A 56,014-nucleotide genomic window follows, 5' to 3' on the forward strand; every position below is an offset into this window, starting at 1 on the left:
CGCTACGTTAAAAACGCTTCCTCATTCCTGGCCGCAGTCCGCATACGCTGCTTGGTGCTTTGGCTCGCTATCTCGTGACGACACTATCTAGGGTGCGTTGTAGCAAACTGAGGACGTTGGTGGCCCATTCTTTATAAAGCTCCGAGGGAACCTTGAGATACTGGGTTCCATCAGTTGCCGTGTGATCTACCATCCTTGCGGTGATGATGGAATCCGCCTTTTGTTGAAGTTCATGGAAACGTCGAGTAACGATGGGGTCTAGGCGCATATATAATCCAAGGTTTGTTGAGATGCCCAAAGTAAAGCTAAGTAACGCGTCGCTTTTGACGCGTCCCGCATGACCGCAATATTAAGGTTTTCTCACCGGCGAAGGCTCTCGATGAGTTGCCATGAAGACTTGCCGGGAAGGCGGCATTCCCAGAAGCGCCAGCCATTGACTGGGCTTGCCGTGACAGCCACCGCCGCTGCGGATGGGGAGTTATAGGGTTGCCCGTTGACTACTAGCGCGCCGCCTTCAACGCTGCCAGTTCGGACTTGGCCTTTGTAGTTGGCTCGAAACTCTGTACCAGCGGGGAAGCGCACACCTTTGGCCACCCAGTCGTCTGGTGAGGGGCCGGTCGTTCCCTTTGCTGCACCCCCTTTGCTCTGACCAAGGCCAAGAAGTTCACGAATGACGTCGTTGTAGCTGACATCTTCTGTTGGCCTGCGGACTGTAAGTTGTTTGAAAACATCAAAATCGACTTCAATTGTGTGCATGATTCACTCCTCAAAAGATGCGCGTGCCCAGTGTCTCGCAGCATGTAAAGCACTATAGTACTACAAGCGCTTGGAGTCAATCGTGCCTATAAGGTTTTAATGGTTGAGCCGGCATTCGTCCATGGTGCTGACACGTGAAGGTACCAAGAGGGGGTCAAAGGGCCAGGTTCGGACTGTTTTTCTAACAACTTAAAAGAGCTATCGTGAGCTACTCTTTTTATTGTTCTAGCACTAGCCGATCAAGAACGCACAAATTCCAGCAGAGGTTTGATATCCCGGCCATCGGCAGCGCGTAAGGCAGCAACGTAGGCATGTCGGGTTTCACCCGGATCAACCAGATTGGTCCGGCCCCAGGTAAAGCGCGGACGGCCTAGTGCGACCAGAAGCAGATCGGTGGCCAGCCGCGCATGGCGGCCGTTGCCATTGGGAAAGGGATGGATTGCCACTAGCCGGTGATGAAAGCGCGTGCATACTTCGTCTGGCAGATAGGTGCCGTGCCCGATCCAGTAGCGGCAATCATCCAGCAATTGCCGCAGGTCGGTTGCGATGCGATAGGGGGCGACCCCGACATTCCGTTCGGTGTGTCTGAACTTTCCAGCCCAGCGCCAGACCCGTCCGAACATCCGCTTGTGCAAAGCCATCAGGAAGCGTTCATCGAGCACCTTGCGTTTGCGCGCGAACGCCCATTGCTCGGCTTCAAGGATATTCGCCTGTTCCGCTTCATTTAGTTCGTGGCGCAGGGTGACGTAGGACGGGATCAATCCATCCCGTTCTTCGGCGGTCAGCGGGGTGGAGGCGTCATCCTCTTCGAGTAGAGGATCGCTCATGCGTTGTCCCACAGTTCGGAACCCGCGTGCTCGACCAGACGCCGGATGAGCCGCTTGCGCTGTTCGTCTTCGTCGCGGGTATCGACTGCCTGCGCTTCAAGCGCCATGGTGTGGCGCGTGGAGTCTAGCCGCTTTTCCGCGAGACGTTCCGCGCGTTCCTCGACGAGTGCATCCAGGGGTTTGCGAGGCACCAGTGCATAGACCAGGCGGCAATCCAGCGCGTGCGCTGCACGTTCGAGGCTATCCAGGGTAATCGCGCCTTTCGCTTCCGCTTGTTCGATGCCCACAACACGTGGCTGGCTGACGCCCAGACGTTTTGCAAGCTGGGCGGTTGTCATGCCGAGCGCTTCGCGGATGGCCCTGATCCAGCCACGCTGCGGGCGTGCAATCACTTCGGCGCTAGGCACTGTACTCAGGCGCTTGTCGAGTTGGCGCCGGGCGGCTTGACGGTCATCTGGGTGCATTGTGTGATAATGAATATATTATCAAAAATTATGTACATAATAATATATGCATTATATGTAAACAATAATTAAATAACATTAATGTTATTTAATACTCTCCGCCTTAATGAAACATGGATCGTCTGCCCAGTCTGAGGAACGGGCATAGTAACGCCTTCCTCGACCGTCTGTTAATGGCATATCCATGATCTTCGGTGGTTGACAACAAGGGCGGAGAGCCGCTACCGAATTTCTATTATCCTAAAAACGGCGATTTATCCACGAAAGACACGAAAGACACGAAATAAAAAATATATTGCTTTGATTCAGCCTGAAAAAATCAGTTAGCCACAGAGAACACAGAGTTCACAGAGGCAACGGGGTTCGCAGGGATGGGCGACTCGTCGCCCAACTCGCAAAAACAATTGGTTGCCGTAAATATTGGCTTCACCCATCAGGTGAAGCGGAAAAAATAGGTGGAAACCGCTTCATTTCTGTGCCCTTAGTGTTCTCTGTGTTCTCTGTGGCTTGAATCGCGGTTTTTAGGTTCAGTCTTCACCCTTTGGATGATGGTCTACAGCTTGTTATTTCTTTGAATATTTTGCGAGCTTTCGCCTTACGGCGAAATGCCTGCTTACCCCATTTCGTGCTTTTTGTGTTTTTGCGAGTTATTGCCCAAGGGCAATATCCCTGCGAGAACCGTTTCGTGGATCAACTGCTTTTTCTAGGTTTTAGAGCGCATTACCCGGCTGCCGCGTTGATTGAGCCAATTACCACCGACAACATGCCGATCGAACCCATGTCGATGTCATCTATCAGAATTGACGCGCGTTCCTCTGCGCCTTGTGCGCCGATGACATACAGCAGCGGCAAATAATGTTCGGGCGTAGGCACGGAGAGGGTGGCGGCTTCGCCGAGATCTTCATACCCGACCAAGGGTGCATGCTCCCCGCGCAGCAGCAGGTCGCGCACTTGCTGGTTGAAATCCACAGCCCAGTCGTAGGGCATGGCGTGCTCGTCCCAGTGCGCGCGGCGCAGATTGTGCACCACGTTGCCGCTGCCCAGGATGAGCACGCCCTGTTCGCGCAACGGGCGCAAGTGCCGGCCAAGTTCGTAGTGAAAGCGGGCGGGTTGCGTGGCGTCCAGGGCGAGTTGCACCACCGGCACATCGGCATCAGGGAACATGTGCACCAGCACCGACCAGGCGCCATGATCCAGACCCCAGTCGAGGTCGAGCCGCACCTCCAGCGGAGCCAGCAAATCGCGTATTTGCCCGGCCAGCGCGGGTGCGCCGGGTGCCGGGTATTGGATGTCGAACAGCGCTTGCGGAAAGCCGCCGAAGTCGTGCAGCGTCGGCGGCTGCGCCATGGCGGTGACGGCGGTGCCGCGCGTGTACCAGTGTGCGGAGATGACCAGGATGGCGTTGGGGCGTGGAATGTGCTGGCCAAACTGGTGCCACGCCTCGGTATAGGCGTTGCGCACCAGCACATTCAGCGGGTTGCCGTGACCGACAAATAGCGCCGGCATGATGGCGTTGCCTGCGCTCATTCGGCGTGCTTGTTCACCGCGGCCGGGTTGCCCCAGTGCCCGATATCATCCACTTCCACGCCTACCCACCATAATTTGCCGATAGTGTCGGAATCCATGCCGCCGACGATGTGCTGGCCGTCTCCCAGCCTGATGCTGTCGGTGTACTCCTCGGCTTCGCTGACAGTGCGGAACACATGCCAGGACACCACCTTGTTGCCGGGGTTGCTGACGGGAAGGCTGCGATATTCGTTGAGAAAGCTGGCTAACATGACCGTTCCTTGTGTAGGGGCTCACTCTCCAGTATAGAGAACAGCCGCGTCTATTCAATCTCGATCAGCCGGCCATCGGCCGCAATCACCGCGCAGCGCACCGGCTGGCCGGGGTGGAGATGGCGGATCGCGCTGCGGTAATCCTCCAGTTGGGCATGGTGGCGGGCGGCGAGCTGCGCGGCGCTGGCGCCGCTGCCGGATTTGTAATCCAGCACCCAGACAGCGTCTGCCAGACCGACCACGCGGTCGATACGACGCGCCTCGCCGTCGGCGTTCAGATACGCCAGTTCATTGTGCGCAAAACGATATTGGGCCGGGTCGAAAAAGCGCGCCAGCAACGGCGTGTCGAGCAGGCGTTGGGCGTGTTGCCAGGCGCTGTCGAATTCCGCCGGGTTGCCCAGTTCCGTTTTCAGGGCGGTCGCAGCCGGTGCGCTGGCGGGCGGGGCGATGCGTTCCAGGATGGCGTGCAGCACGATGCCGTAGCTGATCTCGCTGCTGCTGACCGGTGCGATGCGGCGCCCGGTAGGTTGTGGCTGGTTGAGACCGGGTGGCAGGACGGCGCGTGTGACGGGTGGTGGCGCGACTGGCGTTGATGCAGGTAGGGGTGCGTCGAGATCGGTGCCGAAGCTGGCGCTTTTAGCATCGGCATCGGTGCGCAGGGCGCTCAGAATCTGGCCATGCCAGTTGTCGTTTTGCGACTTGCTGGAGGCGCCGCTGACGATGAGCGCCTGGCGTGCGCGGGTCATCGCGACGTACAGCAGATTGAAATTTTCGCGCCGCGCATGGCGCGCCTCGGCGTCGAAAAAATCCGCCTGGAACGAAGCGCGTAGGGTTTTATCGCCATACAGCGAAAAATGCGCCGGCCGCACCGCGCCCGGCGGCCAGTCGGTGAGCACGGTGTAGGCATCGGCCCTGGCTTTGCGTGCGCCGGCGTCGAGCAGCCAGACGATGGGCGCTTCCAGCCCTTTGGCGCCGTGGATGGTGTGCAGGGTGACGGCATTGTCGAGCTGCGCGGTTTTGCCTTCATCCGGGCTGGCGTCGTTGCCGGTTTGTTGCAGCAGATCAACCTCGTGCAAAAAGCGCGGCAGGCTCGGGTAACGCCCGCCTTCGATTGCCAGCGCCAGTTCCAGCAGCGCGTCCAGATTGGCGTGGATGCCGGGGATCAGGGCGCTGGGCGCGGCGGCGGCGTAGCGTGCCTGCACTTCGCCGCTAAAGTAGATCGTGTCGAGCAAGTCATGCACCGGCAGGCGTCCGGCCCGGCTGTGCCAGTCGGCCAGCAGCGGCGCGGCGCGCTGCAATGCCGGGCTGGCGTGAGCATTGTCGGCGAGCGCTCGCAGACGCTGCCACCAGGTATTGCCCTCGGCGCTGGCCAGCGTCAGCAAATCGCTGTCGGCGCAATCGAACAGCGGCGAGCGCAGCACGCGCGCCAGATGCAGGTCGGCGTCAGGGGTGACCAGGAACGCCAGCAGGCTCAATAAATCGCCCACTTCCAGCGCTTCCAGCAGCCCGCCGCGGCGCGTGGTGGCAAACGGAATATGCGCTGCCTTGAGCGCGCGCTCGTATACCGGCAGGTGGGTGCGGCTGCGCACCAGGATCATCACGTCGCGGTATTCGGCATGGCGCGCGCCGGTTTTTTCGTCGTCGATCAGCCAATGGCCGACGATCTGGTTCAGGCGCTGCGCCAGTTGCTGCGCTTCCAGCTCGCGCATTTGGGTGTCGGTATCGCTGTAGGGCGTGGTGAGTGGATTGCGGTAGCCGTGCTCGACTATGACTTGCTCCGGCGGCTGCGCCAGCGGCAACACCTCGACCCGGCCGGAGCGTTGCCCGTCGTGTGCAGTGTGCGGTTTGAACAGCGTGTATTCATGTTCCACTGCGGCAAAGGTCTGGTTCACCACCTGCACCACGGGCGGCGCACTGCGGCGCGTCGTGGACTGGGTGAGGTAGGCCGCGCCACGTTCCTTCAGATAGTTGCCGGCCAGGTCGAACAGTTGCGCCTCGGCTCCGCGAAACCGGTAAATCGACTGCTTGGGGTCGCCCACCAGAAATACCGTGGGCATCCGGTCGGCCTGTTCTGCGGCAGCGAACCAGCTTTGCAGCACGCGCCATTGCAGCGGGTTGGTGTCCTGGAATTCGTCCAGCAAGATGTGCCGGTAACGCGCGTCCAGCTTGTATTGCAGGTATTCGGCCTGATCCGAATCGCCGAGCAGCTGGGCGACTTGCCATTCCACATCGGCGAAATCCAGTACCCGGCGCGCGTGCTTGAGTGCCTGATACTGCTCCAGCAGCGCGTCACCGAGACGCAACGCCTGGCAGTTGAACTGATACACGCGTTGTGCCTGGCGTGCGGCCTGGGCAGACATCAGGCGGGTGCCGATGGTCTGGTGCAGTTCCACCAGACGCAACAATACCGACTCGCCCATTTTTTTAGCTTGCGCGGCGCTATGGGTGACGGTTTTTCTGATCTCGCCTTGTTGCGTCAGCAGCGCAGCACACAATGCATCAAAACAGTCGTCGGCAGCGGTGCTGGCCGACAAGGCAAGCTCGCAGGCTTGCGCCATTTTGATGCTGGTTGGAGTGTGCAGGGCGAGCAGTTTGAGATATTCCCACAGCAACGCCACCCAGGCCGCGTCACCCAGCAGATCGCCCGCCACATCGGCGCCAGGCGCGACCGGCAGGGCCGCTTCCAGTTGCGCCACGGCATAGGCGGCGCGGTCTGGCTGCCCTTCGGTAAACGCCCACCACTCGCCGCGCCGCGCCATGAATGCCGACAACAGTGCGCGGGTGTTGTACAGGCCGATATCGGCCAGCAGGCTTTGCATGGCCACGGTCAGCGAGGCGGCCGGCGCGCGCGCCAGATCGTCGGCCAGTGCTTCCCAGGCTTTGGCTTCCAGCTCGTGCGTCTGCTCAGCCAGCGTGAAACCGGCCAGCCCGACCTCCAGCGGGGCGCGTTCGATCACCGTCAGGAACCAGGCGTGGAAGGTGCTGATGGTGATGCCCGGCTGTGCGCTGAGGACAGTTTCGAACAGGCCGCGCGCACGTGGCAGCAAGGCTTCGATTGCCTCTGGCGGCACTGCGCGTTCGGCCAGAAAAGCGCGCACCGCGTCGTCTTCAGCGGTTGCCATGAAACGCAGCCAGTCATCCAGGCGCGCGCGCATCTCGCGCGCCGCCTTGCGCGTAAAGGTAATCGCCAGAATCTCCGACGCCGGCACCTCGTCCAGCAACAGCCGCACCATGCGCGACACCAGCAGCCAGGTCTTGCCGCTGCCGGCGCACGCCTCGACCACGACGGCCTGCCCGGGATCGAGAGCGGTGCGGTTGAATTCGGCGGGGGTCATGACTGCGCCTCCGGCCAATAATCCTTGCGGCACAGGCCGCGCATTTCGCACCACTGGCACGCGCTGTCGGCCCCGTGGGCGGGTAACGGCACGCTGGCGTGTAACTGCTCGAATAGGCGCACCAGGCGTTCGCGCGTGGCATCGGCTGCGGCATCGGGCTCGGCTTCCAGCGCCAGGGTTTCGATTTTTTGTTCGCCGTCGAGGGCAACAAACGCGGCCTGGCCGACGTCTTCGCCGAGCAGCAGGGCATAGGCGGGGAGCTGGGTATCTTCGCCGGGGTTTCGGGCTTTGTCCTTGAGTCCGGCTGTACCCCCCGTCTTGTAATCGAGCACGGCGCGACTCGCCTGCAGGCTGTCCACGCGGTCGAGCCGTCCGTACAGGGTGATGTGCTGGCCGTTGTCGAGGTCGAAGGTTTCTGCCGCATCGATCTCGCCGGCTTGCCAGCGCCAGCCTTCCTGCTCGCGCGCCAGTTGCCAAGCCACGTAATGCGGAATCTGTGCCGCCCACCGATGCTGCCAGGCGTGGGCGAAGTAGTCGTCCGCCAGCACCGGCGCGAAGGCTTCTTCGGTGAACTGCAGCAGGTCGGCCGCAAGCGTTTCGGGCGGGGTGCCGGCGGCCACCGGATGGGTCTGGTGAAAGCGGTGCAGGATGGCATGAACCAGCTGGCCGTAGTCGACTTTTGCCAGTTCGCTGCTGATTTCGTCGAGTGCATTCAGGCGCAACACCTGGCGCGCGAAATACTGGTACGGACAAGCCAGCAGGCTGTTGTAGGCACTGACGCTGATGCGGGCGGGGACCTGCGCGCTGTCGAGCGTCGGGCGCGGCACCCGGGTGGGGGTCGGCGGCGGCGCAGGCGCAGGCGCGGCGAGCTGGGCATGCGGCAGCAGTGTGGCGAGGCGGGTGTCGGCCAGATCGTCATTCCAGGCCAACTGGTGCAGGGTTTGCAGACGCTCGAACCACGGGCTCACCGGGTTGCGCTCGCCATCCTGCCAGGCGCGCCACAGCACGCGGATGTGCGCCACATTGGCAATGAGCTGGACCAGGTCGTACTGGGTCTGCCGCAGGCTGTCGTCCTGGGTGGGCAGGCCCAGTTCACGGCGCACGCGCTGGTTGAAAAACACCGAGGCGCCGGCATTGCCGGGCAGGTGGGCGGCGTCGGCACCGAGGATCAGCGCGGCGTCGAAATCGCGCAGGCGCGTGGCGGCCAGATGAGTAAATACCACCGGGCTGTCGATGCCGGTGTCGACAAATACCGCGCGTTCCAGTTCACCGGCCAGCCAGCGCCGGAATTCAGCGAGTTGAAAGCGCCCGCTGTCGGGCAGCAGCTCGTGTTCGCGCCGCGCCAGCAGCGACAGCACCTGCTGACCCGCCGCGTCGTGCACCAGACGCTCGTGCGCACCCAGCGCATTCAGGCTGTTGGCGAGCCGCGCCAGCCAGTCGGCCAGCGTGAGCTCGGTGCGCGGCGGCAATACCGCGGCCGCCTGCTGCAGGCGTTCCAGTGCGCCGAGCGCGGCGCTGTGTTCAGCGAGATTGCGCACTCGTGTTTTGAGCCCGTTCAGCCCGGCTGCCGGGCCGTGACGGCGCAGCGCGGATTCAAGTTGCCAGGCCGCCTGGCCGCGCGTGACGGCGTCCTGATCGGCCAACAGGTAAGGCGATTTCAGCAGGTCGAGCACGTCCTCGAAGCGAAACCCGCCAGTGAGTGCTTCCAGCCAGCGCATCAGCACGGTGCTGGCGGCGGTGGTGGCGAGGGTCCAGCCGGTTTCGTCGGCTACCAGAACTTGCGCGCGTTCCAGCAGGGCGCGGGCGCGGCGCGCGCTGAGACGGTCCTGCACGATGACCGCGATGCGTTGTTTGCCCTCGGCCAGCCACAGCCGTACCTGGGTTGCGCAGGCTTGTGCTTCCTGTTCCAGGCTGACGGCGCCGAAGCAGGCGAGACGTCCGGTCAGCGGGCTGGTGGGCTGGATGTGGCGCAGGGCGTGCGCGCGTTGTTTGATGGGCGCGGCATGCGGGTCGGCAGGCCACGCCGTGCTGAGCGCATCGAGGACTGCACCGTGGGTGTCGGGAGTGAGGTAAACCAGCGGCTGGCGCTCGGCATAGCGGTCGAGGCAAGCTTGTTCCAGCGGCGAATAGCCTGGCAGCCCTACGACGAACAACGGCCCGGCAGCGGTTTCGGCCAGAGCCGCCAGCTGCAAGGTGTAACGTGCGGCGGCATCCTGCGCGCCGTGGGCATCGGCGGCCAGCGCGTACCATAATTCGTGGATCAGGCGCGCTTCAAAATCCAGCCCGCGCCCGCGTCTGGCCTGGTAGGCGGCGCGCAACTGCTCGGTAAACGCAGCCAGACTGTCGGGCAGATGCACTGCATGCAGGGTGAGTTCGTCGAACAGGCGCAACAGCTCGTCGCACACGCCCCACAGATCGGCGCTATCGAAGCGCCCGCTTGCCTTGAGGGCCTGATACAGCAATGCGGCGCGGCGACTGTCCGGCAATAGCGCGGCGGTGACCGGCAGGGTCGCGGCCCAGGCCGGGAAGGTGGTTATACGCGGCGGGATCAGATACGGCAGGCCGCATTGCACGGCGAGCGCCTGTTCGAGGCGCCGCGCGGCGTGGAAGTTGGGGACGAGAACGCAGGCGCGTGACAGATCGGGCAAATCACCCGCCAGCTGCGCCAGGATGCGCCGGGCAGTCTGGCTAATCAGGTCGGGTTGCACCCCGCAGTACTAACGTTCCAGTAGCGGCAGCTTGTTGGGTTTGCCGTTCCAGTCGTCGGCATCGGCGGGCGGATCCTTGCGTTCGATGATCGGTTTCCAGCCTGCCGCCAGTTCAGCGTTGAGCGCGGTACAATGCTGCTGGTCTGCGGGGACGTCATCTTCGGCGAAGATGGCTTCTGCCGGACACTCGGCCACACACAGCGTGCAGTCGATGCACTCGTCGGGGTCGATGACCAGGAAATTCGGACCTTCGCGGAAGCAATCTACGGGACAAACATCCACGCAATCGGTATATTTACACTTGATGCAATTTTCGGTGACGACGTAAGTCATAGCAACGTTCCTGGCAAGATCAAATACAGAGTGCCGGCATTTTACCAGCAAGCGCGAATTGACGCCGACTTCACATCCTGCGTATTTTTCGCTAGCATGTACCAATCAACCCTTAAAATTGCGCTGATCTGCAATTTACCCCACATCTAGAAGCGAGGATTCCATGAGCGAGCACATTCACTACGTCACCGACGACTCCTTTGAGCAAGAGGTGTTGCAATCCACCTTGCCGGTATTGGTGGATTACTGGGCTGACTGGTGCGGCCCGTGCAAAATGATTGCGCCGATTCTCGATGAAGTGGCTAAAGAATATTCAGGCCGTCTCAAAATTGCCAAACTCAATATTGACGAGAACCAGGCTACGCCGCCAAAATTTGGCATACGCGGCATTCCAACGCTGATGATTTTCAAAAATGGCAACATCGAGGCCACCAAAGTCGGCGCGTTATCAAAATCACAGCTGACAGCTTTTGTTGACAGCAATATATAGTTCCGTTATGGTGCGTCTGAGCCTGTCCATTTATTAAAATATCACCCGGACATCAGGCGCACTTTCCTCTTCCAACGTTGTTCCCCGCCTTCCCTGCAAGGCACATGAGTCCCCCTAAATAAATGCACTTATCTGACCTGAAACTGTTGCACGTCACCCAGCTGGTGGAAATGGCCGTCGAGAATTCGATCGAAGGCGCCAACCGTTTACGCAAACAAGAGCTCATCTTTGCCCTGCTTAAAAACCAGGCCAAAAAAGGCGTGAGCATTTTCGGCGAAGGAACGCTGGAAGTGCTGCCGGACGGCTTCGGCTTCCTGCGATCGCCGGATACCTCCTATCTTGCCAGCCCGGATGACATTTACATTTCACCTTCGCAAATCCGCCGCTTTAATCTGCATACCGGCGACAGCATTGAAGGCGAGATCCGCATCCCCAAGGACGGCGAACGTTACTTTGCACTGGTCAAGGTAGACAAGGTCAATGGCGAACCGCCGGAAAATTCCAAGAACAAGATACTGTTCGAAAACCTGACCCCGCTGTTCCCGACCCGGCCATTGCTGCTGGAACGCGAAATCAAGTCTGAAGAAAACATCACCGGCCGCATCATCGACATGATTGCCCCGATCGGCCTAGGACAACGCGGTCTGCTGGTGGCCAGTCCTAAATCCGGCAAGACGGTGATGCTGCAGCATATCGCGCACTCCATCGCCGCCAATCACCCGGATGTGGTGATGATAGTGCTGCTGATTGACGAGCGTCCTGAGGAAGTGACCGAAATGACGCGCTCGGTACGTGGTGAAGTAGTCGCCTCGACCTTTGATGAGCCCGCCACCCGCCATGTGCAGGTAGCAGAAATGGTGATCGAAAAAGCCAAGCGTCTGGTCGAGCACAAAAAAGACGTGGTGATCCTGCTGGACTCCATTACCCGTCTGGCACGCGCCTACAATACCGTCATCCCGTCTTCGGGCAAGGTGCTCACCGGTGGTGTCGACGCCAATGCCTTGCAACGCCCCAAGCGCTTTTTTGGCGCGGCCCGCAATATCGAAGAAGGCGGCTCGCTGACCATTATCGCGACGGCGCTGATCGATACCGGCAGCCGCATGGACGACGTGATCTACGAGGAATTCAAGGGTACCGGCAACATGGAAATCCACCTCGATCGGCGCATGGCGGAAAAACGCCTGTACCCGGCGATCAACGTCAACCGTTCCGGCACGCGTCGCGAGGAATTGCTGATCAAGGCTGACGCATTGCAAAAAATCTGGGTATTGAGGAAATTGCTCTATCCGATGGACGATCTGGAAGCGATGGAATTCCTGCTCGACAAAGTCAAAGCCACCAAAAACAATGCCGATTTCTTTGATTCCATGCGCAGTGGCCGCTGATGCTGCGCTAAGCCCTTGCGATAGCAAGGATTTTACTGGATAATACCGCCTTTCCGCGTACACGCCGCGGCAACTGAGGACAGATCATGAAAGCCGAAATTCACCCAAACTACCCTGAAATTGCTGTCGTATGCAGTTGCGGCAATAAATTCACAACGCGTTCCACCATGTCGAAAGACCTGCATGTTGAAGTGTGCTCGGAATGCCATCCGTTCTACACCGGCAAGCAGAAGATTGTAGACACCGCCGGTCGCGTTGAGAAATTCCGCCAGAAATACGGTATTAAATAAATCATCGCGCTGGGCTTAATCGCACAAGCGTAATCGAAACAAGGCAGCCGAGGCTGCCTTGTTTGTTTTTTGCGGTAGAATCTGCGCATGAAATTTGTCATCCGCCCAAGCCGCGTCCGCGGCGCACCTCACCTTGCAGAATCAGCGCTGGCATAACGCCATACCGTCATTACTCACCCTGTTGCTGGTACTGGCGTGGCTGTTACCAGGGCTGGTCGGGCATGACCCATGGAAGGGCGATGAGTCGCGCAGCATCGGCTTTGTAGACAGCCTGTTGTCCGGCGCGCCGGCCGCGATTCCTACCCTGGCGGGCGAGCCTTTGCCAGTTCACCCGCCCTTGTTTACCTGGGTCGCGGCCAGCGCTGCCCAAGGCTTGTCCGGCTGGTTGTCGGTGCATGATGCGACCCGTCTGACCGCCGGCATGTTCGTGTTGCTGGCGCTGATCTTCACCGGACTGACCAGTCGTTTGCTCTACAGCAGCGAACATGGGCGTCTGGCGGTGCTGGTGTTAATCGGCAGTGTGGGGCTGCTGGTGCGCGCACACGAAGCGATTCCGCAAAGCGCCCTGCTGGCAGGCTTTGCGATGGCGGGTTTCGGATTTGCCTTAAATCTCAGGCGTCCGTTCATCGGCGCGGTGCTGGCGGGCACCGGCATTGGCATGGCGTTTATGAGCGTGGGCGCATTGGAAGCGCTGGCATTGCTGCTGACCGCCCTGCTGCTGCCCGTCATGGCACCGGCCTGGCGTAGGCGCGTCAATCTGGCTGCGGCGCTCGTCATGGTGGTGAGCGCCTTGCCCTGGTTGTTGATCTGGCCATGGATGTTGTATCAGCAGGCACCCGGCGTGTTTGCCGAATGGTGGCACGTCGACACCCTGGGGCGATTCGCGCCCTCCATCGCGCATGCGGGCAGGGGTACGCTGTATTACCTGACTTTTCTGCCCTGGTTTTCCTGGCCGGCGTGGCCGCTGGCGCTATGGGCGCTGTGGAAAGCGCGCCGCCATGGCTTGACCGAACCGGGTATTGCACTGCCGCTGCTGATGTTTTTGAGTCTGCTGGCATTGCTCTCCCTTACCAACGATCCGCGTGAAGTTCATGGCTTGCCTTTACTGCTGCCGCTGGCATTGCTGGCCGCTGGCAGCACTTACACTTTGCGCCGGGGTGCCGCCAATGCGCTGTACTGGTTTGCGATGATGACTTTCCTGGTTGTGATTGCCGCAGCCTGGGTGTACTGGAGCGCTTTTGATGTGGGCATACCCGCACGCCTGGCTGCGCACATGCATAAAATTCAGCCGGGTTATGCAGGTGAATTCAGGCCCCTCATGGTGGCGTTGGCGCTGGCATACTGCTTTGCGTGGCTAACACTGTTACTGCTGCTCAAGCGCACGCCGCAGCGTCCGCTCATTGCCTGGGCAGCGGGGATTACGCTGACCTGGGGGCTGGCGGCGAGCCTGTTCATGTATCCGGTCAATGCACGGATGAGTTATCACAGCATGATTACCAGCATGGAACCGGCTTTGCCCAGCCGTGGTTGTGTTGCCAGCCAGAATTTGAATGAAGCGATGCGCGCCATGCTCGATTACTGGATCGACTTGCGCACGCTACCGGTGGGCTCGGCCTCCCAGAGTCATTGTCCGGCATTGCTGGTGCAATACGACGAAAACTCCCCGCCCGAACTGCATGCAGACTGGCGCGAAGTGTGGGAGGGCAATCGGCCTGGCAACCGCTCCGAGCGTTTTGCACTCTATCGGCGTGTACGGACAAAACACTGAATGGCACAAGTACCGATCAGTGCAATTGTTCTGGCTGGTGGTGCCGGACGACGCATGGGTGGTCAGGACAAGGGGCTGGTTAAATTTCACGATCTGCCGCTGGTGGCGTATGTGCTGGCGCGCATCCTGCCGCAGGTGGACGAGATACTGATCAGCGCCAACCGTAATCTGGACGACTATCGAGCCTTGGGCTACCCGGTGGTGATAGATGCCCTGGATGGATTTCAGGGGCCGCTGGCAGGCGTGTTGGCGGGCTTGCATGCGGCGCACCATGAGTGGGTGCTCACGGTGCCCTGCGATACCCCGCAGTTGCCTGCCGATCTGGTGCAGCAGCTTGCCGCGCCACTGCTGAGGGGGCACGCCGAGATTGTCGTGGCCAGCGCCGGTGGACGTACTCATCCGGCCATCATGATATGCGCACGGCGTTTGGCGGATGACCTCGGCAAGTATCTCGCTGGCGGTGGCCGTGCCGTTCATGCCTGGCAGGCGCGCCACCGTACCGCCACCATTGAATTCCCCGACGCAGCTGCGTTTATCAACGTGAACCAGCCAGAAGATTTGTCGGGCCGCTTGAATTAAACCTGGAAAAAGCAACTGCAGCCACAGAGAACACAGAGTAACCGTGTCAAGAAGAAGGTTCAATTTTCCACATTTGGTTCTTTTTTAACATGGCATTAAGGATGGTCAACAGCTTCCTTCATACACGCAGTCATGGCAAGCTTGAATGGTTTGCCAGCTGCTGTTAAACGCTCATACATCGCCTTGATCGGCGGATTGTGTTTGATGGCGGACAGCGTCGCCATATACAGCGTGCAACGCACATCGGCACGTCCACCACGGATGTATCGTGTCCCGCGTCGTGTGCCGCTATCGTCGTTAAACGGTGCGATACCCACCAACGCCGCTATCGCTTGCCGATTGAGCGTACCCAGCTCTGGTAATTTTGCCACCAGGGCAAAGGTGGTCACCGGCCCCACACCCGGCGCACTGCCGAGCAGCTCGACTTTATCGCACCATACCGGGGATTTGCGCAGCCGTTTTTCCAGATCGCCGTCGATTTTAACGATACGCTTGTCGAGCCAAGCAATGTGCTGCCGAACATCCTTTTGGGCCAACTCCGTTGCGATCGTCAGGCGCGCCTTCTCCTGTGCGCGCATGGTGATCAATTGCGTACGCCGGCCCAGCAAGTCTGCCAAAGCACGCTGGGCTTCGTCTGGCAACGCACGTAGCGGCGGCATGATGCGTTCGGCGAACAAGGCCAGCAATTTGGCATCTAGCCGATCAGTCTTGGCAAGATGGCCCGTCGCTTTAGCAAAATCACGCACGGACTTTGGATTCACCACGGCGACCGGCAATTTGGCCACTGCTAAGGCACTCGCCACGGCAGCTTCATACCCGCCGGTGGCTTCAAGGACAATGCGTTCCACTGTGCTGCCTTTGAGTAGATCAACCAGCGCTGCGATACCCTCTACGTCGTTGGCAAACTGCTGCGGGCTGCCTTCCGGTAAACAATCAAAATCCAGTGTTAACTTACTCACATCAATACCGACAAACTTGGTTTCCATGTTGATGACCCTTCCTTGTGTTCAATGCGGTGTGCAACCGTACAACCGTTCGGGTTCGCACAACACAGTTACCAAAAAAGAGAAGCATGGATCTTCGCTCTGTGACGTACTTACGTTGCTACGCAGTACCAGGACACTGCGATCTCATGCTGCTCAACCTACAACCCTATTTTGCGACATACAAGGTCACAGAGTGGGCACGGTTTTTTAGGAGAATTTGTTTTTCTCCTGATAAGCGAGTCCGGGAAAGCCACACTGCCGTTTTTAACACGCCTCAATGCAGCCTGGGCAAGGTCACAATGTAATCGTCCGGCACATGCCAAGCACGCGCAATTCCCAGTGCGCGTGTCTGATCCTCGGGGTGGACGAATACCATCATCTGCGCATCATGCAGCAGTGCCCAAGCCTCCAATGCCTGCCAGCGCCGCCCGCAGGATTCATCACCGAGATCGCTGCTGACCTCCACCAAGGCCATCGTCTCGCTGCCGGTATCCGGTTGTTTGGCCTGGATGTCAGGCTGTACATGGGTATTAAGTACGGGAACGATGAGCTCATCCGGTTCGCGAAACCCAGCCAGATCCTGCACCGCAAATTCATCATTGCCCATAGTTTTCAGAGTTTCGATTCCGGATTTCAGCATGTTTATACGTTCCAGTTGAATTGCGTCGGGTAACATGGAAAGAGACATGGTGTACTCCTGTAATTGTAATTAGGGCTCTTAAATATAGACTACATCACCAATCTGTCTGCCCCAAAAGATGTCGGACGTTTTTACAGGCGTTCTGAAATATGAGGGACGTATTGGCGTAACAAATTGATTTTGCTTGTGGTGAGTTGCATGGCACGGAGTTTGCTCAATCAGCCTTGAATAACCGGCTGGATTATTGCGATTCATTTTTGGGGCGGCACACCATGTACCTTGTTCTGAGCATTATCTTCAGTTGCCTGGCAGCGTTCTTCTATGTACCCGATTTTCTGGATATCCCGTTTGGCGTGATGACCGCGCGTTTGGTATTTGAGCAACTGGCTTTTGTCATTGCCGTGCTGGCAGGGTTGGCTACATTCTCCCACTCGGTTGAAAAAGAGGGAATCTGGCCATGGAACCGTTGTCGTATGCTGAGTCGCGAGGCGCACCCGGCAGATCGCGACTGACGCACAATCCCCGGCTTCCGGGGTAAAATGGCGGCTTTGCAACCCCGCTTCCAGCCGCCATGCCCGTCAACCTGCTCCCCCCCCAGTCTGAACAGCTTTTACCCGTTGCCGGCGTCAACATCGGCATCGCCAGCGCAGGCATCAAGAAACCCGGCCGACGCGATGTGACCGTCATGCAGCTCGCCCCCGGCAGCCGCGTGGCCGGCGTGTTCACGCAAAACCGCTTCTGCGCTGCACCGGTTACTGTCGCCAGACGCCATCTGCAAAAAGCCGCGCCGCGCGCATTGATCATCAACACCGGCAACGCCAATGCGGGTACCGGGGAGGCCGGCATGCAGGCGGCCAAGGCGGTGTGCGAGGCGCTCGCCGGTCTGGCCGGCTGTGCCGAGCGCGAAGTGCTGCCGTTCTCCACCGGCGTGATCATGGAGCCGCTGCCCGCCGACAAGATCATCGCGGCACTCCCCGCCGCCCTGGCTGATTGCCGCGCCGATAACTGGTTTGCCGCCGCCCACGCCATCATGACCACCGATATCGTCGCCAAGGCGCTGTCCAGGCAAGTGCAGGTTGGCGGGAAGACGGTGACCATCACCGGCATCGCCAAGGGCTCCGGCATGATCCATCCCAACATGGCGACGCTGCTGGGCTACGTGGCGACCGACGCTGCCGTGGGCCAGGACGCGCTGCAGGCAATGGTCAAACACGCAGCCGACCAATCGTTCAACTGCATCACCGTAGACGGCGACACCTCCACCAACGACTCGTTCATGCTGATCGCCACCGGCCAGGCGGGCAACGCCGAAATCACCGACACTGCCAGTGCCGATTACGCTGCGCTGGCTGTAGCGGTGACGGAGGTATCCACTTGGCTCGCCCAGGCCATCGTGCGTGACGGTGAAGGTGCGACCAAATTCATGACTATCCGCGTTGAAGGCGGCCGCAGCCAGGAGGAATGCCGCCAGATCGGCTACGCCATTGCCCATTCGCCGCTGGTGAAAACCGCCTTTTTCGCTTCCGACCCCAACCTCGGGCGCATCCTTGCCGCCATCGGCTATGCGGGTGTGGACGACCTCGATGTGAACACGCTGCAGCTCTACCTCGACGATGTACTGGTGGCGGAAAACGGCGGCCGCGCAGTAAGCTACCAGGAAGCCGATGGCCAGCGCGTGATGAAGCAGCCGGAAATCATCGTGCGCGTGGTGCTCAACCGCGGTGATGCGGCCGCTACCCTGTGGACCTGCGATTTCTCCTACGACTACGTAAAAATCAATGCCGAATACCGCAGCTGACCTGGCGCAATTGCTGGCGCGCGCCGAGCGCGTACTGGCGCGGCTGGAAGCCTGGTTGCCGGCCGTGCCGCCGGCCACCGACTGGGACGCGGCGATCGCTTTCAGATGGCGCAAGCGCGGCGACAGCGGCTGGATCGAAGCCGTGCCGCATCCGCACAAAATCGAACTGGCACACCTCACCGGTATCGACGAGCAAAAACAGCGCATCGAGCAGAACACGCGCCAGTTCCTGGCCGGCCGCCCGGCCAACAACGTGTTGCTGACCGGCGCGCGAGGTACCGGCAAATCCTCGCTGGTGAAAGCGCTGCTGAACCAGTTTGCACCGAAAGGCCTGCGCCTGATCGAAGTGGACAAGGCCCACCTGGTGGACCTGGCGGATATCGCCGAACAGCTGGTCGGGCGGCGCGAGCGCTTTATCGTGTTTTGCGACGACCTTTCGTTCGAGACCGGCGAACCGGGCTACAAGGCGCTCAAGGCGGTGCTCGACGGCGCCATCGCCGCGCCGCCGGACAATGTGCTGATCTACGCCACCTCCAACCGCCGCCACCTGATGCCCGAATACATGGCAGAAAACGAACTCACCCGCCACGTCGGCAATGAGGTGCATCCATTCGAGGCGGTGGAAGAAAAAGTCTCGCTGTCGGAACGCTTCGGCCTGTGGCTGTCGTTTTACCCGTTCGACCAGGACGTGTATCTGGCCATCGTGCAAACCTGGCTCGATGCCTTGGGTGTAACGGTTAAAGACCCCGACGCCATGCGCCGCGCTGCGCTGCAATGGTCGCTGGAGCGTGGCGCGCGTTCCGGGCGGGTGGCGTGGCAGTTTGCGCGCGATTATGCAGGGCGGCAGCGAGGCGGCAAGCGCAAATAACAACGATCAGTGACAAGGCCGAGCATGACCCCTATACCCATAGCCCGGATGGCCAAATCATCCGGGCTTTTTTGCCTACGGCGTGGGCTTTAAGTTTGTGTTAATAATTCCCCATGTATTCTCCCGGTCATGCTTACGTAAACCGCGTGGGCAGAGCATGGAAGGGGAAAATCATGAATAAGTTGTTGAACAGAGTGCCGGAAGTGACGTTGTTTTTCTGGCTGATCAAGATCATGGCCACCACGGTGGGTGAAACGGCGGCTGATTTTCTGTCGGCCACACTGAATCTTGGTCTGGGCATTACCTCCTACATTATGGGCGGCCTGTTGGTTGCCGCCCTGCTGATCCAGTTCAAGCTGAAACGTTATGTCCCCTCCAGTTACTGGCTGGTGGTGGTTCTGGTCAGTATCGTCGGCACATTGATTACCGACAGGCTGGTCGATGAAGCGGGCGTGAGCCTGGTGACCACCAGTATTATTTTCGGCGCCGCATTAGTAGCGACATTTGCGCTCTGGTACGCCAGCGAAAAAACCTTGTCCATACACTCGATCTTCACTGCTAAAAGGGAGCTGTTCTATTGGGCAGCCATCCTGTTTACCTTTGCTCTGGGTACCGCCGCAGGCGACCTGTTTGCCGAAGGCATGCATCTGGGTTACGCACCTTCCGCATTCATCTTTGGCGGGGTCATCGCGGCGATTACCTTTGCGCACTACGTCTTCAAGTTGAACGCCGTACTGGCATTCTGGCTGGCCTACATCCTCACGCGTCCGCTGGGTGCATCCATGGGCGATTTGTTGTCCCAACCGGTGACTAACGGAGGCGTCGGTTTGGGCACTGTCGGCACCAGCGCGATTTTCATGGTGGCGATCATGAGTCTGGTGAGTTACATCAGTTTGCAGCGGAAGCGGCAGTTGTGTGCCCTACCCGTCACGGAATAAGGCTCGCAGAGCCAGGCTCATTCAGCATCGGTGAAGGTAATCTCAGGAGAAAAAGGAAACCCATGCAGTTTAAAATTTCCGCGCTGGTTTTGCTGCTGGGCGTATTGTCTGGCTGCGCCACTTATGCGCCCAAGCCGCTGCCCGATCGGGTGAATTTGCCGCAGTCGGCCGCGTCGATCACGCTTGACCCGGCGCGCTTGCCGTTCCGAAATCTGTCCAGCCACATTTTCAACCCCGCCGACGGGCTGGACATGGACGAAGTGGCGATGCTGGCTGTCGCCAACAACCCGCAACTTCGGCAGGCAAGAGATGCGCTCGGCATTGCCCGCGCGCAGTCCTTTGCCGCCGGGCTATTGCCCGATCCGCAACTGGGTGTCACCGCCGACCACCCCACCAATGGCACGGTGGCCAATACCAATGCCTTCAACTTCAATCTGAATTACGACGTCAACGCGCTGTTGCTGCGTTCCTCGCGCAAAGGCGCTGCACAGGCGGAAACACAGCGGGTGAATCTGGATCTGTTGTGGCAGGAATGGCAGGTGGTGAGCCAGGCGCGTCTGCTGTTCACCCAACTCACTGCGCAGGAAGCGCTGATGGCGCAGTTGCAAACGGCGCTCAAGCTACTGGACGACCGTTATCAAAAAAGTCAGCAGGCGCTGGCGGCGGGCAATGTCACCGTCGATCTGGCCAGCGCAGACCTGATCGCGTTGCAAAATGTCGAGCGTCAAATCAACGATCTGGAACGCGGCTGCCTGAAAAATCAGGCCAGTTTGAATGGCTTGTTGGGATTGTTGTCCACCACGCATTTGTCGTTGGTAGGAGAGCCGCACGCTACGCTGATGGACGCTGCAGCGCTACAAAAAGATTTGGTCGAACGACTCAATCAGCGTCCGGATTTGCAGGCGCTGCAGGCGGGCTATCGCTCCCAGGAGGAAAGGTTTCGCGGTGCGGTACTGGCGCAGTTCCCGGCGCTCAACGTTGGGCTGACACGGGCACGTGACACCAGCGGCCTGTATACCATGGGCTTTGGCATGACCCTGAGCCTGCCGGTTTTCAACCGTAACCGCGGCAATATCGCGATTGAAAATGCTACGCGCACGCAATTGTTCGATGCATACCAGGATCGACTCAACAGCGCCTACAGCGAAGTCGCCATCGCGCTGGAAAATCAGCCACTGTTGCAAAGCCAATTGCAACGCACACGCGCAGGCGAGCAACAACTGCAAGTCGTTGCCCGGCGCGCTCAGGCAGCGTTTCAAGCGGGCAATCTGGCCGCTGCAGATTATGTGCGCTTGCAAACCGCATTGCTGGATAAACAGACCGAAGCCATCAATTTGCAGGAAGCCTTGATGGAACAACAGATCGCGCTGGAAACCCTGCTGGGTCCCGACCTTCCCACGCTAGCCAATCACAGGAGAACGAATCATGCGCCGTGAATTGATTTTGCTGGGCTGGCTGCTTGCCGTCAGTCCGGTGTGGGCAGCCGATCCCCCCAGCGTTGCAGTGCAAACCGTGGTGCTGAAACAGCAAATGATGACCGACACGATATCCGGCTACGGCGTGGTGTCGCCGGATACGCGCAGTCTGCAGAACATCAATTTGCCGCGTGCCGGGCAGGTCGTCAGCCTGCTGGTGAATGCCGGGCAGGTAGTGAAAAAAGGCGCGCCGCTGCTGGAGTTCGGCACCGGCACTGATGCCGCGCTGAGCTATCAGCAGGCCGTTGTGGCCGTGCGTTTTGCCGCGGGCGAAGTGGCGCGTATCGAGCAACTGGTGAGCCAGCAACTCGCCACCCAATCGCAACTGGGGGCGGCGAAAAAATCCCTGGCGGATGCCCAGGCAGCCTTGCAGGCCCAGCAAAAAATGGGCAACGGGCGCAGTCTGGAACGCGTTGCAGCGCCGTTTGACGGCGTGGTGGCGAGCATTTCGGCCGCGCAGGGCGACCGACTGGCTGCTGGTGCGCCAGTGCTGCAGATGGCGCGTGACGGCGGCCAGCGCGTGGTGCTGGGTGTGGAACCGGAAGACGTGACGGGCGTACATCCGGGCCAGACCGTGAGCGTGGCGTCGGTATTCAATGACACGCGTCAGGTAACCGGGCGGGTGACCCAGGTGTTTGGCATGGTCAATCCGCAAACCCAGTTTGTCGACGTGCTGGTGGACATACCCCATGGCGGTTTGATCGCCGGGACGCGTGTGCACGCGACCATCCAGCTGGGCCAACAACCTGCCTGGGTGGTGCCGCGTTCCGCCGTGCTGCGTGATGCGCAGGGCGCCTATCTGTTTCAGGTTCAGGCAGGCAAGGCGCACCGTGTAAACCTGCATACAGGATTGGAGCAGGGCGGGGTGGTGGCAGTGAGCGGCAGTATTAATACGAACCAGCCGGTGGTCAGCCTGGGCAATTATGAATTACAGGATGGGATGGCGGTTCGCGGGAGCGGCAAATGAACTTCACCCTGTGGATGCAGGGGCATCGGCGCTCGATATTGTTCCTGCTGGTTTTGCTGGCGCTGGCGGGGGCGCTGGCTGCATTCAAGTTGCCGGTGACACTGTTCCCCAACGTGGATTTTCCGCGCGTGCTGGTATCGCTGGATGCGGGCGACCGCCCGGCGGATTTGATGATGCTGTCGGTAACCCAGCCAGTGGAGGAGGCGGTGCGGCGCGTGCCCGGCGTGCGCGATGTGCGCTCCACCACCAGCAGGGGTACGGCGGAAGTGTCGATCAGTTTCGACTGGGGCATCGACATGGGCTTGGCCACCTCGCAGGTAAATGAAGCGATTACCCAGATCCTGCCGAATCTGCCGTCGGGAACCCAGATGTCGACCAAGCGCATGGACCCGACGGTATTCCCGATTCTGGCGTACAGCCTGACCTCGAAAACGCAATCGCAAACGGCGCTCTATGATCTGGCGCGTTACCAGTTGCGTCCGCTGCTCTCCAGCGTTAATGGCGTAGCGCGCATCGAGGTGATCGGCGGCGCGCAGGAGGAGTACGAAGTCACCGTGGATCCGGCGCGATTGCTGGCGTACGGATTGACCCTGACGGACGTGGCGCAGGCATTGAGCGCGGCCAATGTGGTCACTGCGGTGGGGCGGCTGGAGGATCATTACAAGCTGTATCTGGCGATTGCCGATGCACGCCTGAAAAATGTAAAACAGATCGGCAGTACGGTCATCAAGAGCGGGACCAGCGGGATAGTGCGTCTGGAAGATGTGGCGAAAGTGAGCGACGGTGTGGTGCCGCAATGGATCAAGGTCAATGCCGATGGCCGTCCGGCGGTGTTGTTCAACATCTACCAGCAGCCCGGCAGCAACAGCGTGCAGATTGCGCGCGACGTGCAGGCCAAACTCGCCGCCTATCACTCGCAACTGCCGGCGGGGGTGAAGCTCGCCAACTGGTACGACCAGAGCGTGCTGGTGCTGGACTCGGCCGCCAGCGTGCGCGATGCGATCATGATCGGCACCGGGCTGGCGGTGCTGGTGCTGTTCGCCTTTCTGCGCAACATCAAAATTACCCTGATCGCTGCCGTGGTCGTGCCCACCGTACTGGCAGCGACAGTGGTGTTGCTGTACGTCCTGGGCATGAGCTTCAATATCATGACCCTGGGCGGCATGGCGGCAGCAGTGGGGCTGATTATCGACGATGCAATCGTGATGATCGAGCACATCGTGCGGCGCCTGCGCGGCGCGACCGGCGAGCATCACGGCCGGGTGATGGCGGCAGCGATGGAATTCATGCGTCCGCTGGCGGGCTCGTCGGCTTCCACCATCATCATCTTTTTGCCGCTGGCGTTTCTGACCGGCGTGACCGGCGCGTTTTTCAAGGCGCTGTCGCTGACTATGGCGTCGGGGCTGATCATTTCCTTTCTGGTGACGTGGCTGGCGGTGCCGCTGCTGGCGGATCATTTCCTCACTGAAAAAGACGCCAACCAGAAGGAAGGCGGGCGCCTGACCGAATGGATGCACCGCCGCTATGCTGCGCTGATGCAACGCGTGCTGGCGCGGCCGGTGCTGATTCTGCTACTGGTCGTGCCCTTGCTCGGTCTGGGTGTGCTTGCGTACACCCAGGTCGGTTCCGGTTTCATGCCGGCCATGGACGAAGGCGGCTTCATTCTCGACTACCGTGCCGCACCCGGCACCTCGCTCACCGAGACCGACCGCCTGTTGCAGCAGGTGGAAGCGATCATCAAGGCCAATCCGTATGTGGACACTTATTCGCGGCGCACCGGTACGCAATTGGGCGGAGGCCTGACCGAGGCCAACGAAGGCGACTTTTTTATCCGCCTGAAAGCCGGCAAACGCCCGCCGATCGAGACGGTGATGGACGACATCCGCAGCCAGGTCGAACAGCGGGTACCGGGTCTCAAAATCGAGCTGGCGCAGCTGATGGAAGACGTCATCGGCGATCTCACCTCGGTGCCGCAGCCGATCGAAATCAAGCTGTTTTCCGATAACCCGGACGAGCTCACGGCGAGCGCGAAAAAAGTGCAGGCAGCGATCAACAAGGTACCCGGCGTGGTGGATACGCGCGACGGCATCAACCCGGCCGGCGACGCGCTGGAAATCCGCGTGGACCGGGTCAAGGCAGCGCTGGAGGGAATGAACCCGGACAGCATCACGCAAACCCTGAGCGGCTATCTGTCCGGCGTGGTCACCACGCAAATGCAGAAAGGTCCGAAACTGGTCGGCGTGCGCGTGTGGATTCCGCAGGATCAGCGCGCCATCACCCCAGACGTCGGCAAGCTGCTGATCCGCGCGCCCGACGGGCATGTGTTCCCGCTCAGTCGGGTGGCGCAGATTGTGCCGATCAGCGGCCAGCCGCAAATCCGGCGCGAGAACCTCAAGCGCATGGTGGCCGTTACCGGGCGCATCAGCGGGCGTTCCATGGGGCCGGTCATCGCCGATATCCAGAAAATCATGGCGCAGCCGAACCTATTGCCCAAAGGCATGTACTTCGAATTGGGCGGCGTTTACAAGCAGCAGCAAATCGCATTTAAGGGCTTGATGGCGGTATTCATCGCGGCGATCGGGCTGGTGTTCCTGCTGCTGCTGTTTCTGTACGAAAGCTTCCGCATGGCGCTGGCGATACTGGCGATCCCACTGCTGGCGGTATCGGCGGTGTTTATCGGGCTGTGGGTGACCGGCATCGAACTCAATATCTCGGCGATGATGGGCATGACCATGATTATCGGCATCGTCACCGAGGTCGCGATTTTTTACTTTTCCGAGTACCGCGATCTGATCCGCGAAATGCCGTTTCCGCAGGCGCTGATCGAGGCCGGCAAAAACCGCATGCGCCCCATCGCCATGACCACCTTCGCCGCCATTCTCACCCTGCTGCCCCTGGCGTTTGCCATCGGCCAGGGCTCCGCCATGCAGCAGCCGCTGGCGGTGGCCATCATTGCCGGGCTGGCGGTGCAGTTGCCGCTGGTGCTGCTGGTGATGCCGGTGCTGTACTGGCTGCTGGCAGGCAAAGCAGACGAATCAGCCGGGTAACACACTGTTACAGTTTGGCTGTACTCGGAAATGGCGCAGAAACGCCTGTCGGTCATGATGCAAGCGTGGATTCGAAAACGGATCGCCACATCACGACAAGGAGATGAATCATGCGTACAACCCAACTGACTGCCGGAGCAATTGCCCTGATGACGCTGAGCACGGCTGCGCTGGCAGACCGCCCGGAATATTTCAACGACCGTGCACGCGTACTTTCCTCCACACCGATCTATCAGCAGGTGAATGAGCCGCGTCGCGAATGCTGGACCGAAACGGTGGACGGCGGATACAGAAATGAGCCACGCTCCTACGGCGGCGCCATCATCGGCGGCGTGGTCGGCGGACTGCTCGGCAATACCGTGGGTCAGGGCAATGGCCGCACTGCTGCGACTGCGGTAGGCGCGGTGACCGGCGCACTGGTGGGCGACAACATCAGCAGCAATGGCCGCCGCGGTGATGGCTACTATCAGCCGCGCCAGGTGGAGCATTGCCAGACCCGCGACAACTATCGTCAGGTGGTGTCCGGCTACAACGTGGTGTATCGCTACCGCGGCCGCAACATGAGCACCACGCTGCCCTACAATCCGGGTCGCTTCATCGACGTGAACGTGGCTGTCGGGGAAAACCGTGGCGGCTACGGCGGCGATTATCGCGGCGGTTACCGGCAAGTTCGCCAGCACCGCGACTGGAACGACGACAATGACGATTGATGGTTTGCGTCATGGCAATGTCGCGGGCAGGACAGTCAACGCGCTAGCTCAGGGACGCGCCGCTGGAGGCGCGTCTCTCTGGAGCGCCGGGTTGGGTGGCAAGGCCAGAGATGGCATTCTGCGTTGACCGCCGTCATTTATTTTGGTGGAATTCCCAGCCAAGCTTGGCCGAATAAACATGATGCCCGCTTTCTACTGGAATGTACGCAAACACGTATCCTTCAGGGAGAGGCGTGGTTTTTGCCTCTTCAAGCGAAGCAAAGGAAAGCGCATATTGTTTTCCGGGTTGGCCCTCGTTCTTGATCAGAAAGGTTTCAGTGGAATAGATAACTCTAATGCTCATGGTTTTTCTCTCCAATATCGATACGAGTTTTTACTTACGTCTCTGCGGGCTATGACTTCTGTATCGAGGCGCTAAACATCGGGAATAATCGCTTGATACATGCACCGACAGAATCGAGCATCGCAGTCTGGTAGTGGTAACTCTGGCACTTCTTCAATGCTATAAATCTTCTTGAACTGCTTTATTCTCCCGCAGTCACCCCCGTCTCCGGTGGGGACTATCTTGACTTGTTTAACAAAGCCCAGTTTCTTCAAGCGAAGAAGCTGCTTCTTTCGGGATACTCGATGAAACGCGTCAAGGTGCATACATTCGAGAGAGGCTTTTGGTTCGATCACCTTAAATGCTGAAGTATCAAAATACTCAATGAACTTCTTTGAGTATTTCATCCTAGTATTCAAGCCCAACGCTTTTTTTTCTTCGACCGTTAAAAAAGTATCGCCTTCAAACGCTACTCTTGTATTGGTTCGACCAAATGGGATAGCCCCACCTTTGAGTTTCGCAATAAGCTCAGGAATCTTTTCTGCCCTGAAAAAACCAGATGTAATGATGCTTGCTTCAAGCAGTTTAATAATTTCTTCATTAGATTGACGCTCTAGCTCGACTTCCTGCTCAGTCATCGGAATGCCGAAGCCCGCTTCAATACCACCCTTAGATCTTATTGGCGGCTTTGCTCTTCTTCTGATCAAGAAAAAGGCTATGGTTACAAGCGTAAGCAGTGTGAATATTAGTAGGAATGTCATGGCTCTATTTTGTGGCCCAACAGTTATTAGGCGGATGCGGTCGCCCGGACGTTTTTAAAACTACGAATATGCATCATGCCATTGTATTTTGTTGATACACAATGGTTTTTATGGTCAGCCGTCCGCCGCCGAGACATGCTTAATCGGATGGTTAAGCAGTCTTTCAAAAAATGTTACATACGTTAAGTCTGCCTTAAGTTGTCCGGTTCAGAATGCAATCTCGGTAAGGCAATCTCGCCTGGCCGCATTGATTGGATCAGGAGCAATATCATGAGTAAGCAAGCATTTAAAAGCGTTCGTAGTCCTCACTTCGTTTCCATTGTAATCGCTGCCGCGCTGTTAGGCGGCGTCGTTTCCGCGCAGGCTTATACAGGTGAGAAATTGGCCCACAATGCCAAAGTCACCATGGCCGAGGCACGCACCATTGCCCTCAAGGCACACCCCGGCAAGATTACTGACGAGGAGCTGGAAAAGGAAAATGGCGGCAGCGGATTGCGCTATTCGTTTGATATCCGTCAGGGTAAAGTTACCCATGAGGTCGGCGTGGATGCGCAATCCGGCAAGGTGCTGGAAAACAAGGAAGAAGGCCCTAACCCCGACTAAATAAACGCGGCCTGCTCAGCCCCGCCCTTGGCGGGGTTTTTGCGTTGGATTGGTTTCAATTTTCAGGAGGGGAAAATGCTGATCGAAGTCGCGGATTTGAAGTTGTCGATACACGCCAATCCAGTTCTTAACGGCGTACGTTTAACCATGCAAGAGGGTGAAATTTACGGCTTGCTCGGCCCTAACGGGGCAGGCAAGAGCACGACGCTATCAGTATTGACCGGTCTGCGTGCGGCAGATTCCGGAAAGGTCAATGTGCTGGGCCTGGCTCCGATGCAGCAAAAGCGGGAATTGCACGGAAAACTCGGAGTGTTGGCTGAGGATTCTGGGTTCTATGGCTGGATGAGCGCACACGGCTACTTGCATTGGATGGCCCGGCTATATGGCCGCGAATTGAGCGCGGTTGAAATGGCGCGGCGCCTGGAGCAGGTCGGTCTGAACGCGGCAAACCGGCAGGCGATAAAAACATATTCGCGCGGCATGAAACAGCGCCTGGGGTTGGCGCGAGCGCTGCTCAATGATCCACAATTATTGATTCTGGACGAGCCCACCAACGGACTCGACCCGCGCGGCCGGCGCGAAATCCACGACGTGTTGCTGGAATTGAGTCGCGAGCACGGCGTGGGCATTCTGCTGTGCACGCATCTTCTGGACGACGTTGATCGCCTGTGCAGTCGCATTGGCATTATCAACCAGGGTAAAACCCTGCTCGAAGGGGTGCTGGCCGAACTGCTGGCGGATAAGACCGGTGCCAACCGTTACCGTCTGCGGGTGGCTGCGTCCAGCGCCACGTCAGGCACGTTACCGCAGGGGGTGAAACTGCTGGCGCAGGAGGGCGGATGGCTGCACCTGGACATCGCACCGGGCGTTCATCCCGACGCGGCGTGGCGGGAGCTGTTCGCGCTGGGCTGGGGCATTACCGAGATTCGCAGCGAGGGTGGCGGGCTGGAGGAGCTTTATCTGAACATCACGGAAACGGAGGTGGTGGCATGAATCCGATTATCTTGATCGCCAGCAAGGAAAGCGGCGAATTATTGGGCAGCGGGCGGGGTTTGGGTTGGCTGCTGGCACTCTCCGTCATTCTCTCGGTGCTCGCGTTATTGCTGGTGAGCAACACCGAATTGAGCCTGCTGGATAATGCGCAAGTGGTGTACATGGTGATGGGCACGATCACCGCATTGGGCGGATTGCTGGCGCTGGTGCTCGGCAGCGACGCCATCGCCGGCGAAAAGGAGCGCGGCACACTGATTCCGCTGCTGCTTACCCCGCTTACCACGACGCAAATGGTGTTGGGCAAAATGGGCGGACAGGTGGTTGCGTGGGTATTGATGTACGCGCTGAGCCTGCCTTACCTGTGGGCGGTGGGCAGCAGCGGTCAGAACCTGGTGCAGGCGATCGCTTATCTGGCGTTGTTCGGTACGCCGGTGGTACTGGGTTTTGGTTTTTACGCGATTGGCTTGTCGGCGCGCTTCGGTAATGTGCGTACGGCGCTTCTCGCCGCCCTCATTACGCTGATGTTGCTGGCAAGCCCGTTGTTGATTGGGCCCAGCTTGCGGCAAAGCACGCTGGGCAAGCTGTTCGACATGGTTAATCCGTTCTCCGCCGCGCTCAACACCTTCGACAGTGTGGTGATCGACTCGCAGCCGTTCAGCATGCAACTGGGTCGCTTTTCAGTAACGCTCATCTGGCTTGCGCTGACATTGTGGTTCGCCCGGCGCAGCGCTCAGGCCATGGAAATCTAGGAGACTGTCATGAAACGTATCATGTCATTATTTGTACTGCTGGGAGCGTTGTTGGGAGCCGGTTCGGCCTGGGCCGATGCACCGGTGCAAATCACCCTGACGCCCGATTCCCATAACCCGGCGCAACCGAAAATGGGTGACTGGCTTAAGTTCCACAGTGTGATCAAGAATACCAGTAGCCAGCCTGTTTCAGGACTGGTGGTATGGATCAGCCTGGTGCAGGTCGACCCGGGCAAGGAACAGCCGGTGGATTTGGAAGACTGGAGCGCGCACAAGGCCGCGCTGCAGCCCAGCCTCGCACCGGGACAAAGTTTCAGCGTCGACTGGCCGATACGTTTAATCCAGGCGGGCAATTACCGCGTGGTGATCAGCGCTGCGGAACGCACTGCCAGCACGCTTCTGGCCAGCCCATTCGCCGACTTTCACGTCGAACGCAAGCCCACCATTGAATCCAAACGGATTCTACCCGTGGCTCTGGGTATGCCGTTGCTGATCGCAGCCTTTACCGCTAGGCGTTTGCGGAGACGGATGTGATGGCTCAAGCGCTGGGAAAGGAAAATCAATGAGAATACTGCTGGTGGAAGACGACGCGATGATCGGCGAAAGCGTCGAGGAAGGTCTGCACGGCGAAAATTACGCCGTGGACTGGGTGCGCGACGGGCGCGGTGCGGAGCTGGCGCTGGGCAATCAGGTATACGACCTGGTGCTGCTGGATCTGGGGCTGCCGAAAAAGCAGGGGCTGGAGGTGCTGGCAGATTACCGCAAGCGCGGCGGCGCAGCGCCGGTGCTGATCCTGACCGCGCGCGATGCTACCCCGGATCGGGTCAAGGGCCTGGACGCAGGCGCGGACGATTACCTGGTCAAGCCGTTCGATCTGGACGAGTTGTTCGCGCGCGTGCGCGCCTTGTTGCGCCGTCACGCGGGGCGCGCCCAGCCGGGCATCAGCCATGCCGGACTCACCCTCGACCCGGCCAGCCACGAGGCCAGTTTTCAAGGCCAGCCGCTGACCTTGTCGGCGCGTGAATTCGCGCTGTTGCAGGCATTGCTCGACCCGCCCGGCCGGGTGTTGTCGCTGGCGCAACTGGAGGAAAAACTCTACGGCTGGAATGAGGAAATCGAGAGCAACGCGGTGGAGGTGTATATCCATCGCCTGCGCAAAAAACTCGGTGCCGATTTCATCCGCAATGTGCGCGGCGTCGGCTACAAAGTGGCCAACCCGGCATGAGGCCATTACGCCAGCAGTTGCTGATCTGGTTGTTGGGCGGGATGCTGGTCAGCTCGCTGCTGGCCGGAGTAGCGCTGTATGTGCAGGTACACGAGGAAGCCAACGAGTTGTTTGATTATCAACTCAAGCAGATGGCTGCTTCACTGCCCGCGCAACTCACGTTACCCACGCCACCAATATGGGGCCCGGACCCCGAGGAAGATCAGGATATCGTGATGCAAGTGTGGGACCGCAACGGACAGCCGTTGTATGCCTCCAATCGGGCGCTTGCATTGCCGCGCTATCTGCCCAACGGGTTTCATACGGTGACGACACGGGATGAGCAGTGGCGCGTTTACGCGATTACACGGCATGACCATATTATCCAGGTAGCGCAGCCCACTTCTGTGCGCCAGGAACTGGCCGCCGGGCTGGCCGCGCGCTCGCTGTTGCCGTTCGCCGTTTTGATTCCGGCGCTGGCACTGCTGATATGGGTGGCGGTGGGGCGGAGTCTGGCGCCGCTGCAGCGTGTCGCCGATGCGTTGCGGCGACGTAGCCCCGATGCCATGCAGGCGCTGCCAAACGACAATCTCCCGCCTGAAATACGCCCCCTGGTGGACGCCTTGAACAGTCTGCTGGAACGCCTAGATGAGGCACTTGCCACCCAGCGCGCATTTGTCGCCGATGCGGCGCATGAACTGCGCACGCCGCTCGCCGCGTTAAAGCTGCAACTGCAACTGGCCGAGCGCGCCAACACCCCGGCTGTGCGCGCAGCCGCCATCGCCAAACTGCATGAACGTCTGGATCGCGCCACCCATCTGGTCGCGCAACTGCTCACATTGGCACGTCAGGAACCGCGCATGGCGACGCGCAAGTTCGCGGCGGTGAATCTGGCTGAACTTGCCCGGCAAGTGGTTGCCGACCGCAGCCCGCTGGCGGAGCGCCGCAATATTGATCTGGGTGTCGCCGCGGATGCCGTAGAGGTGAGTACGCAGGGGGACGTCGACAGCTTGCGCATCCTGCTCGGCAATCTGGTGGACAACGCCATCCGCTACACGCCGCCGGGCGGCCGGGTGGATGTGAATGTGCAGAGCGTGAACGGCCAACCTGTGCTCAGCGTGCTGGATAACGGGCCGGGCATTCCCATCGAAGAGCGCGAACGCGTGTTCGACCGCTTTTACCGGCGCGAAGGCAGCGGTGTGACCGGCAGCGGGCTGGGGCTGGCGATTGTGCAAAACATTGCTGAACAACACGGTGCGGTGGTGGTGCTTACCGATAACCCGGAAGGTGCTGGGCTGCGGGTCGAGGTGCGTTTTCCGGGATAAAATTGCGCATTATCACAATGCGCCCCGAACATGCCATCCTTAAAATTGCAATTCAAGCCACAGAGATCACAGAGATAAAGCGGGTTCCACATGTTTTTCGGTTCGTTTGGAGGGCGAAACCAATATTGACTGCAACCCGTCGTTTTTTCTCTGTGTTCTCTGTGGCGACCTGGTTTTTTCAAATTCATGCATATTTGGTTCGATATTTCTTTCCATGGCTACGGCCATTTATCGCAGGCCGCCGAGGTCATCAACGCTTGCGCGATACAGCACCCCGATCTGCGGCTGACGGTGAAATGCGCCGCGCCGCGTGCAGTCATCGCGCGTCGCATACGTGCGCCCTTTATCCACATCCAGTCTGCCAGCGACGTTACCATGGCGATGGTCAGTGCGGTGGAAGTGGACGCAGACGCCAGCGCGCGCGGCTATCAGGCATTTCATCGTGACTGGGCACGGCATGTGGCGGATTACACCGCGCTGTTGCGCCATGCTGTGCCCGACGTGGTGCTCGCCAACGTCGCCTACCTGCCGCTGGCAGCGGCTAAACGCGCAGGCATCCCTGCTGCCGGGCTGTGCTCGCTCAACTGGGCGGACATCTATGCGCATTACTGCGGCGGGCGTCCCGAAGCCGCTGAAATACTGGGTGAGATGCGCGCTGCCTACGCCGGGGCGGAGCGCTTCATCCGCCTCGAACCTGCCATGCCCATGCATGACCTGCCGAACCGTGTCGCTGTGGGTCCGGTGGCCCAATACGGGCAATCGCAGCGGGCGCATATCAACGGGCAATTGGGGTTGAATCCAGATGAAAAACTGGTGCTGGTGAATATGGGCGGCATGCATTTCAGGCCGCCAATGGAATCCTGGCCGCGCCTGCCCGGGGTGACATGGCTGGTGCAGCAGGATTGGCGCGTGCAGCATGCCGACGCGCATGCCTTCGAACCGCTGGGCATGGCGTTTGTCGATTTGCTGGCGTCGTGCGATGCGGTAATCGGTAAACCGGGCTATGGGCTGTTCACCGAAGCGGCGGTCAATGGCGTGCCGTTGCTCTACCTGAGCCGCGAAGACTGGCCGGAAGAATCGTATCTGGTTGGCTGGCTGGTACGAAATGGTCGCTGTCTGGAGGTGTCGGCAGCGGCCATCGCCAGCGGTGAGCTAGAGAGTGACCTGGCTGCGCTATGGGCGCAACCGTCCCCGCCACCGGTGCGGTCGAACGGGGCGCAGCAGGTGGTTAAAATTATCGCGGAGATGTTGCAAAATCCGGCCGTTTGAAACGCCATCGCCCCGGCTGCATGGCGCAGGCCGGGGCGATGGTTTGCATCAGTATAAAATTACGCGACCTTGCCGATGATTGCGCCGAGGTCGATGCTCAGTCCGTCGGCAACCCAGCTACCGTAATCCGGATCTGCCTTGTAGCGGTGTCCGAGCTGGCGCACCCGGGATCACGCGAGATCGAAGCGATCGAGGTTCATCACTTTGTTCCAGGCCGCTACAAAATCATGGACGAATTTCTCCTGTGCGTCCGAACTGCCATAGGCTTCAGCCAAAGCCCGCAGCTGAGAATTCGAACCGAAGACCAGGTCGATGCGGGTGCCGGTCCACTTGCGTTCGCCCGTTACGCGGTCGATCCCTTCAAACACGTCTTCAGCATCCGGCACCGGTTTCCAGCTTGTGCCCATGTCGAGCAGGTTGACGAAGAAGTCGTTGGTGAGCGCCCCCGGCTGTTTGGTGAAGACACCGTGTTGGGACTGTCCGAAGTTGGCATTCAGGGCGCGCATGCCACCCACCAGCACCGTCATCTCGGGTGCGGTGAGCGTCAGCAACTGCGCCTTGTCGAGCAGCAGCTCCTCGGCCGAGATGGAGTACTTGGCCTTCTGGTAGTTGCGGAAGCCGTCCGCGATCGGTTCGAGCACGGCGAAGGCGTCCACGTCGGTCTGTTCCTGCGATGCGTCCATGCGGCCCGGCGTGAAGGGAACCGTCACGGCGTGACCGGCATTCTTCGCCGCCGCTTCGACACCGGCGCAACCGGCCAGCACGACCAGGTCGGCCAGCGAGACCTTCTTGCCGCCCGCGTTGAACTCACGCTGGATGGATTCGAGCTTGCCAAGCACCTTGGCCAGTTGCGTCGGCTGGTTGGCTTCCCAGTCCTTCTGCGGCGCGAGACGAATGCGCGCGCCGTTGGCGCCGCCGCGCTTGTCGGAACCGCGGAACGTGGACGCCGAGGCCCAGGCGGTCGAGACCAGATCGGAAACGCTTAGCCCGGACGCCAGCACCTTGGCCTTGAGGGCGGCGGCGTCCTGGTCGTCGATCAAGGCATGATCGACGGTGGGGATGGGGTCTTGCCAGACCAGCTCTTCGGCAGGCACTTCGGGGCCGAGATAGCGCGAACGCGGACCCATGTCGCGGTGGGTCAGCTTGAACCAGGCGCGGGCGAAGGCGTCGGCAAATTCTGCCGGGTTCTGGTGGAAGCGCCGTGCAATCGGTTCATAGATCGGATCCATGCGCATTGCCATGTCCGCAGCAGTCATGATGATCTGGACCCGCTTCGACGGATCGTCGGCGGCCGGCGCCTGGTTGCTGTCGGTCTCCCGCTTCGGCGTCCACTGCCAGGCGCCCGCCGGGCTTTTCTCCACGACCCACTCGTTGCCGAACAGCATGTCGAGATAGCTCATGTCCCATTGGGTCGGGGTTGGTGTCCACGAACCTTCCAGTCCGCTGCCGATCTGGTCGCCGCCCTTGCCGCTTTTGAAGCTGCTCTTCCAGCCCAGGCCCATCTGCTCGATGGGCGCGGCTTCGGGCGCCGGTCCCACATGCGTGGCCGGACCGGCGCCGTGGCATTTGCCGAAGGTGTGGCCGCCGCAGGTGAGCGCCACTGTCTCCTCGTCGTTCATCGCCATGCGTGCGAAGGTCTCGCGCACGTCCCGACCTGACCCGAGCGGATCCGGGTTGCCGCCCGGACCTTCCGGGTTGACATAAATCAGGCCCATCTGCACGGCAGCAAGCGGGTTTTCGAGGTCGCGTTCGCCGAAATAGCGCGTTTTGTCGTCCAGCCACTTATCTTCATTGCCCCAGTAGACGTCGATCTCCGGTGCCCAGATGTCTTCGCGTCCGCCGGCGAAACCGAAGGTCTTGAAGCCCATCGATTCCATGGCGACGTTACCCGTGAGAACGATGAGGTCGGCCCAGGAGATTTTCTTGCCGTACTTCTGCTTGATCGGCCAAAGCAACCTGCGCGCCTTGTCGAGGTTGACGTTGTCGGGCCAGCTGTTGACGGGTGCAAAACGCTGGTTGCCATGCCCTGCGCCGCCACGTCCGTCGCCGGTGCGGTAAGTCCCGGCACTGTGCCACGCCATGCGAATGAAAAAAGGGCCGTAGTGACCGTAATCCGCCGGCCACCAGTCCTGCGAATCGGTCATCAGGGCGGTGAGATCCTTCTTCACGGCCGCAAGATCGAGCTTCTTGAATTCCTCGGCGTAGTTGTAGTCCTCGCCCATCGGGCTGGACTCGGGCGTATGCTGGCGCAGGATTTCGAGGCGCAACTGGTTCGGCCACCAATCATGGTTCGTCTTTCCAGTGCCGGCAGTGTGATGGAATGGGCATTTCGCTTCGGTTGTCATGTGTTTCTCCATGGACAGTTTGAATTTAACGACTCGGTTCGATTTGGAGTCCGGCTACGATCTTATGACACGCGAGTTACCGTGAAAGTGCTGTAGGTACACCTGCACAGTCTTCATTCAAGACCACGCAACATCATTTAACCAATTGTTTATTTCAAACCATGCAATTGAAATTTACTATTGCTGTTTGTTTTATCAGGAGGCAAGACGGCTATGCGCGCTTCGGCCGCTGGGAGATTGAAGTAAAGCGTCATTAATCGCAGCTGATGGTTTTCCCATCAAATATTCACTTTTCCGGAGATTCTCAACCCTGCCACTGGCGAGTTCTGCCCACATCCACGTGGACAAAATCGGAGTTGGGATAATAGCCCACGCCGCCGCCTCGCAGCATGAGTGCTGCGCGGCGCACCTGGATAAGTTCCCGACCGGGAACACGAATATCGGTGGCCTTGCCATCCAGATGCATGCTGTGTTTGGCTACCCCATTGCTGCGTGCTGCGAGCATGGCATTGGTGGCGGGAGAGCGGTAGCCGGAAATAATATGGAAAGGCTGACGGGCATCAATCACAGTGTTTAAGCGGTACAGCAAATCAAGCAGCTCGGGAGCCATGATCTTGGTCTCATCATTGCGGAAATCACGCAGAATGTGGTTGATGTCGTTCAGCGCCTGGGGGATGTAACCGCCTTCTGCCCAGTAGACGGTCTGGAGGTTTTCCCCGGTATGAATATTATAAAAAGCCAATGATCGTTCCGGCGCTAGAACACCGCTCAGTGTTGCGCGAGCGGGAGAGGAGGCCAGTCCTGCCGCGGCAGCCAGCACCCCCAGTTTTAGAAATTTACGGCGGTTTGAGTCTTTCATGGCGTATCTCCATTTTGAACCGGGGCTGGTAACTCAACTTCGCGGGCCAGCCCTTCTCTCAGTCGAATCGTGTAGCCTACCTTATGCCAATCTATCAGGTTACTCAACCCTTGGGCCCGTGCTAAATTTTCCACAAGAGAGACCGGATCCATGCCTTTTTTATAAATGTCGCGGTTCACTTCCAGAAAAATGCGGCCATCCTCAAGTTGCGTCAGCAGTACAGGAGCATAAATGATCTTGCCGGACTGACCGCTGCTTACCTGTTGAAAAAGCGTTGCGATGTCATCCTGGTTCAAGCGGATGCAACCGTGACTCTGGAAATGGTAAATGCTGGCTGGCGCAATGGTGCCGTGAATACCAATTCCCGGAAGGGTCAGGCCAATCCAGTATTTGCCGAGCGGGTTGTCTGGCCCCGGCGGTACCTCGGTTTTTACAGCTTTACCTTCCCGTAGCATCTCCGCCTGGATCGACTTGGGTACATGCCATGTCTTGTTTTCCTGCAGATTGACCGTGAAGAAGGGGCCTGTCGGTGTTGGCCAGTCCGGGCGCCCCAACCCAACCGGATAATGGGCCACCAGCCTGCCCGCCTGAAAATAATACAGCATGCGCTGCGGCAGGTTGATCAGTATGCCTTCCTCCAGTTGTTCCGGGACGATGTGACGGTTATCTATCTGCAATAATTGGCCTGGATATAGCCTGGTGCTGGATTTCATGTCATTCATCCGCGCAAGAACGGACTGATCGATGCCAAAGCGGGCGCCAATGCGGGTCAGTGAATCGCCGGGCTGTACGACATATTCAAACTGCTCCCCTGTAAGCGGAGGAGGGAACGCCGTCATATCCTGTGCTTTAGCGACAGAAATCCAGACCACGAACACTCCCAATGCGAACTTCATTAGGGCCTGGCTATTCATATTTCTCCATCATCTTTCCACTATCTCCGCTCACTGAAGCAACCGCGTCACCAGGACATTGCCCCAGTTATGCAAAAGCATATCTCCGGCGTGTTGGGTTGAGGGTAGTCGTTAAATTTGTTTTTCGGTGCTGTGCTTGGCTTGGTCGCGCCGGGAGTGACGCCAGGATTAGCTGAATCCCCATATTGCGGGAGTGAGATACAAACTGACGATGCCGCGCTTCTGGCAACAAACTGCGGATCAATCGACGGCATGGAAAGAGCCCATCTTTGCCCGCAATGATGGGTGTTCCGCCTGGTTTATGGTTGAACTCTCATTCCGAGCCTGTTTTATTGAGCGGACGATATGTTGGGCACTGGCGTTACTAAATTTAATTGCAAAAAGAAAGCCGCGCAGCCAGTTCGCTGCGCGGAAAGGCTGATTATCTCTGCTGTTCGGCCACAAAAATTTCTACGCGGCGATTTTTGGCTCGCCCTGCTTCGGTGCTGTTTGAAGCGACTGGCTCGTGAGAACCGCGTCCGTCTACAGTGAAACGACCTGATGCCACGCCTCGGGTGACCAGATAGTCACGGGTTCGGGCGGCACGTTCAACGGATAAAGGATCATTGATCGAGTCGCTGCCGGTACTGTCGGTATGGCCGACGATGGTCACCAGCGTAACAGGATTCTCAACCAGACTTGCCGCAAATTTATCCAGAACAGGCCGGAAATTGGGTTTGATGTCTGCCCGGTTGGTATCAAATGAAATATCGCTAGGAATCTCGAGTTTTAGCCGGTTATCCGCGGTCTGGCTGACTTGTACACCGGTTCCCTGGGTGGCTTGTTCCATTGCCCGTTTCTGATTTTCCATTTTATTGGACCAGATATTGCCGGCAACTGCGCCCGCTACACCGCCCAGTGCTGCTCCGGCGGCAGTACGTCGTCCACCGCCGCCGCCTGTGGCCGCCCCAATGACGGCACCGACACCAGCGCCTATGCCCGCACCCGTAGCTGTGCCACGCTGGGTTGGCGTCATGTCCGCACAGCCGGATATCACAAATACTGTTGCTATAGCGCTTACAGTTAGCTTATGCATAGTGATTCCTTAGTGAATTGAACCTCTGGAAATACTTACAAGCACCTTGAATTTATGCCTTGAGTTGGTAACCATGGAAACTTGAAATGCCCTGGCTGAAACAATATAAACGGATAGAGGGGTAGATACCTGCTGCTAAAGAAGAAACAAGCAGCAGGTAGACTTGTGGCGAATAATTTGCGGTTGCAGATTATTTGGTTGCGGTTACTTCTATGTCAACGCGGCGGTCGGGCTGCAGGCAGGCGATGAGTTTAGGGCTCTTGCGGCCGACACATTCGCCTGGTTTGGTAACTGGCTCGGTCTCGCCCACGCCTTTAGCGGTAATCTTGTCAGCAGGAACGCCTTTGCTTACCAGATAGTCTTTTACTGAATCAGCACGGCGTACCGACAGCTTCTGGTTGTAGGCATGGCTGCCAATACGATCGGCATGGCCGACTACATGAACTTCATCGTATTGGGCGGATTCGAGATCGCGCACGAAATCGTCGAGGGTGGTCTTGCCTTTAGGTTTCAAAGTTGCCTTGTTAAAATCGAACAACGCATCGGCTGACAAGCTTACTTTTTGAACCGTAACGGGCACAGGCGCTGGTGCCGGTGCCGGCTCTTGAGCTGCCATCGCAGGTTCGGGTTTTGGCTCTTCTTTCTTCACCAGATTCGGGTCGCATTCAGCGGTCGCCATTGCAGGAGTCCAGTAACCGGTACGCCAGCACTCGCCGTAGTTATCTTTTACGACTTTGCCGTTAGTGTCGACCAGATATCCGTAGTTGGTCGGATTCGCCGCCAGAGCCATGCTAGGTAATAATGCAGCAGCAATGCTCGCGATAATCAATTTTTTTGTTGCAGTCATGTTTGCTTCTCCCACCGGTTTAAAAGATATTGACCTCAGCCATTTTAGGAAATGGCACCATTGCTTTTACTTGCAGTCACGTATTATGAGATTTAATTAACTAAAATAAAACTCGTTTAAATACGATGATTTAGTATACGCCAAAATTTTTCGATTGCTCTGTGCGCTATCGAACATTACGAAATCCAGAAATTTCCGGGCTGTCGGGCATCGTTTGGCTGTAAACGCATTCCCGTCGTCATCTACTTCCATTCAGGCTTAAGTGCGATATGTTGATGAATTAATTCAACCAAACTGCTTTCTGAAGCGAAACGGACTGTCGGTCAGATCGGATCGCAATTATCACAGTTTAGTAGTGAAGAGTTTAGAGTCAAGCAGAGTTATGAGAACAGAATGGACTGGCCATTTCTCCATTGGCACTATACGGATTGTATTGCTCCGGTTTCGGATACGGAATTTTTAATCATCTCTTTTGCAATCTCGGTTTGCGCCTCAGTGGTGGCATGAACAATGAGGACCGTATGTCCGCTATTGAGTGCGCTTTTCACCAGATCCGCAAATCGGCCTTCTTTGACGCCGGCTCCCACAGATGCTCCCGCGATAGCTCCAACGCTCGCACCCCAGCCAATTATGGTGAGCGGACCGAGCAAGGGGCTGGCGAGAAAAAGGCTTATATTCGCAGCTGCCAGGGCCGCAACTCCCAAGGCACCGACACCGCCCCCGACGACCGTTCCGATGGCGCCGTCTTTGACTACCTCTTGCAGAACTTCATTACCCTCAGGCTCTATTTTCTCGTCTCCAGCAGATTCTGTGGGGAGCAGGATATCTGTTTGCTCAAGCTGGAAGCCCCGTTCAATTAAAAGTGCGCGTGTATTTTCTGCAGTAGATTTGTTGCTATAAATCCCAGCAACTTTATGTACGTATTTATTCATGAGGTATTTCCTGACGAGATTTTAAAGAATATTTGGGAAGTTGCGCATGGAAAAAATACATAACTACTGTTGATTTCCCTTACTGTCCGGATGCAGCAGATGGGGTGGGCTGACGGGATCAAAATCCACCCATTCGCCATTGCGCCATTGCCCCCTCCGTTTTTTCAATATCCTGCGCGCCGGCGCGTTCCAAACTTTGAACTACCCGATCCTCGGCGTTACAGGGCTCTTCGACCCTGATGGCAACGATTACGCCTGAAGCGCGAGTGGGAAGGTCTGATGGATGGGGGTTATCAGTTTCGTCATCCATGCCCTGCAATGAACCTGTGTAAGCTCCGACGACCGCTCCGGTTGCAACGGCGGCGGGTCCTGCATAAAACGTACAAATGTCTTGCTTGCTCATGCGCGCGATATTCAATAGGGCCTGAGCGGAGTATTCAGCTTTACCCCAGGCATCAAAGCGACCTGACAGAATAGTTTCCATATTCGATTCCTTCGTTGAGGTTGTTGTTGAACATTAAGTATGCTTCCACTCAGGCCTGCACGAAGAGTGGACATTGAATTGAATGAATACAATATACCCACCTGACGCGAGGCTCTGTGCGGCCTCGCACAGAGCACTTAGTGAAGCTTGGTTATTCTTTTATAAGCCTGGGTTGGGCAAAAATGGCGGGAATGGCATCGGACAGGATGTCGTTTCGATTCCAGATATGCTTGGGTTACACTCCTCAGTATGACTCTCACTGAATTGCGTTACATCGTCGCCGTTGCGCGCGCGCGCCATTTTGGGCACGCAGCGGAGGCGTGCTTTGTGTCTCAGCCCACGTTGAGCGTTGGCGTCAAAAAGCTGGAGGACGAGCTGGGCGTGACGTTGTTTGAACGGGGTAACAACGAGGTGACAGTGACCCCGGCCGGCATGCGTATTGTCGAGCAGGCGGCGCATATTCTGGAACTGGCCGGCGATCTCAAGGCGCTGGCGCAGCAGAGCAAGGATCCGCTGGTGGGGGCGTTGCGGCTGGGCGCAATTTACACCATTGCGCCCTATCTGTTGCCGCAGCTGATTCCCCAGTTGCACGCGTTGGCACCGCAGATGCCGCTGCTGCTGGAAGAGAACTTTACCGCCAAGCTGGTAGAGAAGCTCAAGCGGGGCGAGCTGGATGCGATCATTATTTCGCTGCCGTTCGACGAACCCGGCATTGAAACCCAGATGCTCTATACGGAACCGTTTCAAGTGGCGCTCCCGGCGGATCATGCATGGTGTGCGAAATCCGTCATTCATGCAGACGAATTGATTCAAGAGAGTCTGCTGCTGCTGAGCTCGGGGCATTGCTTCCGCGATCAGGTGCTGAAGGTGTGCCCGGCGCTTAACCGCACGGCAGCCGCGCCGGGCAGCATGCAGAAAACCCTGGAATCAAGCAGTCTGGAAACCATACGTCACATGGTGGCTTCCGGGGCGGGGATTACGGTGATGCCGTGCACGGCGGTGCCGACCGGGGCGGCGGAGCAGGGACTGCTGGCGTTCCGGCCGTTTTCCGACCCCGCGCCGGACCGGCCGGTAGCCCTGGCCTGGCGCAAAAGCTTTACCCGCCCGCAGGCGCTGGAGGCGGTGCGCCAGGCGGTGCTGCGAAGCGACTTGCCGTGCGTGCAGAAGCATCTGTCACCTGTTATAGAGTAATAGCCTTTATCTATCTATCAAATAATAACAATCAATTAGATTAATCTATCGCATCTCCGTAACATGTGAAGCGTGGGGTGAACGCCCCGCCTGACCCAAACTAAAGGAGATGCAAAATGAAATATCCCGAATCCGTTACCGTCAAAAACATCGAGTCCGCCTTTGCGGGTGAATCGATGGCTTATATCAAATACATGTACTTCGCTAAAATGTGCCGCGCCGCGGGTGACGAGGCTTCTGCCAAAGTATTCGAGGAAACCGCCACACAAGAAGTACAGCATGCCTTCGGCCACCTTGATCTGCTTTATCCAAAGACCGAGATGACGCCGACGCGCTGCCTGGAAATGGCGATCGAGGGCGAAACCTACGAGTACACCGAAATGTATCCCAACTTTCGTCATGCGGCAGTCGAAGAAGGCAACCACGCCGCAGTAGCGGAAATGGACGAGCAGATCGCCGAATCCAGGGAACACGCAGCGCGCTTCCAGGCAATTCTGGAAAAAGCGGCGAAACGTTTCGCGGCGCTCGCCAAAGTGGAAGAAAAACACGCCAATCATTATCGCGACACGCTCGCACAAGTGACAGCGTAAGGCACTTAAGTTAATCAATCTTTGAATTCAGGAGAACAAAATGCAAGTATGGACATGTATCGTATGCGGTTTTATTTATGACGAAGCGGTCGGTTTGCCGGAGGAAGGAATTGCCGCCGGGACACGCTGGCAGGACATTCCCGAGGACTGGGCCTGTCCCGACTGCGGTGTCGCCAAGGCCGATTTTGAAATGGTGGCAGTCTAGGAAAGCACTTGGCAAAGGAAAAACATATGGAACCCATCGTCATTATTGGCAGCGGCCTCGCGGGTTACACGCTGGCGCGCGAGTTGCGCAAGCTGGACCAGACCGTGCCGCTGGTCATCATCACTGCGGATGATGGACGCTATTACAGCAAGCCGCTGCTCTCCAATGCACTGGCGCAGGGTAAAACGGCCGATCAGCTGGCCGGTGCCTTTGCTCCGGCGATGGCGGAGCAGCTCAACGCTGAAGTGCTGGTGTTTAGCCGGGTTGAGGAAATTGATCCGGTGGCTCGCAGCGTGCGCGTCGCGCAGCGCATCATCGCCTACAGCAAGCTGGTGCTGGCGCTGGGTGCCGATCCGGTGCGGCCCCTACTGGCGGGGGATGCAACGGATAGCGTGCTGTCAGTCAATGATTTGATGGACTATGCGCGTTTTCGCGAGCGTATCACCGGTGCCAGGCGTGTGACGATACTGGGCGGCGGGCTGATCGGTTGTGAGTTTGCCAATGACCTGTCGCACGCAGGCCATCAGGTGGATATCGTTCATCCGGCCCTGTACCCGCTGGATCGGCTGCTCCCCGAAGCTGCAGCTCAGGATTTGCAGCGCGGGCTGGCTGGGGTGGGGGTGACCTGGCATCTCGGGCATACCGCCACAGCAGTTAATCGTGCGGTGGCAGGCTATGCGGTAACCCTGGACGATGGTGCGGTAATCGCCACCGATGCTGTACTTGCCGCAATCGGCCTGCGCCCGCGCGTGACGCTGGCGCAAGCGGCCGGCATCCGCGCGGCGCGCGGAATTCAGGTTAACCGTCTGCTCGAGACCAGCGTAGCGGATGTGTATGCGCTGGGCGATTGCGCCGAGGTGGCGGGCCATGTGCTGCCCTATGTCATGCCGCTCATGGCGCAGGCCCGAGCGCTGGCTGCCACGCTCGCAGGCACGCCGACCGAGGTGGTGTATCCCGCCATGCCGGTTATTGTGAAAACGCCGGCCTGTCCCGTAGCGGTCGCCACCGTTGCAGGTGAGGCGACCGGAAGCTGGCAGGTAGCCTGCGGGGAAGAAGGCGTGTGCGCCCTGTATCAGGATGAGGGGCAAGGCCTGCTTGGCTTCGCCTTGACAGGTAAACAGGCCGGTCAGCGTCAGGCATTGGCCAAACGGCTACCGGCATTACTGCCCTGATACTGATGTTTGTGCGTGATTGATTCTTCAAGACTGCCACGGCGGCATTCCAGGTCTATGATGAATAGTGAGGTGTTCTCTTTTAGCCAGCCAGCCAGCCAGGAAGGATCAATCATGCAAATACCCCTGCAAATTACAATACGCGACATGCCAGCCTCAGCAGTTCTGGAAGAGCATATCCGCGATAAAGCTGCCAAGCTTGAACAATTTTATCCAGCGCTGATCGGTTGTCGTGTGGTGGTGGAGTTGCCCCATAAACATAAACAGCATGGCAAACTGTTCAACGTGCGCATAGATCTGACAGTGCCGGGAAGCGAAATAGCCATCAACCGGGATCAAAGCGAAGACGTTTACGTTGCGTTACGTGACGCATTTGATGCAGCCAATCGCAAGCTGGAAGATTATGGCCGACGCCAGCGGGGTGATGTAAAAACCCATGAAAACCGAACCGGTGAAGCAGAGCCGGCCGGTGCGGAGGATCCCGAGCAAGTTACCGGAATTCCACCATTGCAATAAAATAATAGTGCACGCATGCTATGGATTGATAATGATTTTTTAGAGCGTGCTGCCTGCTTGCGACAGCAATTTAAGCCCTAGCCAATGCCTGAACAAGCTCAATCCAACCCCTTGGAACTGACGCCCGCCGCACAGGCACAATTGGTGGCGTCCTTACGCGAACCTGGATGTTATCTACATTCTGCCTCCCCTATAGAAACACTTGAAACACACATTTCACATGTGCTGCTGGTAGACGAGTACGCATACAAAATCAAGAAACCGCTCGATCTTGGCTTTCTCGACTTTACTACCCTTGATCAACGGCGTTTCTATTGCACAGAAGAGGTGCGTCTAAACCGTCGCTTGGCGCCGGATATTTATCTCAATGTAGTTCCCATTGGCGGTAGCGTTGCTGTGCCACAGCTGGGCATGGAACCGGCCATCGAGTATGCGGTAAAAATGCGCCGCTTTGGCCAGGAAGGGCTATTCGATGCGATGTTGGCGCGGGGCGAACTGACCTCGGCGCATATGGATGAATTGGCGCTACTGATTGCGGATTTTCACTCTCGCCTGCCGGCAGCGGACCAGGATAGTCCGTATGGCTCGCCGGAGAATATCATGGCACCGGCGCACCAGAACTTTGACCAGTTGCGCCCATTGCTGAGGCGTCCCGATCAGCAAGCAAGCCTGGACGCGATTCAGGCCGCGACCGAATCCGCGTATGCGCAACTTCAGCAAACCTTTGTCGAGCGTCAGCGTTCAGGTTGGGTGCGCGAGTGCCACGGCGATTTGCATCTGGGCAACATTGCACTGGTCGATGACCGCATTACCGTGTTCGACTGCATCGAATTTAACCCAAACCTGCGCTGGATCGACGTAATGAGCGAAGTTGCCTTTCTGGTCATGGATCTTATTGTGCGCAATCAGAAGGCGCTGGCATACCGCTTTGTCAATGCGTATCTTGTCCAAAGTGGTGACTATGCGGGGATGGCAGTCCTCCGTTTTTATCTCGCTTACCGCGCCATGGTGCGTGCCAAGGTGCACGGCCTGCGCGCACGTCAACCTGGTGCGGGAAAAGCCGAAAAAAAGCGTGCGCTACGCGACTGCCTGCGTTATTTGAAGTTGGCACTGACGTTTTTTAATTCGGACCGACCGGCGCTCATCATCAATCATGGTTTGTCCGGTAGTGGCAAGACTGTGTTCTCGCAATCTGCGTTGGAAACCCTGGGTGCCGTGTGCGTTCGCTCCGACGTAGAGCGCAAGCGCCTGCACCATCTGCCAGCCAATGCGCGCACCGGTTCCGGGGTGGAGAGCGATCTGTATTCCCGCGCCGCGACACGTGCCACGTATCAGCATCTGGTGGAACTGGCGCGATCCATTGTGACGGCAGGTTTTCCGGTAATTGTGGATGCTACTTTCATTGCGCGCTGGCAGCGTGATCAATTCCACGCGTTGGCACGGACACTGTGTGTGCCGTTTGTCATCGTTGACTATCGCGCCAGCATATCCACCCTGCGCTTGAGGGTGCAGATGCGGGAAAGACTGGGGACAGACGCCTCAGAGGCAGGTCTGGCGGTACTTGAGAAACAACTCGAAACAGAGCAGCGACTGAGCGCGGATGAGCGGAGCTGGGTAATGCGTTTCAATTCTGAGCGTGCACTCGATCCCCGGCGTCTGCATCGAACATGGCAACGCCTGGCGCATAAAATCGTCAAGATGGCTGCGCACAAGGGTGATCCACAGGCTGAATGCAATGCAGATCGTTGCTAGGTTAAGAGGAAAGAGATGTGTGCAGGCCGCAGGGGACCGGAAACCGTTTTTCAGCCTCCCAGGGACTGAATTTGTGGCTCAGGCCTGTCCCGCTTGCTCTTCGGCAATTTCCTTGTGTACCTGCACCATATCCAATTCGCGCACTTTGGCAATCAAGTCTTCCAGGGCTGAAGCCGGCAGGGAGCCAGGCTGCGAGTAGATGATGACCTTTTCACGGAACACCATCAAGGTTGGGATGGAGCGAATCTGAAAGCTGCCGGCAATAGCCTGTTCGACCTCGGTATTCACTTTGGCGAAGATAATGTCGGGATGGTTTTCGGAAACCTGGTCATAGGTTGGTGCGAAGGCGCGGCAAGGGCCGCACCAGGGCGCCCAGAAATCAATGATGACAAAATCGTTTTCCAGGACGGTAGATTCGAAATTTTCCTGGGTAAGGTCGAGGGTGGACATACAAAACTCCAGACAGCGGTGAAAGTTAAAGCGTAATGGGCTACGGTCAGCCGAATCATTATGCGTTATTAAATATTAGCATGTTCGTGTTGTACTCGTCCCGGTGCGCCAGCTATTTAACCAGCAGAGCATTCTCCATGTTTCGCATGGGCGGTATCTGATTACGGCGCATGGCTTGCCTGGGCTGGGCGAGACTAGTTTTAACTTCAATGCGTTGTACTGCCTGAATGATCTGTGTGGACAGCACGCGCGCCTGCTGCGCAGTGAGTGTCAATACGCAATTATCCGGGGTCAGGGTGATGACCACGCGATCTTCGCTGTTCGTCTGCTCGGATACGCTAACGATTACTGCCTGCCTGTTATCTAGTGCTATCACGATGTTATCTCCCGCTTGATGAATGGTTTTTGCCTGACTCTTGCACAATGCGTGCCAATCGGGCGTTGAGCATGACAACCATTAAAGCAGGTGAACTTGAAGTAACGATGACATACGAAAAATCAGGGATTCAAACGAGATATCAACAACGCTGCCGAGAACCCGACACATCCAATAGAATTTATCAGTAGTCATGGGCTTGGGTTGGAACAAAATTGGGCATAGTTGAATCTGTTTATCCGAAGGAAGTCGTAGTTACTACTCGGACAGGCCGTTTGCATGAAATCACTGAATGCATAGCAGAAATCTGTAAGGTTTTGCTGGGAACGACGACCAAGCGCATGTAAGCTCAGAATGCGTTCGTGGCAGAATCTGTGGCATGGCAAAAGAGCTGTTGAGGTATCAGGCCACACCATCCCAAACAAAAGGTGCTCCTATGTTGATAAAGAAAGCCGATGTGTTAAAAGCAGCTGATGTTACTCCGTATGAAATTTATCTGCAGCGTCGTGATTTTCTGCGCGCTGGATCAGCCTTGGCGGTAAGCGCGTTGTTGCCCGGCGTAGCTGAGGCCACCACCCGGCTGTCGGGCATAGTGAGCAGTCCTTACAGTACCAGCGAGGAAAAAACGCCATATAAGGACGTCACCACTTACAACAATTATTATGAATTCGGCACCGATAAATCCGACCCTGCCGAAAATGCCCAGGGCCTGCGCACTCGTCCGTGGACCATTTCGGTGGAAGGCGCGGTCAAGCGTCCAAAGGTCTGGGATATTGACGCTTTGTTAAAAGCATTTCCCATTGAGGAACGCATCTACCGCCTGCGCTGTGTAGAGGGGTGGTCGATGGTGATCCCCTGGGAGGGTTTCGCGCTCGCCAACCTGATTCGTCAGGTCGAGCCAACCGGTAGTGCCCGATATGTGGAGTTCACTACCCTGCACGATCCGGCGCAAATGCCCGGTCAGCGTTCCAGCGTACTGAACTGGCCATACACCGAGGGTTTACGTCTGGATGAAGCCATGCACCCGCTGACTATTCTTGCAGTGGGCCTGTATGGACAAACCCTGCCCAACCAGAATGGTGCGCCGGTACGGCTGGTTGTGCCATGGAAATATGGTTTCAAAAGCGCCAAATCGATTGTGCGTATCCGCTTTGTCGAACAGCAGCCGAAAACTGCCTGGGGGCGTGCGGCGCCCAGTGAATATGGATTCTATTCCAATGTTAATCCCCAGGTAGATCATCCGCGCTGGAGCCAGGCCAGGGAGCGCCGCATCGGCGAGTTTTTCAAGCGCAAGACCGAGATGTTCAATGGTTACGGTGAGCAGGTTGCGCAGCTGTATCAGGGCATGGATTTGCGCAAGAACTTTTAGGAATGCGGCTGTATGAGAAACGTTTTACTAAACCCGTCAGCGCGTCAGATTATTATTGCGAAGGCGACGCTCTTTATAGTCGGGCTTTTACCACTGGCTCGACTGGTGTGGCTGGGAGTCAATGATGGATTAGGTGCCAACCCGATCGAATTTATTACCCATTTCACAGGAACCTGGACCTTGGTTGGCTTGCTGACTACCCTTTCCATTACACCGTTACGTAAAATCTCCGGCTGGAACTGGCTGATTCGCTTGCGCCGGATGTTGGGCCTGTTCGCGTTTTTTTATGCCTGCCTGCACTTTACAACGTACATCTGGCTGGATCAGTTCTTCGACATGCAGATGGTTGTGAAAGATGTCATCAAGCGTCCGTTTATCACCGTAGGATTTCTTGCTTTTGTGTTATTGATACCGCTCGCGCTAACGTCCACCAATGCCATGATGAAACGTCTGGGCGGGAAAAAATGGCAAAGACTACACCGGCTGATATATGCCATTGCCGTGCTTGGAGTCGTGCATTACTGGTGGCTGGTAAAAAAAGATATTACCCAACCATTGATCTATGCATTGGTGTTGGCGGTACTGCTCGGGATTCGATTGGTATTTAAAGCGCAGATCCGCATCCCGGTGGTCATGCCAAAACACAATCCTGAGTAGGAATAAAAAGGGCGGGGATTACCCCCGCCCAAGTTTTTGCAGTTGTGTTTAAGAACCCGTTGGGCCGAGAGGTTTCGGCGCCATGACGGGTGCCAACGCTGGGGCTGACTTCACAACAGGTTTCTTTGCCGCAACTTTATTAGCTGCTGGTTTAGCGACAGCTTTTTTCGCTGCGGGTTTGGCCGCAACTTTTTTGGCTGCTGGTTTAGCGACAGCTTTTTTCGCTACGGGTTTGGCCGCAACTTTTTTGGCTGCTGGTTTAGCGACAGCTTTTTTCGCTGCGGGTTTGGCCGCAACTTTTTTGGCTGCTGGTTTAGCGACAGCTTTTTTCGCTACGGGTTTGGCCACGGCTTTTTTAGCTGCTGGTTTAGCGACAGCTTTTTTCGCTGCGGGTTTGGCCACGGCTTTTTTAGCTGCTGGTTTAGCGACAGCTTTTTTCGCTACGGGTTTGGCCGCAACTTTTTTAGCTGCTGGTTTAGCGACAGCCTTTTTAGCTGCGGGTTTGGCCACGGCTTTTTTAGCTGCTGGTTTAGCTACAACCTTTTTTGCTGCGGGCTTTGCCGCCGCTTTGGCGGGCGCCGCCTTTTTGACTGCGGGCTTGGTACTACTCTTTGCAGTTGTTGCCATCACTATTTCTCCTCTAAAAGTTAAACAACTGAGTTGCCACTTCGTGCAGAGTTATGCAAATGCACTTCCAAGACGTTGGGCATTTACGACTTATCCGGCTCTCAACTCCCGAAAAAAACATTGCAAATGGGTGATGATCGCGCTTCTCCGCTTGGTGCCGCTAATTCTAGAACAGTTTTTTTTTAAATGCGCAACATAGATAGCAAAAATTGAAAATATTTTTTGCAAATATGGTATCGAATCAAAACAATAGCGGTTCGCTACAATCAGGGTAGGGGGTGTTCGAGGGAGAATAAATCTTCAATTCTTTCGCGTTCACGGATCAGGAAGCTTTCCTGCCCCCTGACCAGAACTTCGGCAGCCCGGGCGCGTGAATTGTAGTTGGAGCTCATGGACATGCCGTAGGCTCCGGCAGAAAGTATGGCGAGCAGGTCACCCTGGCGCAGATTGAGACGGCGTTCATGACCGAGGAAGTCACCGCTCTCGCACACCGGGCCAACCACCTCATATACCTCACCATTGCCGTCGCGGGGTACGACTGGCACGATGTTATGGTGCGCGTCGTAGAGTGCGGGACGCATCAGGTCATTCATTGCCGCGTCGACGATGGCAAAGTTTTTTTCCATGCCGTGCTTGATATATTCCACACGGGTCAACAACAAGCCTGCATTGCCGACCAAAGCTCGCCCCGGTTCCAGCAGGATGGTGTGTGCACGGCCTTTCAGCTTATCGAGCAAGGCAGCGATATAGTCCGCCACCGGCGGCGGTGTCTCATCCTGATAACGAATGCCGAGACCGCCGCCGAGATCGAGATGATGCAGCTCAATGCCTTCAGCTTCCAGCGCATCCACGAGTGTCAGTACGCGATCCAGGGCATCCGCAAACGGGCGCGTCTCGGTGAGTTGTGACCCAATATGGCAATCGATGCCTTTAATTTTCAGGTTCGGCAAAGAGGCTGCCAGGCGATACAAACGGAGTGCGTCTTCATGAGCCACGCCAAACTTGTTACCCTTAAGGCCGGTGGAAATATACGGATGGGTATTGGCATCCACGTCCGGATTGACGCGCAAGCTTACCGGCGCAATCTTGCTCATCGCACCGGCCACCTCATTGAGACGCTGCAGTTCGGCTTCGGATTCCACGTTAAAACATAAAATCCCGCAGTCCAGCCCCAGGCGCATTTCGTCTGCTGTTTTGCCCACGCCGGAAAATACCACTTTGCCCGGATTGCCACCGGCCGCCATGACGCGCTGCAATTCACCTCCCGAGACAATATCGAACCCGGCCCCCAAGTTCGCGAACAGACGCAGAATGGCGAGGTTCGGATTGGCCTTCATCGCATAACAGATCAGATGGTCGCGACCTTGCAACGCGTGTTCAAAAGCTTGAAATGCCTGTGTCAGCGCTGCGTGCGAATACACATAGCAGGGTGTAGCGTAGGTCTCGGCAATGGTTACCAGGTCGGCTGACTCAATGTGGAGATGATTGTGTTGCAGCGAGAGTGGGTTCATTTAGCAGCGGGTTGCGTAGTCGCGGGTTTTTCGGGAAGATATAAAGCGCCTTTCGTGCCGCACGCTGACAGCATCAGCAGCAACAAACAGGCCGCGCAATAGGATAAGGTGCGGTGTCGCATGGGAGCCTTTCAAGGTGGGCGGGAACGCCTGTTCATAAATTACGCAGCGCATTTTACCATGACCGAAACTGAATACCGCCAACTGGCTGATGCCGCCTTTGCCCATATCGAATCGGTGCTGGAGCATGCCGATAATGACCTGGATTATGAATTGGCTGCCGGCGAGGTACTGGAAATCGAATTCGACAACGGCAGCAAGATCATTATCAACCGCCAGGGTGCAAACCAGGAAATCTGGGTTGCTGCCAAATCGGGAGGGTTCCACTACCGCTGGCAGGACAATGCCTGGCGTAACACGCGTGACGGTAGCGAACTGATGCAGACGCTGGCCAGCTTGATAGCACAGCAAGGTGGCGGCGAAATTTCTTTTTAATTGATTTGAAAAAATAGTATGGTGGCGATACTATCTTGTCATGGATAAAAGCGCCGCACAATTTTTTGACCTGATTGATCGTCTGGGTAATCTGGTGCGCGTTAATTTGCGCGCAGCAGGCGGTCAACATGGCCTGCAACCCGTGCACCTGCAGGCGCTGGTTTATCTGGCTATTGCTAACCGATACAGCAATACGCCTCAAGCATTGACCGAATACCTGGGCCTTACTAAAGGCACAGTGTCGCAAAGCTTGCTGTTATTACATCGGCGCGGGCTGATAGAACGCCAGGGTGATACGGATGACAAACGTCTGGTGCGCCTCGCACTCAGTGAATCCGGCGCACAGCTATTAAAGGACATTCAGCTTTTACCAGACTGGGCCCAAGTCATTACTCGCATAGCCCCGCAACGCAGCAAGATTGCCCTGGCAGTACTCAAGGAGTTGTTGCTCGCGCTACAACTCGGTGCAGGAAACCGCAGTTTTGGTGTATGCAATACATGCCAACACAATTTGCATGAAGGCCCGCGTAGTTACCGCTGCGGTCTGACTGAAGAAAAATTGAGTTTGCATGATACACGGATGATTTGTCGGGAGCACCAACCCAGGCAGAAGTCGCGGCGTTAAGCGTACCGATAAAAACTTAAAACCCAGAAAACTCGGTAGCTCGCTCTCCCCAGGGCATCACTCCCAGAATTAGTTGCGCTGTTCACTATCTTCCCGTACCTGCCGAAAAAGATTCCCCATATATAGCCAAGGGCGATTAATTTGCCATTTTGCCAAAGGCTTGCATTGACACAAGGCCTATTATTTAGCAGTTTTAAGCATAACCCGCGTTGCTATTTAGTGACACCTTGAATTCTTAGCACCCCTTTGTTTTATTGGATAAAACTATGAAATGAGGGGTATTCATTGTCTCAAACAAGAGACAAAAATAGCGCTTCAACTCTCCGCCTGTACCAAATTTTCAAAGAAACATACTGTTTCATAAGTGTTTTTTATAATTGGTTCGTATCTTGCTAGTTCCCTGATCGACGCAGATTCCTACTAAAAAAACATCTAGAGAGTTACCGCGCGCATAAAAAAACGTGCCGCCGTAGCATGCTGATAATCGACAGGGAATGGAAATGGCGAAGAAAAAACAACAACCAATATCCAATCCTCCAAACCAGGAGTATGTCGGAAGCGCGTTTAAAACGCCTCGCTTTGGTGAAGTGTTGCCAAAGGAATCTGAACGACAAAACAGTGTGGTAGACATGAAACCAAAAAAAGAATTGCACGCAGCTTTCTTAACCGAAGCGCATTTGGGACGCGCGTTGCTACTGCTGGATGTGAATGGCAGCATCAAATATTGCAGCCCTGCAATGCTAAACGGCTTTGGCGCAAGCTTGCATGAGCTGGTGGGTAAGCCGGTGACAGATTTATTGCCGGAATTCCCTATCAGTCAGTCCGCCCCAGACGATAACCTGGTTTATGCATCGTTCCTGTTCCGCAACAGTCAGTGGCGTGCCTGCAGTGGGATAGATAGCCAGGGCAGAACGCTGTCTCTGGAGGCGACACTCATGCCGCTGGAACTGGAAGGACGCTGTCTGCTGCTGCTCGAGCTACGTACGCCGCATGCTCATGCAAACGAGGAGGAAAAACTGCTGCGCATTCAGGAAGTCTCGGAATTGAGCGGTGATGCGGTGGCGATCACTGACGCTGAGGGTGTGATCGTATATGTCAATCCGGCATTTGAGGTTCTGACCGGATATCGAAAAGAAGAAGTCCTGGGGCGCACGCATGCCATTGTCAAAGCAGGAGTAAATGAGGAGAAGTTGTATGCGCAGATGTGGGAAGTTTTGCAGGCCAATGCGACTTTTCGCGGTCAGTTTATGAACCGCCACAAAAACGGCACGCACTTCTATGAGGACAAGATCATTCGCCCCTTCCGTAATTCCTGCGGAAAAACGACTCACTTCATTGCCAGTGGCCGCGATGTTAGCGACCGGGTACACATCATGCGACGCCTGGAACACTTTGCCAACTATGACGGCTTGACCGGCCTGCCGAATCGCAATTTGTTTATGGACCGGTTGCAACAAGCGCAAGCACACGCATTCCGCAGTGGCGAGGGTTTTGCCCTAATGCTGCTCGATATCGATCATTTCAAGACTATCAACGACACCTACGGCCATGCAACGGGAGATGCTGTATTGCAGACGGCCGCCTCGCGGCTCAAGCAGTGCCTGCGCGAGGAGGATACCGTTGCCCGTCTGGGTGGAGACGAGTTCTGCCTGATCCTGGAAAAAAGCGCATTGCGCAGAGACGTAAAAAAAGTACTTGAAAAAATTAGCGCATTATTAAGCGAATCGCTCACCGTCGACGGCCACAATATCTCTATTCAGGCCAGCATAGGCGTTGCACTTTATCCGGAGCATGGCGAGGACAGCCACACTTTGCTCAAACAGGCCGATAGCGCCATGTATCGAGTCAAGGCGAATGGAGGCAACGCGCATCTGTTTGTTGATAAAAAAGAGACCCTGCGCCGCGCCGGCAATGATGGATTTTTTGGCGGCGGATAGTCTGGATTTGTCTATACAGGAAGCATCTTTAGGTTGGAAGTAAAGGCGAGTTGGCCCGATTTGTCATCACTACGCCTATAGATTGCACTCAAAGTAGTAAAACCATTATTCAATTTTGACCGGCAATTCAAAGTCAAAGATAAATACCGGGAGAGTCAAAATGACTGAAATTTTCGACCCACGGCAGAATTATCTACTCGCTGCGATGCATACTGAAGAGCTAGAGCGAATTGTTCCGCATCTTGAGCTCGTGTCCATGCCCTATACGGAAGTCCTGTACGAATGTAATGAGGCATTGCAATACGCCTATTTTCCCACCAGCGCCACAGCCTCGCTTCTTTGCAGCCTCGAAGACGGAGTATCTGTGGAAGTTGCGGTAGTGGGAAATGAAGGCGTCCTGGATGTTTCAATTTTCATGGGATATAACGCGGCACTCACCATGGCAACGATCCAGACTGCCGGTCACGGTTACCGTCTTCCGGCGAAAGTGCTGAAACAGGAGTTTGACCAAGGCGGATCATTGCAGCATCTATTGATGCGTTATACGCGTACCCTCATCATCCAGATGGCTCAGACGACTGCCTGCAACCGCCGTCATTCGGTCGAGCAGCAGTTGTGCCGCTGGTTGCTGTTAAATTTTGATCGCGTCCATTCCGGTAGCCTGGCCATGACGCAGGAATTGATTTCAAACATGCTCGGTGTACGCCGCGAAAGCATCACCGAAGCGGCGCGCAAGCTGCAAACAGATGGCCTGATTAGTTACTGTCGTGGGCACATTAAGGTCCTGGATAGACCAGGTTTGGAAACCCACGTTTGCGAGTGCTATGACGTCGTGAAAAAAGAGTCGGAGCGGTTTTTCTCCGACTTGAATATCTCCCACTATGCCGGAGAAGCAACCCACTGCGTCCAGTAAGCACGCCTGATTTTTGGGGCACAATTTGCCTGTTGGTTCGGGGGATATGCCGTGATGTGAAACAGGGATTAATGGATGGTAATGGCAACCAATTTTTTCATTAATTGTTCGTGTCCGTTCACATCGAGCTTGTCGTAAATCTTTCGTACATAGTCCGTCACCGTATGTTTGCTTATGTGCATACGCTGCGCAATCATGCTGTGGGAATACCCATAAGAGAGCAACAGACAAACTTCTCTTTGCCGGGCGGTCAACGGTAGTGTGCTCATATTGCGCATCAGCTTTAGCGGCAGCGGTTCGTGGCGCTCGATCACTACGGCAATCGAGCCATTAGGCTGAGCGTCGCTGCCTAACGGATAGGCGCGAAATACGAATTCACCCAAGGCATGCTGTTGCCGCAGCATGGGCACCGGCTGGAGCCGGCCGCGCAAGATGCCGCGCAAATTGGCGGACAAGCGCTTAAGCGCCGGGGAATCGAGGCTCGGCGCGTCGCGCGCGATTCGCCCGAAATGCATGGCCAATAACAATAGGCGCTTGCCTTCGGGGCAGAATTGCACGATCTTGTCCTGGCTATCAACGATCAGTGTGCCCGATTCGCCGCTCGGCGCCATTTCACCGCGAAGATCGCGCGTGCCGCGCAGGCCATGCGCGATGTAGGGAATCAGGCTGCGCAATCTCATCTCATCCACGTCGCTAAACGGCTTTTCGCCAGGTCCGCGATTAAGGACGATGGACCCCAGGCCCCGGCCATTCTCCCAAATGGTGGCTTCGATACCGCAACGTATATCGTTCGGACGGAACAAT

Annotated in this window: 56 protein-coding genes and 1 pseudogene (1 of these 57 cut by a window edge); 32 read left to right on the forward strand and 25 right to left on the reverse strand. The window is 57.3% G+C overall.

Annotated features, from left to right (window positions below; genetic code table 11):
- Positions 1-360: 360 nt before the first annotated feature.
- The 8 genes from EI185_RS12390 to fdxA form a co-directional block, all read right to left on the reverse strand.
- Positions 361-756, reverse strand: coding sequence for a DUF2924 domain-containing protein (locus EI185_RS12390; RefSeq protein WP_124705467.1), 396 nt, complete (start codon positions 754-756; stop codon positions 361-363).
- 239 nt (positions 757-995) lie between these two features.
- Positions 996-1,583, reverse strand: coding sequence for a mobile mystery protein B (locus EI185_RS12395; RefSeq protein WP_124705468.1), 588 nt, complete (start codon positions 1,581-1,583; stop codon positions 996-998).
- Positions 1,580-2,047 carry a mobile mystery protein A gene (locus EI185_RS12400; protein ID WP_124705469.1) on the reverse strand — a complete coding sequence of 156 codons (468 nt, stop codon included), beginning with the start codon at positions 2,045-2,047 and terminating at the stop codon, positions 1,580-1,582. Before EI185_RS12400 ends, EI185_RS12395 begins: the two co-directional genes overlap by 4 nt.
- Positions 2,048-2,767: 720 nt before the next feature.
- Positions 2,768-3,574 carry a 4,5-DOPA-extradiol-dioxygenase gene (ygiD, locus tag EI185_RS12405; protein ID WP_223247817.1) on the reverse strand — a complete coding sequence of 269 codons (807 nt, stop codon included), beginning with the start codon at positions 3,572-3,574 and terminating at the stop codon, positions 2,768-2,770.
- Positions 3,571-3,825 carry a hypothetical protein gene (locus tag EI185_RS12410; RefSeq protein WP_124705470.1) on the reverse strand — a complete coding sequence of 85 codons (255 nt, stop codon included), beginning with the start codon at positions 3,823-3,825 and terminating at the stop codon, positions 3,571-3,573. Before EI185_RS12410 ends, ygiD begins: the two co-directional genes overlap by 4 nt.
- 50 nt (positions 3,826-3,875) lie before the next feature.
- Entirely contained in the window at positions 3,876-7,160 is a 3,285-nt protein-coding gene (locus tag EI185_RS12415) for a UvrD-helicase domain-containing protein (protein WP_124705471.1), read from the reverse strand.
- A complete protein-coding gene (locus EI185_RS12420; RefSeq protein ID WP_124705472.1) occupies positions 7,157-9,868 on the reverse strand; it encodes a PD-(D/E)XK nuclease family protein in 2,712 nt (903 codons plus the stop codon). Before EI185_RS12420 ends, EI185_RS12415 begins: the two co-directional genes overlap by 4 nt.
- 9 nt (positions 9,869-9,877) lie before the next feature.
- The gene (gene fdxA / locus EI185_RS12425) at positions 9,878-10,201 is read right to left on the reverse strand and encodes a ferredoxin FdxA (protein ID WP_124705473.1); all 324 of its coding nucleotides are present in this window, start codon (positions 10,199-10,201) and stop codon (positions 9,878-9,880) included.
- Positions 10,202-10,364: 163 nt separating this feature from the next.
- On the opposite strand from fdxA, the gene trxA (EI185_RS12430) reads away from it, so the two are divergent.
- The 5 genes from trxA (EI185_RS12430) to mobA all read left to right on the forward strand — a co-directional run bounded on the left by trxA (EI185_RS12430) (position 10,365) and on the right by mobA (position 14,713).
- On the forward strand, positions 10,365-10,691 hold the full coding sequence (gene trxA / locus EI185_RS12430; protein WP_124705474.1) for a thioredoxin TrxA: 327 nt from the start codon (positions 10,365-10,367) through the stop codon (positions 10,689-10,691).
- 122 nt (positions 10,692-10,813) lie between these two features.
- On the forward strand, positions 10,814-12,076 hold the full coding sequence (rho, locus tag EI185_RS12435; RefSeq protein ID WP_124705475.1) for a transcription termination factor Rho: 1,263 nt from the start codon (positions 10,814-10,816) through the stop codon (positions 12,074-12,076).
- 86 nt (positions 12,077-12,162) lie between these two features.
- On the forward strand, positions 12,163-12,366 hold the full coding sequence (gene rpmE, locus EI185_RS12440; protein ID WP_124705476.1) for a 50S ribosomal protein L31: 204 nt from the start codon (positions 12,163-12,165) through the stop codon (positions 12,364-12,366).
- Between the two features lie 94 nt (positions 12,367-12,460).
- A complete protein-coding gene (locus tag EI185_RS12445; RefSeq protein ID WP_124705477.1) occupies positions 12,461-14,134 on the forward strand; it encodes an ArnT family glycosyltransferase in 1,674 nt (557 codons plus the stop codon).
- Entirely contained in the window at positions 14,135-14,713 is a 579-nt protein-coding gene (gene mobA / locus EI185_RS12450) for a molybdenum cofactor guanylyltransferase MobA (protein ID WP_124705478.1), read from the forward strand.
- A gap of 46 nt (positions 14,714-14,759) precedes the next feature.
- Here mobA and EI185_RS12455 read toward each other — a convergent pair.
- Both EI185_RS12455 and EI185_RS12460 read right to left on the reverse strand, forming a co-directional pair.
- Positions 14,760-15,699: pseudogene (locus tag EI185_RS12455) on the reverse strand (IS110 family RNA-guided transposase).
- Between the two features lie 274 nt (positions 15,700-15,973).
- Positions 15,974-16,387, reverse strand: coding sequence for a hypothetical protein (locus tag EI185_RS12460; RefSeq protein ID WP_124705479.1), 414 nt, complete (start codon positions 16,385-16,387; stop codon positions 15,974-15,976).
- 224 nt (positions 16,388-16,611) lie between these two features.
- Between EI185_RS12460 and EI185_RS12465 the strand changes: the two genes are divergently transcribed.
- The 8 genes from EI185_RS12465 to EI185_RS12500 all read left to right on the forward strand — a co-directional run bounded on the left by EI185_RS12465 (position 16,612) and on the right by EI185_RS12500 (position 26,142).
- The gene (locus EI185_RS12465) at positions 16,612-16,851 is read left to right on the forward strand and encodes a hypothetical protein (protein ID WP_124705480.1); all 240 of its coding nucleotides are present in this window, start codon (positions 16,612-16,614) and stop codon (positions 16,849-16,851) included.
- A 59-nt stretch (positions 16,852-16,910) separates the two neighbouring features.
- Complete coding sequence (argJ, locus tag EI185_RS12470) at positions 16,911-18,137, forward strand: bifunctional glutamate N-acetyltransferase/amino-acid acetyltransferase ArgJ (RefSeq protein ID WP_124705481.1); 1,227 nt, start codon at positions 16,911-16,913, stop codon at positions 18,135-18,137.
- Positions 18,118-19,005 carry an ATP-binding protein gene (locus EI185_RS12475; protein WP_124705482.1) on the forward strand — a complete coding sequence of 296 codons (888 nt, stop codon included), beginning with the start codon at positions 18,118-18,120 and terminating at the stop codon, positions 19,003-19,005. The genes argJ and EI185_RS12475 overlap by 20 nt, the downstream gene beginning before the upstream one ends.
- Before the next feature lie 173 nt (positions 19,006-19,178).
- Positions 19,179-19,943 (forward strand): COG4705 family protein, encoded by a 765-nt coding sequence (locus tag EI185_RS12480; RefSeq protein ID WP_124705483.1) that lies wholly within the window; start codon positions 19,179-19,181, stop codon positions 19,941-19,943.
- 62 nt (positions 19,944-20,005) lie between these two features.
- Entirely contained in the window at positions 20,006-21,379 is a 1,374-nt protein-coding gene (locus tag EI185_RS12485; protein WP_124705484.1) for a TolC family protein, read from the forward strand.
- A complete protein-coding gene (locus EI185_RS12490) occupies positions 21,369-22,385 on the forward strand; it encodes an efflux RND transporter periplasmic adaptor subunit (RefSeq protein ID WP_124705485.1) in 1,017 nt (338 codons plus the stop codon). Before EI185_RS12485 ends, EI185_RS12490 begins: the two co-directional genes overlap by 11 nt.
- The gene (locus EI185_RS12495) at positions 22,382-25,432 is read left to right on the forward strand and encodes an efflux RND transporter permease subunit (RefSeq protein ID WP_124705486.1); all 3,051 of its coding nucleotides are present in this window, start codon (positions 22,382-22,384) and stop codon (positions 25,430-25,432) included. The genes EI185_RS12490 and EI185_RS12495 overlap by 4 nt, the downstream gene beginning before the upstream one ends.
- A gap of 110 nt (positions 25,433-25,542) precedes the next feature.
- The gene (locus EI185_RS12500) at positions 25,543-26,142 is read left to right on the forward strand and encodes a glycine zipper 2TM domain-containing protein (RefSeq protein ID WP_275937725.1); all 600 of its coding nucleotides are present in this window, start codon (positions 25,543-25,545) and stop codon (positions 26,140-26,142) included.
- Between the two features lie 133 nt (positions 26,143-26,275).
- On the opposite strand, the gene EI185_RS12505 is transcribed toward EI185_RS12500, so the two are convergent.
- Both EI185_RS12505 and EI185_RS12510 read right to left on the reverse strand, forming a co-directional pair.
- Positions 26,276-26,485 carry a hypothetical protein gene (locus EI185_RS12505; RefSeq protein WP_124705487.1) on the reverse strand — a complete coding sequence of 70 codons (210 nt, stop codon included), beginning with the start codon at positions 26,483-26,485 and terminating at the stop codon, positions 26,276-26,278.
- A gap of 71 nt (positions 26,486-26,556) precedes the next feature.
- A complete protein-coding gene (locus EI185_RS12510) occupies positions 26,557-27,225 on the reverse strand; it encodes a hypothetical protein (RefSeq protein ID WP_124705488.1) in 669 nt (222 codons plus the stop codon).
- Between the two features lie 270 nt (positions 27,226-27,495).
- Between EI185_RS12510 and EI185_RS12515 the strand changes: the two genes are divergently transcribed.
- The 7 genes from EI185_RS12515 (at position 27,496) to EI185_RS12545 (ending at position 33,368) form a co-directional block, all read left to right on the forward strand.
- The gene (locus EI185_RS12515) at positions 27,496-27,828 is read left to right on the forward strand and encodes a PepSY domain-containing protein (RefSeq protein WP_124705489.1); all 333 of its coding nucleotides are present in this window, start codon (positions 27,496-27,498) and stop codon (positions 27,826-27,828) included.
- A 75-nt stretch (positions 27,829-27,903) separates the two neighbouring features.
- Complete coding sequence (locus EI185_RS12520; protein WP_124705490.1) at positions 27,904-28,821, forward strand: ABC transporter ATP-binding protein; 918 nt, start codon at positions 27,904-27,906, stop codon at positions 28,819-28,821.
- Positions 28,818-29,570 carry an ABC transporter permease subunit gene (locus EI185_RS12525; protein WP_124705491.1) on the forward strand — a complete coding sequence of 251 codons (753 nt, stop codon included), beginning with the start codon at positions 28,818-28,820 and terminating at the stop codon, positions 29,568-29,570. Before EI185_RS12520 ends, EI185_RS12525 begins: the two co-directional genes overlap by 4 nt.
- Before the next feature lie 9 nt (positions 29,571-29,579).
- Positions 29,580-30,104: a hypothetical protein gene (locus EI185_RS12530; protein ID WP_124705492.1), complete on the forward strand. Its 525-nt coding sequence runs from the start codon at positions 29,580-29,582 to the stop codon at positions 30,102-30,104.
- 28 nt (positions 30,105-30,132) lie between these two features.
- Positions 30,133-30,795, forward strand: coding sequence for a response regulator (locus EI185_RS12535; RefSeq protein ID WP_124705493.1), 663 nt, complete (start codon positions 30,133-30,135; stop codon positions 30,793-30,795).
- Positions 30,792-32,099 (forward strand): ATP-binding protein, encoded by a 1,308-nt coding sequence (locus EI185_RS12540; RefSeq protein ID WP_124705494.1) that lies wholly within the window; start codon positions 30,792-30,794, stop codon positions 32,097-32,099. Before EI185_RS12535 ends, EI185_RS12540 begins: the two co-directional genes overlap by 4 nt.
- A 186-nt stretch (positions 32,100-32,285) precedes the next feature.
- Positions 32,286-33,368: a glycosyltransferase family protein gene (locus tag EI185_RS12545; RefSeq protein ID WP_189836396.1), complete on the forward strand. Its 1,083-nt coding sequence runs from the start codon at positions 32,286-32,288 to the stop codon at positions 33,366-33,368.
- A gap of 170 nt (positions 33,369-33,538) precedes the next feature.
- Here EI185_RS12545 and katG read toward each other — a convergent pair whose 3' ends face one another.
- The 7 genes from katG to EI185_RS12580 form a co-directional block, all read right to left on the reverse strand.
- Positions 33,539-35,713 carry a catalase/peroxidase HPI gene (gene katG / locus EI185_RS12550; protein WP_124705495.1) on the reverse strand — a complete coding sequence of 725 codons (2,175 nt, stop codon included), beginning with the start codon at positions 35,711-35,713 and terminating at the stop codon, positions 33,539-33,541.
- Positions 35,714-36,017: 304 nt separating this feature from the next.
- Positions 36,018-36,572: a peptidoglycan L,D-endopeptidase MepK gene (mepK, locus tag EI185_RS12555; RefSeq protein WP_124705496.1), complete on the reverse strand. Its 555-nt coding sequence runs from the start codon at positions 36,570-36,572 to the stop codon at positions 36,018-36,020.
- Complete coding sequence (locus tag EI185_RS12560; RefSeq protein ID WP_223247818.1) at positions 36,569-37,486, reverse strand: L,D-transpeptidase family protein; 918 nt, start codon at positions 37,484-37,486, stop codon at positions 36,569-36,571. The genes mepK and EI185_RS12560 overlap by 4 nt, the downstream gene beginning before the upstream one ends.
- Positions 37,487-37,907: 421 nt before the next feature.
- Complete coding sequence (locus EI185_RS12565) at positions 37,908-38,561, reverse strand: YiaD family glycine zipper/OmpA-like lipoprotein (RefSeq protein WP_124705497.1); 654 nt, start codon at positions 38,559-38,561, stop codon at positions 37,908-37,910.
- A 190-nt stretch (positions 38,562-38,751) separates the two neighbouring features.
- Positions 38,752-39,408, reverse strand: a complete 657-nt coding sequence (locus EI185_RS12570; protein ID WP_124705498.1) for an OmpA family protein — start codon at positions 39,406-39,408, stop codon at positions 38,752-38,754.
- Positions 39,409-39,827: 419 nt separating this feature from the next.
- Positions 39,828-40,340, reverse strand: a complete 513-nt coding sequence (locus EI185_RS12575; RefSeq protein WP_124705499.1) for a DUF1269 domain-containing protein — start codon at positions 40,338-40,340, stop codon at positions 39,828-39,830.
- Between the two features lie 118 nt (positions 40,341-40,458).
- The gene (locus tag EI185_RS12580; RefSeq protein WP_124705500.1) at positions 40,459-40,824 is read right to left on the reverse strand and encodes a hypothetical protein; all 366 of its coding nucleotides are present in this window, start codon (positions 40,822-40,824) and stop codon (positions 40,459-40,461) included.
- A 249-nt stretch (positions 40,825-41,073) separates the two neighbouring features.
- On the opposite strand from EI185_RS12580, the gene EI185_RS12585 reads away from it, so the two are divergent.
- The 6 genes from EI185_RS12585 to EI185_RS12610 all read left to right on the forward strand — a co-directional run bounded on the left by EI185_RS12585 (position 41,074) and on the right by EI185_RS12610 (position 46,250).
- Positions 41,074-42,015, forward strand: a complete 942-nt coding sequence (locus tag EI185_RS12585) for a hydrogen peroxide-inducible genes activator (protein ID WP_124705501.1) — start codon at positions 41,074-41,076, stop codon at positions 42,013-42,015.
- 116 nt (positions 42,016-42,131) lie between these two features.
- Positions 42,132-42,605, forward strand: coding sequence for a rubrerythrin family protein (locus EI185_RS12590; RefSeq protein ID WP_124705502.1), 474 nt, complete (start codon positions 42,132-42,134; stop codon positions 42,603-42,605).
- A 40-nt stretch (positions 42,606-42,645) separates the two neighbouring features.
- Positions 42,646-42,810, forward strand: a complete 165-nt coding sequence (locus EI185_RS12595; RefSeq protein ID WP_124705503.1) for a rubredoxin — start codon at positions 42,646-42,648, stop codon at positions 42,808-42,810.
- Positions 42,811-42,836: 26 nt separating this feature from the next.
- Positions 42,837-43,982 (forward strand): FAD-dependent oxidoreductase, encoded by a 1,146-nt coding sequence (locus EI185_RS12600; RefSeq protein ID WP_124705504.1) that lies wholly within the window; start codon positions 42,837-42,839, stop codon positions 43,980-43,982.
- Positions 43,983-43,997: 15 nt separating this feature from the next.
- Positions 43,998-44,498 (forward strand): HPF/RaiA family ribosome-associated protein, encoded by a 501-nt coding sequence (locus tag EI185_RS12605; RefSeq protein ID WP_223247819.1) that lies wholly within the window; start codon positions 43,998-44,000, stop codon positions 44,496-44,498.
- An 84-nt stretch (positions 44,499-44,582) separates the two neighbouring features.
- Complete coding sequence (locus EI185_RS12610; protein ID WP_124705505.1) at positions 44,583-46,250, forward strand: bifunctional aminoglycoside phosphotransferase/ATP-binding protein; 1,668 nt, start codon at positions 44,583-44,585, stop codon at positions 46,248-46,250.
- A 78-nt stretch (positions 46,251-46,328) separates the two neighbouring features.
- Here EI185_RS12610 and trxA (EI185_RS12615) read toward each other — a convergent pair whose 3' ends face one another.
- Together trxA (EI185_RS12615) and EI185_RS12620 are read right to left on the reverse strand one after the other, a co-directional pair.
- Positions 46,329-46,700, reverse strand: coding sequence for a thioredoxin (gene trxA, locus EI185_RS12615; RefSeq protein ID WP_124705506.1), 372 nt, complete (start codon positions 46,698-46,700; stop codon positions 46,329-46,331).
- Positions 46,701-46,812: 112 nt separating this feature from the next.
- Positions 46,813-47,076 (reverse strand): hypothetical protein, encoded by a 264-nt coding sequence (locus tag EI185_RS12620; protein ID WP_124705507.1) that lies wholly within the window; start codon positions 47,074-47,076, stop codon positions 46,813-46,815.
- Between the two features lie 436 nt (positions 47,077-47,512).
- Here EI185_RS12620 and msrP point away from each other — a divergent pair, with 436 nt between their 5' ends.
- Positions 47,513-48,445: a protein-methionine-sulfoxide reductase catalytic subunit MsrP gene (gene msrP, locus EI185_RS12625; RefSeq protein ID WP_124705508.1), complete on the forward strand. Its 933-nt coding sequence runs from the start codon at positions 47,513-47,515 to the stop codon at positions 48,443-48,445.
- Between the two features lie 12 nt (positions 48,446-48,457).
- Positions 48,458-49,102 carry a protein-methionine-sulfoxide reductase heme-binding subunit MsrQ gene (gene msrQ, locus EI185_RS12630; RefSeq protein ID WP_124705509.1) on the forward strand — a complete coding sequence of 215 codons (645 nt, stop codon included), beginning with the start codon at positions 48,458-48,460 and terminating at the stop codon, positions 49,100-49,102.
- Between the two features lie 48 nt (positions 49,103-49,150).
- Here msrQ and EI185_RS12635 read toward each other — a convergent pair whose 3' ends face one another.
- The 3 genes from EI185_RS12635 to lptM all read right to left on the reverse strand — a co-directional run bounded on the left by EI185_RS12635 (position 49,151) and on the right by lptM (position 51,362).
- Positions 49,151-49,729 (reverse strand): histone, encoded by a 579-nt coding sequence (locus tag EI185_RS12635; RefSeq protein ID WP_124705510.1) that lies wholly within the window; start codon positions 49,727-49,729, stop codon positions 49,151-49,153.
- Positions 49,730-49,995: 266 nt separating this feature from the next.
- Complete coding sequence (gene lysA / locus EI185_RS12640) at positions 49,996-51,240, reverse strand: diaminopimelate decarboxylase (protein WP_124705511.1); 1,245 nt, start codon at positions 51,238-51,240, stop codon at positions 49,996-49,998.
- Entirely contained in the window at positions 51,237-51,362 is a 126-nt protein-coding gene (gene lptM, locus EI185_RS12645; RefSeq protein WP_124705512.1) for an LPS translocon maturation chaperone LptM, read from the reverse strand. The genes lysA and lptM overlap by 4 nt, the downstream gene beginning before the upstream one ends.
- Before the next feature lie 58 nt (positions 51,363-51,420).
- On the opposite strand from lptM, the gene cyaY reads away from it, so the two are divergent.
- The 4 genes from cyaY (at position 51,421) to EI185_RS12665 (ending at position 55,210) form a co-directional block, all read left to right on the forward strand.
- Positions 51,421-51,735: an iron donor protein CyaY gene (gene cyaY / locus EI185_RS12650; protein WP_124705513.1), complete on the forward strand. Its 315-nt coding sequence runs from the start codon at positions 51,421-51,423 to the stop codon at positions 51,733-51,735.
- 40 nt (positions 51,736-51,775) lie between these two features.
- Entirely contained in the window at positions 51,776-52,360 is a 585-nt protein-coding gene (locus EI185_RS12655; protein ID WP_124705514.1) for a MarR family winged helix-turn-helix transcriptional regulator, read from the forward strand.
- Between the two features lie 500 nt (positions 52,361-52,860).
- Positions 52,861-54,297, forward strand: coding sequence for a diguanylate cyclase domain-containing protein (locus EI185_RS12660; RefSeq protein WP_189836397.1), 1,437 nt, complete (start codon positions 52,861-52,863; stop codon positions 54,295-54,297).
- A 160-nt stretch (positions 54,298-54,457) separates the two neighbouring features.
- Positions 54,458-55,210 carry a Crp/Fnr family transcriptional regulator gene (locus tag EI185_RS12665; protein ID WP_124705516.1) on the forward strand — a complete coding sequence of 251 codons (753 nt, stop codon included), beginning with the start codon at positions 54,458-54,460 and terminating at the stop codon, positions 55,208-55,210.
- A 68-nt stretch (positions 55,211-55,278) separates the two neighbouring features.
- Here EI185_RS12665 and EI185_RS12670 read toward each other — a convergent pair whose 3' ends face one another.
- A protein-coding gene (locus EI185_RS12670; RefSeq protein WP_124705517.1) for a helix-turn-helix transcriptional regulator crosses the window boundary here: on the reverse strand, positions 55,279-56,014 show its 3' portion. Its footprint extends 338 nt past the window's final position; only the last 736 of its 1,074 coding nucleotides appear in the window; its start codon lies off the right edge, out of view; its stop codon occupies positions 55,279-55,281.

This window comes from Sulfuriferula multivorans (assembly GCF_003851125.1).
GTDB lineage: Bacteria > Pseudomonadota > Gammaproteobacteria > Burkholderiales > Sulfuriferulaceae > Sulfuriferula > Sulfuriferula multivorans.

What these genes read in the sequence shown, in the direction of transcription:
- mepK (WP_124705496.1), bottom strand. Translation starts at nt 36,572, where the DNA reads ATGAAAGACTCAAACCGCCGTAAATTTCTAAAACTGGGGGTGCTGGCT.
- EI185_RS12595 (WP_124705503.1), top strand. Translation starts at nt 42,646, where the DNA reads ATGCAAGTATGGACATGTATCGTATGCGGTTTTATTTATGACGAAGCG.
- EI185_RS12395 (WP_124705468.1), bottom strand. Translation starts at nt 1,583, where the DNA reads ATGAGCGATCCTCTACTCGAAGAGGATGACGCCTCCACCCCGCTGACC.
- fdxA (WP_124705473.1), bottom strand. Translation starts at nt 10,201, where the DNA reads ATGACTTACGTCGTCACCGAAAATTGCATCAAGTGTAAATATACCGAT.
- EI185_RS12415 (WP_124705471.1), bottom strand. Translation starts at nt 7,160, where the DNA reads ATGACCCCCGCCGAATTCAACCGCACCGCTCTCGATCCCGGGCAGGCC.
- EI185_RS12535 (WP_124705493.1), top strand. Translation starts at nt 30,133, where the DNA reads ATGAGAATACTGCTGGTGGAAGACGACGCGATGATCGGCGAAAGCGTC.
- EI185_RS12580 (WP_124705500.1), bottom strand. Translation starts at nt 40,824, where the DNA reads ATGGAAACTATTCTGTCAGGTCGCTTTGATGCCTGGGGTAAAGCTGAA.
- EI185_RS12565 (WP_124705497.1), bottom strand. Translation starts at nt 38,561, where the DNA reads ATGCATAAGCTAACTGTAAGCGCTATAGCAACAGTATTTGTGATATCC.
- EI185_RS12500 (WP_275937725.1), top strand. Translation starts at nt 25,543, where the DNA reads ATGCGTACAACCCAACTGACTGCCGGAGCAATTGCCCTGATGACGCTG.
- EI185_RS12590 (WP_124705502.1), top strand. Translation starts at nt 42,132, where the DNA reads ATGAAATATCCCGAATCCGTTACCGTCAAAAACATCGAGTCCGCCTTT.
- EI185_RS12400 (WP_124705469.1), bottom strand. Translation starts at nt 2,047, where the DNA reads ATGCACCCAGATGACCGTCAAGCCGCCCGGCGCCAACTCGACAAGCGC.
- EI185_RS12520 (WP_124705490.1), top strand. Translation starts at nt 27,904, where the DNA reads ATGCTGATCGAAGTCGCGGATTTGAAGTTGTCGATACACGCCAATCCA.
- msrP (WP_124705508.1), top strand. Translation starts at nt 47,513, where the DNA reads ATGTTGATAAAGAAAGCCGATGTGTTAAAAGCAGCTGATGTTACTCCG.
- EI185_RS12460 (WP_124705479.1), bottom strand. Translation starts at nt 16,387, where the DNA reads ATGTCTCTTTCCATGTTACCCGACGCAATTCAACTGGAACGTATAAAC.
- EI185_RS12585 (WP_124705501.1), top strand. Translation starts at nt 41,074, where the DNA reads ATGACTCTCACTGAATTGCGTTACATCGTCGCCGTTGCGCGCGCGCGC.
- EI185_RS12390 (WP_124705467.1), bottom strand. Translation starts at nt 756, where the DNA reads ATGCACACAATTGAAGTCGATTTTGATGTTTTCAAACAACTTACAGTC.
- EI185_RS12410 (WP_124705470.1), bottom strand. Translation starts at nt 3,825, where the DNA reads ATGTTAGCCAGCTTTCTCAACGAATATCGCAGCCTTCCCGTCAGCAAC.
- cyaY (WP_124705513.1), top strand. Translation starts at nt 51,421, where the DNA reads ATGACCGAAACTGAATACCGCCAACTGGCTGATGCCGCCTTTGCCCAT.
- EI185_RS12665 (WP_124705516.1), top strand. Translation starts at nt 54,458, where the DNA reads ATGACTGAAATTTTCGACCCACGGCAGAATTATCTACTCGCTGCGATG.
- EI185_RS12600 (WP_124705504.1), top strand. Translation starts at nt 42,837, where the DNA reads ATGGAACCCATCGTCATTATTGGCAGCGGCCTCGCGGGTTACACGCTG.
- EI185_RS12610 (WP_124705505.1), top strand. Translation starts at nt 44,583, where the DNA reads ATGCCTGAACAAGCTCAATCCAACCCCTTGGAACTGACGCCCGCCGCA.
- lysA (WP_124705511.1), bottom strand. Translation starts at nt 51,240, where the DNA reads ATGAACCCACTCTCGCTGCAACACAATCATCTCCACATTGAGTCAGCC.
- rpmE (WP_124705476.1), top strand. Translation starts at nt 12,163, where the DNA reads ATGAAAGCCGAAATTCACCCAAACTACCCTGAAATTGCTGTCGTATGC.
- EI185_RS12660 (WP_189836397.1), top strand. Translation starts at nt 52,861, where the DNA reads ATGGCGAAGAAAAAACAACAACCAATATCCAATCCTCCAAACCAGGAG.
- EI185_RS12635 (WP_124705510.1), bottom strand. Translation starts at nt 49,729, where the DNA reads ATGGCAACAACTGCAAAGAGTAGTACCAAGCCCGCAGTCAAAAAGGCG.
- trxA (WP_124705506.1), bottom strand. Translation starts at nt 46,700, where the DNA reads ATGTCCACCCTCGACCTTACCCAGGAAAATTTCGAATCTACCGTCCTG.
- EI185_RS12560 (WP_223247818.1), bottom strand. Translation starts at nt 37,486, where the DNA reads ATGAATAGCCAGGCCCTAATGAAGTTCGCATTGGGAGTGTTCGTGGTC.
- EI185_RS12495 (WP_124705486.1), top strand. Translation starts at nt 22,382, where the DNA reads ATGAACTTCACCCTGTGGATGCAGGGGCATCGGCGCTCGATATTGTTC.
- EI185_RS12505 (WP_124705487.1), bottom strand. Translation starts at nt 26,485, where the DNA reads ATGAGCATTAGAGTTATCTATTCCACTGAAACCTTTCTGATCAAGAAC.
- EI185_RS12570 (WP_124705498.1), bottom strand. Translation starts at nt 39,408, where the DNA reads ATGACTGCAACAAAAAAATTGATTATCGCGAGCATTGCTGCTGCATTA.
- EI185_RS12515 (WP_124705489.1), top strand. Translation starts at nt 27,496, where the DNA reads ATGAGTAAGCAAGCATTTAAAAGCGTTCGTAGTCCTCACTTCGTTTCC.
- lptM (WP_124705512.1), bottom strand. Translation starts at nt 51,362, where the DNA reads ATGCGACACCGCACCTTATCCTATTGCGCGGCCTGTTTGTTGCTGCTG.
- EI185_RS12480 (WP_124705483.1), top strand. Translation starts at nt 19,179, where the DNA reads ATGAATAAGTTGTTGAACAGAGTGCCGGAAGTGACGTTGTTTTTCTGG.
- EI185_RS12575 (WP_124705499.1), bottom strand. Translation starts at nt 40,340, where the DNA reads ATGAATAAATACGTACATAAAGTTGCTGGGATTTATAGCAACAAATCT.
- mobA (WP_124705478.1), top strand. Translation starts at nt 14,135, where the DNA reads ATGGCACAAGTACCGATCAGTGCAATTGTTCTGGCTGGTGGTGCCGGA.
- EI185_RS12530 (WP_124705492.1), top strand. Translation starts at nt 29,580, where the DNA reads ATGAAACGTATCATGTCATTATTTGTACTGCTGGGAGCGTTGTTGGGA.
- EI185_RS12655 (WP_124705514.1), top strand. Translation starts at nt 51,776, where the DNA reads ATGGATAAAAGCGCCGCACAATTTTTTGACCTGATTGATCGTCTGGGT.
- EI185_RS12510 (WP_124705488.1), bottom strand. Translation starts at nt 27,225, where the DNA reads ATGACATTCCTACTAATATTCACACTGCTTACGCTTGTAACCATAGCC.
- msrQ (WP_124705509.1), top strand. Translation starts at nt 48,458, where the DNA reads ATGAGAAACGTTTTACTAAACCCGTCAGCGCGTCAGATTATTATTGCG.
- EI185_RS12525 (WP_124705491.1), top strand. Translation starts at nt 28,818, where the DNA reads ATGAATCCGATTATCTTGATCGCCAGCAAGGAAAGCGGCGAATTATTG.
- katG (WP_124705495.1), bottom strand. Translation starts at nt 35,713, where the DNA reads ATGACAACCGAAGCGAAATGCCCATTCCATCACACTGCCGGCACTGGA.
- EI185_RS12540 (WP_124705494.1), top strand. Translation starts at nt 30,792, where the DNA reads ATGAGGCCATTACGCCAGCAGTTGCTGATCTGGTTGTTGGGCGGGATG.
- argJ (WP_124705481.1), top strand. Translation starts at nt 16,911, where the DNA reads ATGCCCGTCAACCTGCTCCCCCCCCAGTCTGAACAGCTTTTACCCGTT.
- EI185_RS12545 (WP_189836396.1), top strand. Translation starts at nt 32,286, where the DNA reads ATGCATATTTGGTTCGATATTTCTTTCCATGGCTACGGCCATTTATCG.
- EI185_RS12475 (WP_124705482.1), top strand. Translation starts at nt 18,118, where the DNA reads ATGCCGAATACCGCAGCTGACCTGGCGCAATTGCTGGCGCGCGCCGAG.
- trxA (WP_124705474.1), top strand. Translation starts at nt 10,365, where the DNA reads ATGAGCGAGCACATTCACTACGTCACCGACGACTCCTTTGAGCAAGAG.
- rho (WP_124705475.1), top strand. Translation starts at nt 10,814, where the DNA reads ATGCACTTATCTGACCTGAAACTGTTGCACGTCACCCAGCTGGTGGAA.
- EI185_RS12465 (WP_124705480.1), top strand. Translation starts at nt 16,612, where the DNA reads ATGTACCTTGTTCTGAGCATTATCTTCAGTTGCCTGGCAGCGTTCTTC.
- ygiD (WP_223247817.1), bottom strand. Translation starts at nt 3,574, where the DNA reads ATGAGCGCAGGCAACGCCATCATGCCGGCGCTATTTGTCGGTCACGGC.
- EI185_RS12490 (WP_124705485.1), top strand. Translation starts at nt 21,369, where the DNA reads ATGCGCCGTGAATTGATTTTGCTGGGCTGGCTGCTTGCCGTCAGTCCG.
- EI185_RS12485 (WP_124705484.1), top strand. Translation starts at nt 20,006, where the DNA reads ATGCAGTTTAAAATTTCCGCGCTGGTTTTGCTGCTGGGCGTATTGTCT.